The following is a 55,125-nucleotide window of genomic DNA, read 5'->3' on the forward strand; positions in this document are numbered from 1 at the left end:
AACCAAATCTTAGGAGTTCACATGTCACTGACGGTCGGTTTTGCCAATCCCGCTGCAGTCACCATTGGCGGTAAAACTGCAGCGACGATCAACAGCCTGAACGATGCGACCAATGAGACTTCGGCGCAGGCGCTGGGTACCGAAAAGACTGAGAAGAATCAGGTCAGAACCGGTGGCGGGCCTGTGCAGGAAAACAGTGAAACCGAGGCTGACAGCAATCTCAGCATCACCGTCAAGACGTTGCTCAAGCGGATGAAGGAATTGCAGAAGCAACTTCAGGAGCAGCAACAGCAACTGGCTGCGGCTCAGGCTGCAAGCTATCCGACTCCCGAAGCGAAGTCCCAGGCAGTGATGTCGATTCAGGGCCAGATCGCGCAAACCAGCGCCGCACTGGCAGAAGTGGCGGGTGCGTTGGTCAAGGAGATGTCGAAAAGCGCTACCAGCGGTGGCCTGGTCAACACGACCGCCTGAAGCGTCTGATGGCCGACTCAGCGATTCGGCCTACAACAAAAGACGATTTCTGATTGTTGACAAATGTCAGCGGGATTCTCATAGTTCGGTCTACGCAAACGTTTGCGCGACTTGGAAGGGCATCTGCTCCCGGAGTCGTGACGTAGCTTACGTCAGCGCAAACGTTGCTCACAATAATCATAAGATCGGAGTGAACCCATGAAGCTGCCATTCGCCGCACGTCTTCTTGCTGTCGCTATGCTGGCTGCCACAGCCGCCGCACTACCTGTCTCCTCGGCGTTCGCCGAATCTGCAGAAAAGCCCAAAGTCGCGCTGGTCATGAAATCCTTGGCCAACGAATTCTTCCTGACCATGGAAGACGGCGCCAAGGCCTACCAGAAAGAACACTCCGCCGATTTCGATCTGATCTCCAACGGTATCAAGGACGAAACCGACACTGCCGGCCAGACTCGCATCGTCGAACAGATGATCCTGGCCAAGGTGAATGCACTGGTGATCGCGCCTTCTGACTCCAAGGCCATGGTGCCTGTGATCAAGAAGGCCGTAGACGCCGGTATCACGGTGATCAACATCGACAACCAGCTTGATCCCGCCGTGGTCAAAAGCAAGAACATCAACGTGCCGTTCGTAGGTCCGGACAACCGCAAGGGTGCACGTCTGGTTGGCGAATATCTGGCCAAGCAACTGAAGGCGGGCGACGAGGTCGGCATCATCGAAGGCGTGTCCACCACCACCAACGCGCAGGCGCGCACGGCCGGTTTCAAGGACGCGATGGAAGCCGCGCAGATCAAAGTGGTCTCGCTGCAGTCCGGTGACTGGGAAATCGACAAGGGCAACAAGGTTGCGGCTTCGATCCTCAGTGAATACCCGGATGTCAAAGCACTGCTGGCCGGTAACGACAGCATGGCGGTCGGTGCCGTTTCCGCAGTCCGTGCCGCTGGTAAGGCAGGGCAGGTGAAAGTCGTCGGTTACGACAATATCAATGCCATCAAGCCAATGCTCAAGGACGGCCGCGTGCTGGCGACGGCTGATCAGTTTGCAGCCAAGCAGGCCGTGTTCGGCATCGAAACCGCGCTGAAGATCATCAAAGGCGAGAAAGTCGACAGCGGTGCCAACGGCGTGATCGAAACACCGGTCGAGCTGGTCACCCAGTAAGTCATTTGGCGACACAACGGCGCTCGTCCGTCCGGGCGAGCGCATGGAGATTTCTATGTCAGTTTCCGCCCCGAACGCTGTCCTCTCGGTCAGCGGTATCGGCAAGACCTATGCGCAACCGGTGCTCACCGGCATCGATCTGACGCTGATGCGCGGTGAAGTACTGGCGCTGACCGGCGAAAATGGTGCCGGCAAAAGTACCCTGTCGAAGATCATTGGCGGTCTGGTCACACCCACTACCGGCCAGATGCAATTCCACGGCAAGGATTATCGTCCGGGCAGCCGTACCCAGGCCGAAGAGCTTGGCGTGCGCATGGTCATGCAAGAACTCAATCTGTTGCCGACGCTGTCGGTGGCGGAAAACCTCTTTCTGGATAATCTGCCGAGCAGCGCGGGCTGGATCAGCCGCAAGCAGTTGCGCAAGGCCGCGATCGAAGCCATGGCGCAAGTCGGCCTCGATGCGATCGATCCGGACACGCTGGTCGGCGAACTCGGTATCGGCCATCAGCAGATGGTTGAAATCGCGCGCAACCTGATCGGCGACTGCCATGTGCTGATCCTTGACGAGCCGACCGCGATGCTCACGGCGCGCGAAGTCGAAATGCTCTTCGAGCAGATCAGCCGATTGCAGGCCCGCGGCGTTTCCATCATCTATATCTCTCACCGTCTCGAAGAACTGGCGCGGGTGGCGCAGCGTATTGCCGTGCTGCGTGACGGCAACCTGGTCTGCGTCGAGCCGATGGCCAACTACAACAGCGAGCAACTGGTCACCTTGATGGTCGGTCGCGAACTGGGTGAACACATCGACATGGGGCCGCGCAAGATCGGCGCTCCGGCGTTGACGGTCAAAGGCCTGACCCGCTCTGACAAAGTCCGCGACGTCTCTTTTGAGGTGCGTGCCGGGGAGATCTTCGGCATTTCCGGATTGATCGGGGCAGGGCGCACGGAATTGCTGCGGCTGATATTCGGTGCCGATGCTGCCGACAGCGGCACCATCGCGCTCGGCTCCCCGGCCAAGGTCGTGAGTGTTCGCTCGCCAGTCGATGCCGTACGCAATGGCATCGCGTTGATCACCGAGGATCGCAAGGGCGAAGGGCTGCTGCTCAGTCAGTCGATCAGCGCCAACATCGCCCTGGGTAACATGCCGGAAATCTCCAGTGGCGGTTTCGTCAACAACGGCGACGAAATCTCCCTGGCGGAGCGTCAGATCGAAGCCATGCGCATCCGCAGCTCGAGCCCGACGCAGTTGGTTTCGGAACTGTCCGGCGGCAATCAGCAGAAGGTCGTGATCGGTCGCTGGCTGGAGCGCGACTGTTCGGTGCTGCTGTTCGACGAGCCGACTCGCGGGATTGATGTCGGCGCCAAGTTCGATATTTACGGTTTGCTCGGTGAGTTGACCCGTCAGGGCAAGGCGTTGGTGGTGGTGTCCAGTGACTTGCGCGAGTTGATGCTGATCTGCGACCGGATCGGCGTGCTTTCGGCGGGGCGTCTGATCGACACCTTCGAGCGCGACAGCTGGACCCAGGATGATTTGCTTGCCGCCGCATTCGCCGGCTACCAAAAACGTGATGCGTTGCTCAATGAGGCAGCGCCTAGGGATCTCCCATGAAAACTGCATCTTCTGCCAGTAAACGTAGTGGCAATTTCTTCGGCCTGGGCACATATCTGGGCCTGGCCGGTGCCTTGCTGGCGATGATTGCGCTGTTCTCGGTTCTGAGCAGCCATTTCCTCTCGTACAACACTTTCAGCACCCTGGCCAACCAGATTCCCGACTTGATGGTGCTGGCGGTGGGCATGACCTTTGTGCTGATCATCGGCGGCATCGATTTGTCCGTCGGCTCGGTGCTGGCGTTGGCCGCATCGACGGTAAGCGTTGCGATTCTCGGCTGGGGCTGGAGCGTTTTGCCAGCGGCGCTGCTCGGCATGGCGGTGGCGGCGCTGGCCGGGACCATCACTGGCTCGATCACCGTGGCCTGGCGGATTCCGTCGTTCATCGTCTCCCTCGGCGTGCTGGAAATGGCCCGCGGTGTGGCGTATCAGATGACCGGGTCGCGGACTGCGTACATCGGCGATGCGTTCGCCTGGCTGTCGAATCCGATCGCGTTCGGTATTTCACCCTCGTTCATCATCGCTTTGCTGGTGATCTTCATCGCGCAGGCAGTTTTGACCCGCACTGTTTTCGGCCGCTACCTGATCGGCATCGGCACCAACGAAGAAGCCGTGCGGCTGGCCGGGATCAATCCCAAGCCCTACAAGATTCTGGTGTTCAGCCTTATGGGCCTGCTGGCGGGCATTGCCGCTCTGTTTCAGATTTCGCGCCTGGAAGCGGCTGACCCGAACGCAGGTTCGGGCCTGGAACTGCAAGTGATCGCGGCGGTGGTTATCGGTGGTACCAGCCTGATGGGTGGACGCGGTTCGGTAATCAGTACTTTCTTTGGCGTGCTGATCATTTCCGTGCTCGCGGCCGGACTCGCACAGATTGGTGCGACGGAGCCGACCAAGCGCATCATCACCGGTGCGGTAATTGTTATCGCCGTGGTGCTCGACACCTATCGCAGTCAACGCGCCAGTCGCCGGGGCTGAACCATGGCAACGATCAAGGATGTAGCGGCGCTTGCGGGTATTTCCTACACCACCGTGTCGCACGTGGTTAATAACACCCGCCCGGTGAGTCAGGAAGTGCGGCGCAAAGTCGAGGCGGCGATCAAGAGCCTCGACTACGTTCCCAGTGCCGTGGCGCGCTCGCTGAAAGCCAAAACCACGGCGACCATCGGCCTGCTGGTGCCTAACAGCCTCAACCCGTACTTCGCTGAATTGGCGCGCGGAATCGAGGATTACTGCGAGCGCAACGGTTACTGCGTGATCCTCTGTAACTCCGACGACAATCCGGACAAGCAGCGCAGTTATCTGCGCGTGTTGCTGGAAAAACGCATCGACGGTTTGATCGTCGCCTCCGCCGGCGGTGACAGTGGTCTGGCGCAAGGGCTGGCGGGCGTGAAGACGCCGATGGTCATCGTCGACCGAGGCCTGGAGGGTGTAAATGCCGATCTGGTGCGCATCGACCACGAATACGGCGCTTATCTGGCAACCCGTCACCTGCTCGAGTTGGGGCATCGCGACATCGCCACCATCGGCGGTCCGGCCAGTACCAGCGTGGCGCAAATGCGTCAGGCCGGTTATTGCCGAGCGCTGCAAGAGGCGGGAATCGAGGTGCGCGAGGAGCGTATGCTCGAAAGCGACTTCACCAGCACCGGCGGTTACAACGCCGCTGCCCGGCTGCTCGAAAGCAATCCCCCGAGCGCGATTTTTGCCGGCAACGACATGATTGGCATCGGTGTGCTGCGTGCGGCGGCTGAACGTAATGTCCGGGTACCGGCCGAGCTGTCGGTGATCGGCTTCGATGACATTCAGATGAGCCGTTATGTCTATCCGGCGCTGACCACGGTCGGCCAGTCGATCCTGCAACTGGGCGAGATGGCCGCCGAAGTGCTGTTGCGCAGAATTGCTGCGCCGGATTCGGGCACCGATCAACGCATCGTGACCCCGAGCATTGTCCTGCGCGAATCGACCGCGCCGCTGTCCGGCGTGTTCACCGAATATCGCTGAAACCGAATTGATGAGTAGTGATGTATGCCAGCAAATGTAGTGGTAATAGGCAGCCTGAACATGGACCTGGTCACCCGGGCCCCGCGGCTGCCGCGCGGCGGTGAAACGCTGATCGGTCATTCCTTTGCCACGGTGTCTGGCGGCAAGGGCGCCAATCAGGCGGTTGCTGCTGCGCGCTTGGGCGCTAAGGTGGCGATGATCGGTTGCGTCGGAAATGACGACTACGGTGTGCGATTGCGTGATGCCTTGCTCGCCGAGCACATCGACTGCGAGGCTGTCAGTGTCGTAGAGGATTCCAGTGGCGTAGCGCTGATTGTGGTGGATGACAACAGCCAGAACGCCATCGTGATTGTCGCCGGTGCCAACGGCGCGATGACGCCGGCAGTGATCGACCGTTTTGATGCGGTTTTACAGGCCGCCGATGTAGTGATCTGTCAGCTCGAGATTCCCGATGCGACGGTCGGACATGCGCTCAAGCGTGCGCGTGAGCTGGGCAAAACCGTCATCCTCAACCCGGCGCCGGCCAGCCGTCCTTTGCCGGCTGACTGGTTTGCCGCCATCGACTATCTGATTCCCAACGAAAGCGAAGCCGCCGCATTGAGCGGGCTCGCTGTCGACTCGCTGCAGTCGGCAGAAACGGCTGCCACTCAGTTGATTGCCATGGGCGCGGGCAAAGTCATCGTCACGTTAGGCGCGCAAGGCTCATTGTTCGCCAACGGCAACGGCTTCGAACATTTCCCCGCGCCGGCCGTGAAGGCGGTCGATACCACGGCGGCGGGCGACACTTTCGTCGGCGGTTTTGCCGCAGCGCTGGCCGATGGCAAGTCTGAGGCCGAGGCGATTCGCTACGGGCAGATCGCCGCTGCACTGTCGGTTACCCGCGCCGGTGCGCAACCGTCGATTCCAACCATGTCCGAAGTACAGGCGTTCAAACCCGCATGAAAAAGACTCCTCTGCTTAACGTCGCGCTGTCGCGACTGATCGCTTCTCTTGGCCACGGTGACATGGTCGTGATTGGCGATGCCGGTTTGCCCGTGCCACCGGGTGTCGAGTTGATTGATCTGGCACTGACCCATGGCATCCCTGATTTCGTCAGCACGCTGAAAGTTGTACTCAGCGAGATGCAGGTCGAGAGCCATGTGCTGGCCAAAGAGATCTTCGACAAACAACCCACGGCGCTGGCCGATCTGGACGCGTTGAACGAAGAGGGCGCGCTGGGCCGTAGGGATCTGCTCACCCACGAGCAGTTCAAGGTGCTTAGCCGACAAGCCAGGGCGATCATTCGTACAGGAGAATGTCAGCCGTACTGCAACATCGTTCTGGTCGCCGGGGTTACATTCTGATTTCCGATATCACCTGCACAAGGAATGCGCTATGCAACGCTATGCTGAAAAACTCCATCAAATGCTTCGGGGTCTGCTGCTTTTGTCTGTGATAACTGCGACCGGCGTTCAGGCCGCTGAAAAAATCGATTTGATCATCGACACCGATCCAGGCGCTGACGACGTTGTCGCTTTGCTCTTCGCGCTGGCGTCGCCGGATGAATTGAATATCCGCGCGTTAACGACTGTCGCCGGCAACGTGCGCCTGGACAAGACTTCGCGTAACGCGCGACTCGCTCGCGAATGGGCAGGGCGCGAAGACGTGCCGGTTTACGCTGGCGCACCGAAGCCGCTGATGCGCACGCCGATCTACGCCGAGAACATTCATGGCAAGGAAGGTTTGTCAGGCGTCACGGTTCACGAACCGAAGAAAGGCTTGGCGAAAGGCAATGCGGTCAATTATCTGATCGACACTCTTAAATCGGCCAAACCGCACAGCATCACCATTGCCATGCTCGGTCCGCAGACCAACCTGGCTCTGGCATTGATCCAGGAGCCGGAAATCGTTCAGGGCATCAAGGAAGTGGTGATCATGGGCGGGGCGCATTTCAACGGTGGCAACATCACCCCTGTGGCTGAATTCAACTTGTTCGCCGATCCGCAGGCTGCCGAGGTGGTGCTCAAGAGCGGGGTGAAACTCACCTATCTGCCGCTGGACGTGACCCACAAGGTCCTGACCAGCGATGCACGCCTGAAGCAGATCGCCGCGCTGAACAACAATGCGAGCAAGATCGTCGGCGACATTCTCAACGAATACATCAAGGGCGATATGGAGCACTACGGCATTCCCGGTGGCCCGGTGCATGACGCGACGGTTGTGGCGTATCTGCTCAAGCCTGAGTTGTTTACCGGTCGGGCGGTCAACGTCGTGGTGGATAGCCGTGAAGGACCGACATTCGGCCAGACCATTGTTGACTGGTATGACGGCCTGAAAGCACCGAAGAATGCATTCTGGGTCGAAAATGGCGACGCCCAGGGATTCTTTGATCTGCTGACCGAGCGCCTGAAACGCCTGAAATAATTCGTCAACCCGCAGGCGGTTTGCCTGCGGGTTTTCACTGCGGCTGTTCAGCCTGGCTGATCGGATAGCGTTCGAATACCTGATTGATAAAATGCTGCGCCGCTTCTATCCCCAACTCCTTGACCAGTAAATCAATGCCGATCAGCGCCAATTCTTCCGTCGTGCCGGGGCTGTAAGAGCTGTGTCCTTCGGCCCATTTGGCGTTGATGGCGGCGTCGATGCTTACACTGGTCATGGGAGGCTCGAAAGGTCAGGATGTCTGTTTTCGAGTTAACCATTTTGTGCGGCATTTGGCACTGCGACTTAGGCATGAGCGGAGCGCTATGCGACACTTGGTCTTTTCCGGCTTGCAAAGGACCCCGCTGTGCAGATTGATCTGAATACCCCTGACGGCCTCACACTCGAAGCAGTGCGCCAATTGCTTGCCTCGGGCAGTGACGACGTGCACAACCAATTGCGCGTGACCAAAGATGGCATTGCCTATCTGTCTACGGTGACCGGTGGGCAGGATATCGAGGGTCTGCTGTTTCGCCTGGAAACCTGGGCGAAGGGGTCGGGCTATGTGGGTAACGTCGCAGCCAGCGATGAAGTCTGGGTGATGCAGATTTTCAACGCACTCAAAGACAACTGGCCGAATCCGCCCTACGACTACATCGACGTTTATTGAGGTCGTTAATATTCAGTCACGAATGTTTGATGAGCCGGACAGGGCGGCTCAGGCACACTCGGCATTTTTCCGCTCGTGGGGCAGGGCATGGCTTGAGCCTTGAAACCAAACGCCGCATTGGCGGTCGCACGATCTCTGCTTAAACATTTGAAAACAAGGAGGCTTCATGCCTTTGAAGTTCGCGACACTGGGTGCACTTATGGCCGCTGCTCTGTTGGCTGGTTGCAGCACAACCTCCAGCGAGTCGGCAAAGGAGCCCGTGGCGGCTGAATCAGGAAATAGCCGCTGCGAAGCATCGGCAGCGCAATTTGCCATCGGCAAGAAGGCATCCCCTGAGTTGCTGGATCAGGCGCGTGCCAAGGCTGGGGCGCAAAATGCGCGTTTCCTCAAGCCGAACGACATGATCACCCTGGAATACCGCTCCGATCGCCTGAACCTGAACACCGATAACAACCTGGTAGTTACTCGCGTCAACTGCGGCTGAGTCCTTTTGTGTCAGGCATAAAAAACCCCGTCACCAGGACGGGGTTTTTTTAGTGCGCCGAGAAATTACTCTGGGCGAACCTGTGCAGCTTGCATACCCTTTTGGCCTTTCTCAGCCACGAAAGAGACGGTCTGGCCTTCTTTCAGGCTTTTGAAACCGTCGGATTCGATAGCTTTGAAGTGTACGAACAGGTCGTCACCGCCACCTTGAGGAGTGATGAAGCCGAAGCCTTTTTCATCGTTGAACCATTTAACGGTGCCGGTTTGGCGATTAGACATGGTGTATCTCCAAGAAACATATATTTTCAGTAGTGCTGTGCTGCTCAGGCCAACTGGGCACACCCGGGTATCATAGTCGAAATGTTCGCTTTGGTAGCCCCCCGGACGTGCTGTTTGCCAATCAGTCGTGTTTTCTTTACCACCTGGTTGCGCTGAAAGCCCCGGTTTGAAAGGCTTTCAGCGAAACGTAAAGACGATAAAAAAACCTGTAAAACCTGCATAAATCGTCTGAAAAGCCTCATTTCCAGCACTTTTTTCCGCCTTTCAGCCGATGTTAATGACCGGTTTTCTTATTTTTTCGGGGCGGTATTTGCCTTGCATTTGGTGATCTGGCCAAGGGCTTTCTTTTGCAATTCAGGCGTCGCCTTGTTGTCCATCAGCGCCTGAATGTCGCTGGCCGGATAGGACTTGATGGCGTCAGCTCCGCAAGCGCAGTGGGATTTCGCCGCGGCAGCACCGATTTGCTGGGTTGCAGCCTCAGTGCACTGGGCCATGTACTTCTCGCGCTCGCCTTTCGGCCAGTCGGCATGGGCGCTCAGTGGCAGCAGCAGAACGACGGGTGCGACGAGGGCGAATAAGCTTTTCAGACGCATGCGAGGATGCTCCTTGTGGGTCAATGTCTTGTTATCTGAGGGCGCAAAGGCCGATCAAGTTCAGCACTTTGGCATAAAAACGGACATTTGACCTTCTGCCAAATCAGGACGTAAGCGACCGCTCATCTGTGCTAGCATGCCGGGCTCAAGCGTTCTCAGGCTTCGGATGACCTTCAGTCCCGAAGCGGTCGGCGTGCGAATTTTTCCGATTTGAATCCCAGTCACTCTGGTTCGGTTTTCCGGTTGGCCGCAAGGCTCCTGCCGCTGTAAGGCAGGCGTTCGTCATTGAATGGCCTGGATCGGATCTTGTACTGGCTCATCCCAACCCACGTGACCTTTGGTAGGGGTCACCACTAGGAGAGGAGGCGCCATGCCAACTATTACTCTTCCCGACGGCAGTCAACGTTCATTCGATCACCCGGTTTCCGTAGCCGAGGTCGCCGCATCCATTGGTGCAGGTCTGGCCAAAGCCACGCTCGCGGGCAAGGTCAATGGCCAACTGGTCGACGCCAGCGACATCATCAGCAGCGACGCGACCCTGCAAATCATTACGCCAAAGGATGAAGAGGGGCTGGAGATCATTCGCCACTCTTGCGCGCACCTGGTTGGCCACGCGGTCAAGCAGCTGTACCCGACCGCGAAGATGGTCATCGGCCCGGTCATCGACGAAGGCTTCTATTACGACATCGCCTACGAGCGTCCTTTCACGCCGGAAGACATGGCGGCCATCGAGCAGCGCATGCAGCAGCTGATCGAGAAGGATTATGACGTCATCAAGAAAGTCACTCCGCGCGCGGAAGTGATCGAAGTGTTCAAGGCCCGCGGCGAAGATTACAAGCTGCGTCTGGTCGAAGACATGCCGAACGAGCAGGCCATGGGTCTGTACTATCACGAAGAATACGTCGACATGTGCCGCGGTCCGCACGTGCCGAACACGCGTTTCCTGAAATCCTTCAAGCTGACCAAGCTGTCGGGCGCCTACTGGCGTGGCGACGCCAAGAACGAGCAATTGCAGCGCGTCTACGGCACCGCTTGGGCGGACAAGAAACAGCTGGCGGCTTACATTCAGCGCATCGAAGAAGCCGAGAAGCGCGATCACCGCAAGATCGGCAAGCGTCTGGGCCTGTTCCACACTCAGGAAGAGTCGCCGGGCATGGTGTTCTGGCACCCGAATGGATGGACTCTATACCAGGTGCTCGAGCAGTACATGCGCAAGATCCAGCGCGACAACGGCTACCTTGAGATCAAGACTCCTCAAGTCGTCGACCGCAGCCTGTGGGAAAAATCCGGGCACTGGGCCAACTACGCCGACAACATGTTCACCACTCAGTCGGAAAACCGCGACTACGCCATCAAGCCGATGAACTGCCCATGCCACGTGCAGGTGTTCAATCAGGGCCTGAAAAGCTACCGCGAGTTGCCGATGCGTCTGGCCGAGTTCGGTGCTTGCCACCGTAACGAGCCGTCGGGTGCGTTGCATGGCATCATGCGCGTGCGAGCGTTTACTCAGGACGACGCGCATATCTTCTGCACCGAAGAGCAGATGCAGGCCGAGTCCGCTGCGTTCATCAAGCTGACCATGGATGTCTATCGCGATTTCGGCTTTACCGAAGTCGAGATGAAACTGTCCACTCGTCCGGAAAAACGCGTCGGCTCCGATGAGCTGTGGGATCGCGCTGAAGCTGCATTGGCTGCAGCCCTTGATTCTGCTGGCCTGCCGTACGATCTGCAGCCGGGCGAGGGTGCTTTCTACGGGCCGAAGATCGAGTTCTCGCTGAAAGATTGTCTCGGTCGAGTCTGGCAGTGTGGTACCTTGCAGCTCGATTTTAACCTGCCTGTCCGTTTGGGCGCTGAATACGTCTCTGAAGACAACAGCCGCAAACACCCGGTGATGTTGCACCGCGCGATCCTCGGTTCGTTCGAGCGTTTCGTCGGGATTCTGATCGAGCACTACGAAGGTGCTTTCCCTGCGTGGCTCGCGCCGACCCAGGCGGTGATCATGAATATCACTGATAAACAGGCAGATTTTGTTGCAGAGGTTGAAAAAACTCTCAACGAAAGCGGATTTCGTGCCAAGTCCGACTTGAGAAATGAAAAGATCGGCTTTAAAATCCGCGAGCATACTTTGCTCAAGGTTCCCTATCTTTTGGTTATCGGAGATAAGGAAGTCGAGATGCAGACTGTCGCTGTGCGTACTCGTGAAGGTGCTGACCTGGGCTCGATGCCCGTCGCCCAGTTCGCTGAGTTTCTCGCGCAAGCGGTTTCCCGGCGTGGTCGCCCAGATTCGGAGTAATTATTATTAAGCGTGAAATGAGACAAGATAAACGAGCTGCACCGAAAGCCCCGATCAACGAGAATATCTCGGCACGCGAGGTTCGGTTAATTGGCGCTGATGGCGAGCAGATTGGCATCGTCTCGATTGATGAAGCGCTTCGTATCGCTGAAGAAGCAAAGCTTGATCTGGTGGAAATTTCCGCAGATGCAGTCCCGCCTGTTTGCCGGGTGATGGACTACGGCAAATCGATCTTCGAGAAGAAGAAGCAGATTGCCGCGGCGAAGAAAAACCAGAAGCAGATTCAGGTTAAAGAAATCAAGTTTCGTCCAGGGACGGAGGAAGGGGATTACCAGGTAAAACTGCGCAACCTGGTACGTTTCCTGAGTGACGGGGACAGGGCCAAGGTATCCTTGCGATTCCGCGGCCGTGAGATGGCCCACCAGGAGCTGGGGATGGAACTCCTCAAGCGGGTTGAACAAGACCTGCTCGAGTACGGTTCGGTCGAACAGCATCCTAAGATGGAAGGACGCCAGCTGATCATGGTCATCGCCCCGAAAAAGAAGAAGTAATCAACAGGGCACGGCAGGCCTTCTGATTATGTTTATCAACTGAATGCGGAGTATCCGAACATGCCAAAAATGAAAACCAAAAGTGGTGCTGCCAAGCGGTTTCTGAAAACTGCTAACGGCATCAAGCACAAGCACGCTTTCAAGAGCCACATCCTGACTAAAATGTCGACCAAGCGTAAGCGTCAACTGCGCGGTAGCAGCTTGCTGCATCCGTCTGACGTGGCAAAAGTCGAGCGCATGCTGCGCCTTCGTTAATTTAGTCAAGAATAGAGGAAGTAACTCATGGCTCGTGTAAAGCGTGGCGTCATTGCCCGTAAGCGTCACAAAAAAATTCTGAAACTTGCTAAAGGCTACTACGGCGCACGCTCCCGCGTATTCCGTGTTGCCAAGCAAGCGGTAATCAAGGCAGGCCAATACGCCTACCGTGACCGTCGTCAGAAAAAACGTCAGTTCCGCGCTCTGTGGATCGCTCGTATCAACGCTGGTGCTCGTGTTAACGGTCTGTCCTACAGCCGTTTCATCGCTGGCCTGAAAAAAGCGTCCATCGAGATCGACCGTAAGGTTCTGGCTGATCTGGCAGTGAACGAAAAAGCGGCGTTTGCTGCGATTGTCGAGAAAGCTAAAGCCACCTTGGCTTAAGTACCCCCGACAGTCACCCGGCCTCACCTCTGTGGGGCCAGGTGTTAAACGTCATAAATAGGGGAAGAGCCTTCAAGCTCTTCCCCTATTTTGTATCTGGAGTCTGTACATGGAAAACCTGGACGCGCTGGTCTCTCAAGCACTAGAGGCTGTGCAAAGCGCTGAAGATATCAATGCCCTGGAGCAAATCCGGGTTCAATACCTTGGCAAGAAGGGCGAATTGACTCAGGTGATGAAGACCCTGGGGAATCTGCCGGCCGAAGAGCGTCCGCAAGTCGGTGCGCTGATCAACGTTGCCAAGGAACGTGTTACAGGCGTTCTCAATGCGCGCATGGCATTGTTTGAAGAAGCCGAACTGGCTGCCAAACTGTCTGCCGAATCCATCGACGTGACGTTGCCGGGCCGTGGCCAGACCTCTGGCGGTCTGCATCCGGTCACCCGGACTCTGGAGCGCGTCGAGCAGTTCTTCACCCACATTGGCTACGGCATCGCCGAAGGTCCTGAGGTCGAAGACGACTACCACAACTTTGAAGCGCTCAACATCCCAGGCCATCACCCGGCCCGGTCGATGCATGACACCTTCTATTTCAATGCCAACATGTTGCTGCGCACCCATACCTCGCCGGTACAGGTCCGCACCATGGAATCCAAGCAGCCGCCGATCCGCATCGTCTGCCCGGGCCGCGTCTATCGCAGCGACTCCGATATCACCCATTCGCCGATGTTCCACCAGGTCGAAGGCCTGCTGGTTGATCGCGATATCAATTTTGCCGATCTCAAAGGCACCATCGAAGAATTCCTGAGGGTGTTCTTCGAGAAAGAACTGGCCGTGCGTTTCCGTCCTTCGTATTTCCCCTTCACCGAGCCATCCGCTGAAGTCGATATGGAATGCGTGATGTGCAGCGGCAAAGGCTGCCGCGTCTGCAAGCAGACCGGCTGGCTGGAAGTGATGGGCTGCGGCATGGTTCACCCGAACGTGCTGCGCATGTCCGGCATCGATCCGGAAGAGTTCTCCGGATTTGCCTTCGGCATGGGTGTCGAGCGTCTGGCCATGCTCCGTTACGGCGTGAACGACTTGCGTCTGTTCTTCGACAACGACTTGCGGTTCCTCGCGCAATTTCGCTAGTCGTAACGAATTCTTAGGAGAGCAGGATGAAATTCAGTGAACAATGGCTGCGTGGCTGGGTCAGCCCGCAGGTAGATCGCGACGAGCTGGTTGCCCGTCTGTCGATGGCCGGTCTTGAGGTCGATAGCGTTACTCCGGCCGCCGGCGTATTCAGTGGTGTGGTGGTGGGTGAGGTGCTGAGCACCGAGCAGCATCCGGACGCCGACAAGTTGCGCGTATGCCAGGTCAGCAATGGCGCGGAAACCTTCCAGGTCGTGTGCGGAGCGCCAAACGTGCGCCCGGGCCTGAAGATTCCGTTCGCCATGATTGGCGCAGAGCTGCCGGGCGACTTCAAGATCAAGAAGGCCAAGCTGCGTGGCGTCGAGTCCAACGGCATGCTGTGCTCGCAGGCAGAGCTGCAGGTCGGTGAGGGCAACGACGGTCTGATGGAGTTGCCGGCTGATGCGCCGGTGGGCGAAGATTTCCGTGTGTATCTGGATCTGGAAGACGCCAGCATCGAGGTCGACCTGACCCCGAACCGTGGCGACTGCCTGTCCCTGGCCGGTCTGGCTCGTGAAGTCGGCGCGCTGTACGCCGTGCCGGTAACCCGTCCTGTGGTGGCTGCGGTTGCAGCGGTACACGACGAAGTCCGCTCGGTCGAGGTGCTGGCCCCGGCGGCCTGCCCACGTTACTTGGGGCGGGTCATCCGTAACGTCGACCTGACCAAGCCAACCCCTCTCTGGATGGTTGAGCGTCTGCGTCGCGCCGACGTGCGCAGCATCGACGCTGCCGTCGACATCACCAACTACGTGATGCTCGAGCTCGGCCAACCGCTGCACGCTTTCGATCTCGCCGAAATCAATGGCGGCATTCGTGTGCGCATGGCTGAAGAGGGCGAGAAGCTGGTTCTGCTTGATGGTCAGGAAGTCAGCCTGCGTAGCGATACGCTGGTCATCGCTGACCACACTCGTGCACTGGCGATCGCTGGCGTCATGGGTGGCGAGCACAGCGGTGTTTCCGCGACCACGCGCGATGTGTTCCTCGAATCTGCGTTCTTCGATCAGATTGCTGTTGCCGGCAAGGCACGTTCCTACGGCTTGCACACCGACGCTTCGCATCGCTACGAGCGTGGCGTTGACTGGCAACTGGCCCGTGAAGCCATGGAGCGCGCCACTGGCCTGCTGCTGGAAATCACTGGCGGCGAAGCTGGTCCGATCATCGAGACCGTCAGCGAGCAACACCTGCCATCGATTGCACCGATCACTTTGCGTGCTCAGCGCATCACTCAGATGCTCGGCATGGAGATGGATTCGGCACAGGTCGAGCGTCTGCTCAGTGCCCTGGGCCTGAGCATTACCGCTGATGGCGAAGGCCAATGGCGAGTTGAAGTGCCAAGCCACCGCTTCGATATCAGCCTGGAAGTCGACCTGATCGAAGAGCTGGCACGTCTGTACGGTTACAACCGTCTGCCGGTTCGCTACCCGCAAGCGCGTCTGGCGCCGCAAGCCAAGGCAGAAGCGCGTAGTGATCTGCCTGAGCTGCGTCGTCTGCTGGTTGCTCGTGGTTATCAGGAAGCGATCACTTACAGCTTCATCGATCCGCGTCAGTTCGAACTGTTCAATCCAGGTGTCGAGCCGCTGTTGCTGGCCAATCCGATCTCCAACGATATGGCCGCCATGCGCTCGTCGTTGTGGCCAGGTCTGGTCAAGGCGTTGCAGCACAACCTCAACCGTCAGCAGGATCGCGTGCGTCTGTTCGAGAGCGGCCTGCGCTTCGTTGGTCAGCTTGAAGGCTTGAAGCAAGAGCCGATGCTGTCCGGGGTTGTTTGCGGGAGTCGCTTGCCGGAAGGCTGGGCGCAGGGTTGGGATACTGTCGACTTCTTCGACGTGAAGGCTGACGTGGAAGCGGTGCTGGGTTTCGCCGGTGCCCTGGATTCGTTCACCTTTGCTCCGGGCAAGCACCCGGCGCTGCATCCGGGTCAGACCGCGCGCATCGAGCGTGAAGGTCGCGAAGTAGGCTTCATTGGTGCGATCCACCCAGAATTGTCGAAAGCCTTGGGGCTGGATCGTCCGGTGTTCGTCTTCGAGCTGGTTCTGGCGGAAGTGGCGCTCGGTAAAATGCCGAAATTCCACGAGTTGTCGCGCTTTCCTGAAGTGCGTCGTGACCTTGCACTGATCGCGCACAAAGACGTCGCGGCCTCGGCTGTGCTGGACGTAATCCGTGAAAATGCAGGCGAATGGCTCACAGAGCTCAGGCTGTTTGACGTGTATCAGGGTAAAGGTATTGATCCTGATAGAAAAAGCCTTGCAGTCGGCTTGACCTGGCAGCATCCATCGCGCACTCTTAATGACGAAGAGGTGAATTCGACGACGCAAAATATCCTCACCTCGCTCGAACAAAGGTTGAACGCCACGTTAAGGAAGTGACGTATGGGGGCTTTGACGAAAGCTGAGATGGCGGAACGTCTGTATGAAGAGCTGGGCCTGAACAAGCGGGAAGCCAAGGAATTGGTCGAACTGTTTTTCGAGGAAATCAGGCACGCTCTTGAAGACAACGAGCAGGTCAAATTGTCCGGTTTCGGCAATTTCGACCTTCGGGACAAACGCCAGCGGCCTGGCCGCAACCCGAAAACGGGGGAAGAAATCCCGATCACGGCTCGCCGTGTGGTCACCTTTCGTCCAGGGCAGAAGTTGAAGGCCCGAGTTGAGGCTTATGCTGGAACCAAGTCATAACGACGAACTACCCGTCATCCCGGGCAAACGCTACTTCACCATTGGTGAAGTCAGCGAGCTGTGTGCCGTAAAGCCACACGTGCTGCGCTACTGGGAGCAGGAGTTTCCTCAGCTCAACCCCGTCAAACGCCGCGGGAACCGCCGGTATTATCAGCGCCAGGACGTGCTGATGATCCGGCAGATCCGCGCGCTCCTTTACGATCAGGGTTTCACCATCGGCGGCGCACGTCTGCGCCTGTCCGGCGACGAAGCCAAAGATGACACCACACAGTACAAACAGATGATTCGGCAGATGATTGCCGAATTGGAAGATGTGCTGGTGGTACTCAAGAAATAAAAAGCTGCGTTTGAATACTTCCAGTTTTCAAAAGCTTGCGATATATTCTTGAGCGTTCTTCGAGGTGAAGAACGGGGTGCAACATCAGTCGGGGCGTAGCGCAGTCCGGTAGCGCACTAGCATGGGGTGCTAGGGGTCGAGTGTTCGAATCACTCCGTCCCGACCATATTTTTCAATGACTTAGGCCAATGTTCACAGCATTGGCCTTTTTCATGTGTGTGAGATTTGCGGGGCTACTCGATCACGCCTGCGACTCGCACCAAGTGTTTGGATTTGTAAGAAAGTCCGCTCGTCGAGCAAATAGCACTCTCTGTGCGCCGATCTTCTCTTACTTATTAAGCGCAGCCCCTGCGCCACTGACGGGAGAGAATGATGATCGACGACAACAACGGCCCTGAAGCGCCATATCCGGGACCAGACGAACAAACCCCTGATTCTGGCGAGGGTCATGATTCCGGCCTGGAGCAGGCTGATTCTGAGCCGAAGCAGGGCACCGACGAACGACCAGAGGACTGGAATCCGCCACCCGGCAATCCTGGCTCTGATCAGGACGCCCAGACGGGCCGAGATAATGGCGGCGCTAAGTAAGCCCGATCAATTGTAATAGTTCACGAGACCCGGCCATCGCGCCGGGTTTTTATTGCCGCCCAACCCTCTATCGACATCCTTGGGCGCAGACGGTTATTTGGGCGTGGGTGGGCGAAGCCGAGCGGCGCCGGCGGCTGGACGCTTCGATCCAGGCGCCGGCAACAAGCATGTTCACTCTACGATGCAGATCCAGCGATGGTTGTATCGATAGGGTGCGCGGGTGAAATGGACGTCTGAGACCATTTTCATGCCTCGCTCTTGGAGCGCTTCGGTCAGTTGTACGAGTGTCTCTGCCTGGATAGTCATTGCTGTCACCTCGTCAGATTTACTGCGTTCATAATTCTTGACCGAGAGATCAGGCGGCTAATTCATTTTTTCTACAGTCATCATTGAAGTAGTGCGATCAAGAGCGCTGTGCTTCACTTCGTGTCCACTAACTTGCCCCATTCAAGTCCGAACCGCGCCAGGTACTTCCTCAAGCGATCGGCATCATTAGGCTGCGCCTTGGCCTGCCGGGAAACACTGAACAGCTGTCGGCCGGCATCGGACAAGCTGTCGGCCTGCCGGCACACCTCAATGACAGCCTTCAACTGCAATCGATCGAACAAGTCCATGCTCTCGCTATCTCCCGGCAACTCAGTTGATACCGCAGTGGGTTGCGCCAAGCCCCATGCATATCGCAATCGATCGATCTCATCGTCTACCTGCGCTTCATCGATGCGTCCGCTTTCGGCCAGAGTTGCCATCCGTGTAATCGATGCGGAGAGTTCGCGAAAGTTGCCCAGCCAGGCTGCTGCAGGTGAGCTGGCGAAGGCCAGGTAGCGTCGGCGTGCTTCGAGATTGAGACGCGCGCGTTGCCCATGTTCGCGCGCGTGGCGTTCCAGTTCGAAATCGATATTTGGCTCGATGTCCTCGCGGCGGCCGGCGAGGCCGGGCAGGTCGAATGTCCAGAGGTTGATCCTTGCGTACAGGTCCTCGCGAAAAAGGCCTTCGGCGACGCGGCTGCGCAGGTCGCGGTGGGTGCCGGCGATTATCAGAAAATCACTCTCGACTTCCTTGTCCGAGCCCAGCGGGAAGAAGCGTTTCTCTTCGATTGCTTTTAACAGCATCGCTTGTTCGTCTGCGCCGAGCTCGCCGATTTCATCGAGAAACAGCATGCCGCCGTTTGCGGCGCGCAGCAGGCCATCGCGAGCGTTTTGCGCGCCGGTGAAGGCGCCTTTGACGTGGCCGAACAAGGCCGACATCGCGCCGTCGCCACGCAAAGTAGCGCAGTTGACTTCGACAAAGCGTCCCTGCATCTGATGGCGATTGCGTTTGAGTTCGTAGATGCGCCGCGCCAGGAAGGATTTGCCGGCGCCGGTCGGGCCGATCAGCAGCATGGGGGCTTTCGAGCGCAGCGCAACGCGCTCTATCTGTTCAATGGAGCGGTTGAAGGCCGGGTTGCGCGTGGCGATGCCGGACTTGAGAAATTCGAGGCCTTCGAGACGTTTGCTGGCGAAGCGTGAGGCGATGCGATCATAGCGCGACAGATCGAGATCGATCAGCGCGTGAGTGCCGCAGGCGGGCTCGTTATCGTTCTTGCGCTTGGCGGGGGAGGTCTGAATCAGCCGGGCTGGCAGATAGCGCGCCTCGGTCAGCAGGAACCAGCAGATCTGTGCGACGTGGGTGCCGGTGGTGATGTGGACGAGGTAATCCTCGTGCTCAGTGTCAAAATTGTACGCAGTGGTGAAGTCGTGCAGTGCGCCGTACACCTCTTCGAAATCCCAAGGATTGCGCAGCGACATTGGATGCAGGCGCACTTCGGTGCTCGGAGAAATCTGCTGGATGTCCGCTCGGACACGCTCGGCGAGGCTGACGTCGCGCGCGTCGAGGCCGTGAATCAATTCAAGCCGATGGATAGGGAGTTCTGTTTGTTGGCACAGACCTACGCTTGGTCGCCAATAATTCCAACGGCTGGCACCTTTGCCGACACGATCCAGGGTGGCTCCGATAAATCCGATGGCGACCGTGCGTTTGTTGGGCATGCTTATCTCATAAGATAAATGACGATATGCAATGATAATTTTGCTGGTCTGATTTGTCTTCCATAGATTATCGAGACTCGTCGAATCAGAGATAAAAGCTATTAAAATCAGAAACATAGCAGAAAAAACCATAGCCGCATCCAAAGCTGGCACAGCGGCTGCAATGCTGGTGGAAACGAACATGGACACCAAGATATGAAAGACCAAACCTACCAGCTTCTCGAAGTCGCCGACGGCAAGCCAATCAAACTCTGGACCGAAGGCGTTCCAGTAGAAAATGAAGCCCGCGCGCAATTGATGAACACTGCGAAAATGCCCTTCATCTTCAAGCATCTGGCGGTGATGCCGGATGTGCACCTGGGCAAGGGGTCAACCATCGGCAGCGTTATTCCAACGGTCGGCGCGATCATTCCCGCAGCGGTGGGCGTCGACATCGGTTGTGGAATGATCGCTGCCCGTACATCGCTGATGGCTTCGGATCTGCCGGACAACCTCCACGGACTGCGTAGCGCCATCGAGCAAGCGGTGCCACATGGCCGCAGTTCGAATCGTTCGCGGCGAGACAAAGGCGCCTGGGATGAGATTCCTCAGCAAGCCGATCAGGCCTGGGCGGGGTTGCAGCCGCGCTTCAAACTGATCACCGACAAGTATCCGAAACTGGCCAACACCAACAACCGTGGGCACTTGGGGACGCTCGGCAGTGGCAACCATTTCATCGAAGTGTGCCTGGACGAGGCCAATCGGGTGTGGTTCATGCTGCACAGCGGTTCGCGTGGCGTCGGCAACGCTATCGGCAACCTGTTCATCCAGATGGCCCAAGCCGATATGCGTCAGCACATTGCCAACCTGCCGGACCGTGACCTGGCCTATTTCGAAGAAGGCAGCCAGCACTTTGATGATTACGTGGAAGCAGTGGGGTGGGCGCAGGACTTCGCCAGACAGAACCGCGAACTGATGATGCGCGCGGTGGTTCAGGCCACGCGGCAGATCATCCGCAAGCCGTTCGAAGTGGCGCTGGAGGCGGTCAACTGCCACCACAATTACGTGCAGAAGGAACGGCATTTCGGTGAAGACGTGCTGATTACCCGCAAAGGCGCGGTGTCAGCGAAGAAGGGCGAACTGGGGATTATTCCGGGCTCGATGGGCGCCAAGAGTTTCATTGTGCGCGGTCTGGGCAACGAAGAGTCGTTCAGTTCCTGCAGCCACGGCGCCGGGCGCACCATGAGCCGCACCAAGGCCAAGAATACCTTCACCGTCGCCGATCAGATCCGCGCCACTGCCCACGTGGAATGCCGCAAGGACGAAGCGGTGATTGACGAAATTCCGATGGCCTACAAGGACATCGACAAAGTCATGCACGCCCAGCGTGAGCTGGTGGAAGTGCTGCACACCCTGCGTCAGGTGGTGTGCGTCAAAGGCTAAGGAACTACAGTGCTGGCGAGAATTCTGCGTCCGGCGCTGCCCCGGTTCATCGCGGCTGAGCTGAAGCGCGAATTATCAATATTGATCGTAACTCAGGAAGACCCACGACGGTTTAACGGTACCTCAGAGACACCGTCGGGCTATACGCGTAAGGATTTGCAATGAAAGAGATAATCGAACTGGACGGTGCCATCGGTGGCGGCCAGGTGTTGCGCAGTGCGCTGAGCCTGTCGATGGTGACAGGTCGGGCGTTTCGCATTAAACAGATTCGCGCCAGACGCAGTCGTCCGGGATTGCTGCGTCAGCACCTGACAGCCGTGATGGCTGCGGGCGAGGTTTGTGGTGCACAGATATCTGGTGCGCATCTGGGGTCGCAAGGCCTGAGCTTCGAACCGGGCGAAATTCGCGGCGGCGACTTTCAGTTCGCTATCGGCACGGCCGGCAGCTGCACGCTGGTGCTGCAGACGTTGCTGCCAGCCTTGCTGCGGGCATCGAAGGCCAGTCGGGTGACGATCTCCGGTGGCACGCATAATCCGCTGGCGCCGCCGACGGATTTCCTGTCGCGCAGTTGGTTGCCGCTGCTGCGGCGCATGGGCGGCGATGTCGAGTTGGAGTTGCTGCGTCATGGTTTCGTACCGGCTGGCGGTGGCGAAATTGCGGTGAAGGTGCAGCCCTCGCGCCTCACGCGCCTGGACCTGTGTGAGCGCGGCGAGGCAGTCTCACGACGCGCATTGGCGCTGACCGCAGGTCTCGCACCCACTGTCGCTCAGCGAGAGCTGAGTCAGGTGGCCAAGCGTTTGAACTGGCCAGTGGAGGCGCTGCAACCTATGGCGCTTGACCCGGCACGCGGTCCGGGCAATGTGTTATTGCTGGAGTATGTTTTCGAGCATGTCACTGAGGTGTTCAGCGCATTTGGCCAAGTGTCGTTACGCGCCGAGAAGGTGGCCGATGCCGCAATCAATCAGGCCGTCGACTGGTTGTGCAGTAATGCTGCTGTCGCTGAGCATCTGGCCGATCAGTTGCTGTTGCCGATGGCGCTGGCCGGTGGCGGATCGTTCACCACGCCGCGCATGACTGATCATCTGCGCAGCAACATCGAAGTCATTCACCTGTTTTTGCCGGTCCGTATCGATTGCCGAGAGGAGGGCGGCGATCGCTTGCGGGTAGACGTTTTCCAAACCGATTAACAGCGGCCGGCAACCGGAAAGCAGTTGCACAACCTCATGCAGGTGAGGCTAGCCTTCAGCCATTAGCACATCCGACCTAATTGCCCCCGTTCTGGCTCGACCTTAAAGTCATTTCGCTTGGCAGGTTATTGCCAGTATTTCTCCGGTATGAAAATCAAAAAGGTCGATCTGCAATGAACTCATCAAGGACTATCCCGGTTCTCGCTTTATTCGCAACAATGGCGCTCGCAGTTACTGGATGCCAGACCGTCAAACCGGGAGAGAGTGATCTCAAGAATCGCGCACAGACCACCATCGGTAAACCCGTAATCAAGGTTTCAAATATCCGCAGCGACTTCAATACAACCTTCTACACCGCGCAAACCGAAAGTGGCGAATATACGTGCGAACTGCCGAGCGGCCCGATGGTTGCTCTGGGTTCCATGGGCATGGGGCTGGGCGCTCAGTGCACCAAGCAATGACTAATCAATCCTTTCGAAGCTGAAATAAAAAGGCCAATGTCGATGACATTGGCCTTTTTATTTAACGAATACTCGGCGCAGATCAGCTGTTTTTCGAGTTCAGCTTGCGCAGTTCTTCGTAGGTCGCCGATTGCACGAACCAGAAGCCAGAGACGATGCACCAGCCCAGGGTGCCGCCTACAAACATGCCGAGACCCGAAAGAAAGCTCTGGCTCATCATGAAGAGGGAAACGATCAGGATGACCGCCAGTGCGATGTAGAGAACGATGTTGTTGACGCCGATGACGAAATCTTTCATTTGCATTCCTTGGATGTATTTTCCTCTGGCCACCTTCTATGGTGGCCAGTGCGCGCATCATATTGATATCACCGTGGATTGCGCTAGTTCGGCGTCGGTATTTCGTTATGAATAGCAAAGTCCGTGGTTACTGAGCGGGCTTTTTCTCAAGATCTTCAGAGTCGCTCGACGTCGCCGCATCCTTCTCCGTCTCGTGCGGTTCTGAGCCCGCATTGGCGCCTGAAGACTCTTCACCTTTCTTGTTGGCCTTCTCATCATGGTCACTAGAGCTTTGTGCATGATTGACACCGGGCAGGGCGGTGGCGGGGGTGGCAGCGCCCGCTGTCGTTTCGGCTGCCCAAGCGTGGAGCGGGCCAATCAAGCATAGACTGAAAAACGACATTGCGAAGATTTTCTTGTTCATCACGTGAGCCTTCTACGCGGTGGGATGTACTGCTTTGGATAAGCCTGTCTGCCAAAGGTGCGCAGTACTGGACGAGCGGCGAAGCCTGATTGTATTCAGCCGGATCAGAAATCTCGCGACAGCAGGCAAATTGCTGGCCCCCATAGGTATTTCGCACCGGCAAAATCGCCTTTTTTCAAAAGGTTAGGTTGGCTATATGCGCACGATTGTCATCACCGTTGTGACGCTTTCCCTGGCTTTGATCGCCTCGGGAGTGCAGGCAAAAGAGTTGAGCAAGGGCCATCGCTTTGCCTGCACCTGGGGCTCGGATATTGCTGCCGGGGCGCAGCGATCAAAACTGTCCGGGGTTTCGCTGTATGGCGCGCGCAAGCAATTGCAGGTTCGCCGATTCCAGCAACCCTGGATGCGCATGACAGCGATGGGGATTACCGAGCAGACCTACAACAGCAGTTCGAAGCTCAAACCGGCAGCGGTCAAGCAGACCTATTACGAACAATGCGTACGCCATGAGTTGGCTCGGCGCTGATGCCGGTTTCTCAGGGCTGATTTACACAGCTCAGGAATCGCGAGAGCCCTTGGCGACTGCCGGCCCGGCAACCCGCGGCGCCGCTTTGGTCTGCATCAGTGCATCCAGAGCCTTGCGATAGCCCTGGCCGCCAAGCGCCATGCTGTTGTTGTGCGTCGCGCCGGGCACGAGCAGCAGGCGTTTGGGCTGCTCTGCGGCATTGAATAGCTGCTCGCTGAAGCGCGGCGGCACGAAGGCATCAGCCAGGCCATGCACCACCAGCAGTGGCATGTGAATGTCGGCGATCTTGTCGATGGAATCGAATTTCTGCGACAGGAGCCAACGCACAGGAAGCGAGGTGTTGGCCACGGCGGCAGCTACGTCGGCGAGAGAAGTGAAGGTAGATTCGATGACCAGACCGCGAACCGGCAGAGGTGTGTTGTTGCGCGCCGCGTTCTGTCCGAGCTCGGCCGCCAGATCAATCGCCACCGCACCGCCGAGAGAGTGGCCGTAGATCAGGCGCTTGTTCGGGTCCGGTTGCAGCAGCTGGAAGCGCTCCCAGGCCACGCGGGCATCTTCATAAACGCTGCTTTCGGATGGTAGATCACCCTTGCTTTGGCCGAACCCGCGATAATCGATGGCCAGCACCGAATAGCCCGCCGCGCGTAGTTGTTCTATGCGGAATAACTGTCCGGTGAGGTTCCAGCGCACACCATGCAAGTAAAGGATTGCCGGGGCATTGGCACGTTCCGCCGGCCACCACCAGGCATGGATGTTCTGCCCGGCCTTGAAACTCTTCGGTTGCAGATCGAGTTCCTGAACGCTGCCGGGCAGACCGCGATACCAGCCGGCGGTGCCCGGCTCGATGCGAAACAACAGTTTGCGCTCGGTGTGTTCCAGCACCGCACAACTCGTCGGCACGCCAATGATCAGCGCGGCCATCATGGCGAACGCCAAGCGGCGGCGTCGCAGACGGGTCAGGAAGGACAGGAACATTAATCGTTTCACCACAGCGCAGACAAAGAACGCTTTTTACCAGATGCCTCGGTCTGCGCGTGACTGTTTTTCGACCACCGTGCACGCCCAACGATTACAAGATGCTGCAATCGATCACGCCACCTGCAGCACAATCTTGCCGATATGATCGCCGCCCTCCATGCGGGCATGGGCCTGAGCCGCGTCAGCCAGCGGGTAAACCTTGTCGATGATCGGCAGGCAGCGCCCGGCGCTGAGGGCAGGCCAAACGTGTTCTTGCAGTTGATCGGCGATGGCGGCTTTTTCCGTAGCCGTACGCGCGCGCAGCAGCGAACCGGTGACCACCGCGCGTTTGCCGAGGATGGCCAGCAGATCGATGTCGTTGGCGCGGGCGCCGCCGAGAAAGCCGAGCATCACCAGTCGGCCATCCATTCCCAGTGCGCTGATGTTGCCGTTCAGATACGAGCCACCCATGATGTCGAGAATCACGTTCACGCCTTGATCTGCGGTCTTCTCGGCAATGACCTTGGCGAAATCTTCCTCACGATAGTTGATCGGTTGCCCGCCAAGCTGACGGATCGCGTCGCATTTTTCAGCACTGCCTGCGGTAGCAAACGCCTCGATGCCAAATTCACGACAGAGCATCAGCGCGGTGGTACCGATACCGCTGGTGCCACCGTGAATCAACACGCGCTGCCCGGCCTTGGCGGCGCCGAGGCCGAAAAGGTTGGCCCAGACGGTGAAAAAGGTTTCTGGAACTGCGGCGGCCTGGACCCAATCGACTCCATCCGGCACAGGCAAAGTCTGGCCGGCCGGAACCGCGCAATACTCGGCGTAGCCACCGCCATTGGTCAGCGCGCAGACCCGATCGCCGACCGCGAAACGCGTTACTCCGGCGCCAACCGCGACCACTTCGCCAGCCACTTCCAGACCGGGGATCGGGTCCATGCCGGGCTTCATCGGGTACTTGCCGGCGCGCTGCAAGGCGTCCGGACGATTGATTCCGGCGGCGTGAACACGGATCAGCACTTGGCCCTCGGAAGCAGTGGGCAGAGATACGCGCCTGGCTTGCAATACTTCAGGGCCGCCGGGTTGGGTGATTTCGATACGGGTCATTTCTTTAGGCAGTGACATGTCGATTCCTGTGGAGAAGGTCGTGTAGATGGGAGCGCAGACAGGGTGCAATGATTCCCCTCAGTTCGCCGCGCAGCGCGTTTCATTAGCAGAGGGCAGCCAGCGCATGGCTAGCTCCAGCAGTAGAGCCACGACGATTGCGCCAGCGGCGATCACAAACAGCAGCGTGTGCTGGCCGCCCGAGGCATTGAACAATGCCGAATAGGCAAACCCGGCCAGCGCCTGAAAGGTTGCGAATGACACAGTGGCACGGCTCCAGGCGATCTGCTGACGGTGATGCGACGGCACCAGCTCATGCACGCGGGCCAAAGCCAGAGGGACGATGCCCGGCGGGAACGAGCCGAGAATCACCGCCAGTAAAGCCAGCGCCAGAAACGCATGGGAGACGGCGAGCAAACCGAGGGCAATGGCTTGAACTACCAGCACCACGCGAATGCCAGTGCGTGCACCAAGCTGGTCGGCCAGGAAGCCGTAAGTCACCGGCCCGACAATCGCTCCCAGGCCATACATCACCCAGACCATTGCGCCGATATGCGCCCCGGCGCCCAGTCCGCGAGCCACGTAATCCACCAGAAACACCATGGCAGGCACCAGCCCGGCGGCCATGAACGCGTATTGAGCGAACAACAGGTAAACGCCCGACGGTGTCGGCTCATCAGCCGACGTTGCGTGCGCAGCCACAGGGTGCGCGGTATCCGCAGGCCAGCCGAACCAGCTCAACGCGGTCAGCAACAACGCCAGCGCGCCCAGCCCCAGCCATATTGCCTGCAAGCCAAGAGTCAGCAGTGGCGGCACGATGGTGCCGGAGCCAGCAATCCCCAGGCCGATGCCAAGGAAGATTGCGCCACTGGCCAGACCTCTGCGCGGCGCCGGAACGTGAGGCAGCACGGTTGCCGCCACCAGCACCATGATCGCGCCACCGGCTATGCCGGAAAGCAAACGCCAGCCGAAGAACCAGCTCACCGACAGCGGATAAGCACAGGCAAAAAATGCTCCCGTGACCGCGAGCATCATCAGGCGCAGGGCGTTGCGGTTACCCAGTCGATGGGCCATGGGCCGACCGAGCAGGGCGCCGATCAAGTAGCCGACCAGATTGGCCGCGCCGAGATAGACGACATCATTGGCGGAAAACCACTGCGCCTGAATCAGCGAAGGGATCAGCGGCGTGTAGGCGAAACGCGCCAGGCCAATGCTGACCAGGCTGGCACAAAGCCCGGCGAAGATCGGCAGCCAGATGCCGGAGGAATTTGCAGTACGCATGATAGCGATCTCACAAGAGGTGTATGGCGCTCAGCTTATCGGCTATCTTGGCTGCGCATATGCAGCGATTAAGCGGCAGAGTGATGCAAAAATGCTTCGATGAGGACCAGCATGAATTGGGATGATGCGCGGGCTTTTCTGGCGGTCTGTCGCGAGTCCACCTTGCGCGGAGCTGCACGAGTTCTGGGCGTGGACCAGGCCACTGTCGGGCGGCGTATTACCGCGCTGGAAAAGTCTTTGAGCGCGACGCTGTTCCTGCGTACCTCCGATGGCTACGCGCTGACCAGTGTTGGTGAAGCGGCGCGTAAAAGTGTGGAAAAAATGGAGCATTCGGCACTGGAACTGGAGCGGCACATCCACGGGCTGGACGATCGTCTGACCGGTAACGTACGGGTCAGTACCACCGACTCGATGGCCATCGACTTCATCATCCCGGCGATGGCGCGCCTGCATGACCAGCACCCCGACGTGCAGATCCAGTTGGATGCGTCGACGCAAATCCTCAGTCTGGCCAAGCGCGAAGCCGATATCGCAGTGCGCAATACTCGGCCGGATAACCCGGATCTCATCGCTCGGCGAATCGCCCGTTGGCCTGTAGGACTTTTCGCAGCACAGGCCTATGTCGAGCGCCATGGAGAACCGCAGCCCGGCAACGCTTTCGAGGGCCATGATCTGGTGGTGTATCAGCCGTACTTACAGAGCAAAAAAGACCTCACGCTGGTCTCTGAACCGTTGACCCGCGGACGCATCGTCGCCACGCTCAGCTCCAGCCTCTTGGTGCGTCGAGCCCTTGCCGCAGGCCTCGGGATAGGCGAGATACCGGTATACATGGGCGAACGCGATGGCCTCGTCAGACTTTGGCCGGAGCGGACCCGGCCGCTGCCGTATGAAGTGTGGCTGGTCACCCACGCTGACCTGCGTCACACCGCGCGGGTACGGGCGGTCATCGAGCAGATCGTTGAGGCTTTTGCGCTGGAAAACGAATAAGTGGTTCAGGGTTTTGCCGAGGCTACAACTGCTGACGAAACAGCCTACGTCCGAGACAGAATGGGCCGGCTTGTTGTAGTCCGTGATGAGTTCTATTGTCACTGCAGCTCGATGCAGACCTCAGTGACGCATCGAAACGAAGAGCCAGGGAAGGCCGCGTAGCCGCAGAAAGGTGTCGAATTGAAAATCAGGGAAGTGAATCAATATGCAGTCACGGACAGATCGGACGCGGGGCGGAACAGGCAAATCATGAGCAGCATAAGTCGCGAAGAATTCGATGCCAGGATAGAAACCATCGAGACGAGGATGGATGGCCGCGTGGCAGAAATGCGCGCCGACATTCGCGGGTTCCTGGCTGCTCAGGCAGAGCGGGACAAGGTCTATCTTGAACGGGACAAGGCCCTGCAGGAACGGGACAAGCGTTATGACCTGATGTGGATGGGCGTGCAGAAAATCGCCGACGAATCGCGGGAAGCGATCAGACAGGCATCGACGGTAAAGGCCAATTACTGGGCTGCCACCACTGTGCATTTCCTCGGCGTGGCTTCCTTGCTGGTTGGCGCACATTTTGCCAATCAGGCGGCGTTGTTGACCACGATACAAACCACGCTGGCAGCGATTCAGATTGGCAAAGAGGTATCGTCACCCAAACCTGTCGTACAACCCTCAGCAGTGCCGCCGCAATAAGAAACGGCCTTCAGTGGAAGGCCGTTCTGCATCGCGCCAGATCATGGCATTTCCGGCAACTCCTGAGGCCGCAAGTCGAACACCAGCACTTCGGCATCGACCCCGTTGCTCAAGGTGAGCAGCTGTTCTTCACGAACCCGCACGCCGTCGCCTTCCTGCAAGGCTTGGCCATTGAGTTCGACGCTGCCACGCGCAACGTGCACGTAAGCGTAACGATTGGCCGGCAATTTCAGCGTGGCACTTTCCTCGCCGTCAAATAACCCGGCGTAGACCCGCGCATCCTGACGGACTTTCAGGGAGCCATTGCTACCGTCCGGCGAGATGATCAGTTGCAGGCGACCACGTTTTTTCTGCGCGCTGAAGTGTTCCTGTTGATAGCGCGGCTTGGCGCCGCTGACATCCGGCACGATCCAGATTTGCAGAAAGTGCACGGGCTTGGTGGCCGAGTGGTTGAACTCACTGTGCGCCACGCCGCTGCCGGCACTCATCAATTGCACGTCCCCGGGACGGATCACCGAGCCGGTACCGAGGGTGTCCTTGTGTTCCAGCGCGCCTTCGAGCACATAGGAAAAGATCTCCATGTCGCGGTGCGGGTGCTGGCCAAAGCCTTTGCCGGCGGCGACCCGGTCATCGTTGATCACCAGCAGATCGGAGAAACCCTGTTCACGCGGGTTGCGGTAGCTGGCGAAAGAAAAGGTGTGAAACGACTTCAACCAGCCGTGATTGGCGAGGCCGCGATCGGAGGCTTTGCGAAGAGTCAGCATGATGAAATCTCCTGGCGGGACGTGAATTCGTCCGAGTGAGGAGAAGGTTACTGGTTACCCGGTGAGGCAATAAGTAGATGGAAATTGAAAGACTGTCCGGCTCAGGTTGACAGTTTTGCGTTATGGTTCACCCATTCGATCACGCTCCTGAACACTCGGTCCGCCATAATGCCTTGGCTGAAGCGTGCGTATTGACCCTTGAATATGTGTGAAACCTCCCATGAAAACCGTGGCAATGGTGCTGTTCCCTGACTTTCTGATGCTCGACATGGCGGGGCCGCTGGAGGTGTTTTCAGTCGCCAACCGTTATCTGAAACCTGATCTGCACTATCAATTGACGACTCTCGGGACAGAGCGCGGCTTGCTGAGGGCGTCCAACGGCGTGCAGGTTCAGGCTGACTTGCACATCGACGAAGCGGCCGAGCGCTATGACCTGCTATTGGTGCCGGGCGGACCCGGCGCCTATAACCAGAGATTTCCCGAGCTGTTTGGCTGGTTGAAAAAAGCCGTGCCGCGCGCGGAGCGTTACGGTTCGATTTGCACTGGCGCATTCATCCTCGGCCACGCCTGCCTGCTTGATGGTTATCGCGTCACCACGCATTGGAACTACACCGAACGGCTGATCAAGGCTTTCCCGAAAACCACGGTGACCACCGATCAGATCTACGTCGAGGATCGTAATCTCATCACCTCCGGTGGCGTTACGGCCGGCATCGACCTGGCGCTGGCGGTGGTGGCCAGAGATCACGGCAAGAAAATCGCCCAGGACGTTGCCAAGGTCTTGTTGGTGGTCATGAAGCGCCAGGGCGGGCAAGCGCAGTTCAGCCCGTTGATGGCGGCAGTCTCACCGCAAGAAACGCCCATCACCCGCGCGCAGAATTACGTCCTTGAACATCTGGATGAAGCGTTCACCGTCGAGCGCATGGCCGGATTGGCGAACATGAGCGCACGGCACTTTGCTCGCCTGTTCGCCCGTGACGTCAATATGACGCCGATGGAGTTTTTGCAGAATGCCCGCATTGACTGCGCGCGAAACCTGTTGGAAACCGGCGATCTGCCGCTCAAGACCATCGCCTACAAAAGCGGCTTTGGCAGTGTCCGGCACATGCGCTCGTTGTTCGCCGAAAAGCTCGGTCTTACACCGTTACAATACCGCGAACAGTTCAGCTAGAGCGGTTCTGTCCGTCTGACGCAGTCGGATGTCCGTGCTGCGTCGGCTCTGGCGGTTGTATCGTCACGCGAGAGTGCCAAGATGTTTGGCATGAATAATCACAACGACACAAGCCACGGTTCAGTGCTGCGTTTCGGCCCCTACGCCTTTCATGTGCGCCAACGTCTGGTCCTTGAAGGAGAGCAGCCGTTGCGCATGGGCGGGCGCGCCATGGACATCCTTCAGGCGCTGCTCGAACACGCGGGTGAGGTGGTCAGCAAAGAGCAGTTGATTGCTCGGGTATGGCCGACCTCGGTCGTCGAAGAGATCAACCTGCGGGTGCACATTGCGGCGTTGCGCCGCGCACTGGGTGACGGCGTAAACGGGCAGCGTTTCATCATTCACGTGGCGCACTGCGGCTACAGTTTTGTCGCCCCGGTGGAGCAGGGCACCAGTGATGCGCTGACCATGCCCGCTGCCGCGCTCATGCCCCTGCACAATCTTCCGGCACGACTGACGCCAGTCAGTGGGCGCGACGCCCTGATTGGTAGTCTGGTTCGACAAATGCCGGTATGCCGCTTGATGACGATTACCGGTGCGCCGGGTGTTGGCAAGACCACAGTGGCATTGCGCGTGGCGGAATTGCTCCTGCAATACTTTCGCGATGGCGCCTGGTGGGTCGACCTTGCCAGCCTCGAAGATGACATTCCATTGCTCGAGCGCCTGTTGCACACCCTGAAGACAGACTTTTTCGCACTGACCGGCCGGCACGCCTTGTTGATCCTGGATAACTGCGACCACCAGCGCGACAGCTGTGCGGCACTGGTGGAAACGCTGTTGCATGCTGCGCCTCGCCTGTCGATTCTGGTCACCGGCCGCGAAGCCTTGCAAGTCGCGCAGGAGACCGTTCATTACGTGCCGCTGTTGGCGATTCCCAAGCGCTCGACATTGAACACCGTCGAAGAAGCCATGGGCTATCCGGCGGTGCAGTTGTTCGTCAATCGCGCGCGGGCACGGCAGCATGGCTTCTGTTTGCGTGAGCAGGATTTGCCAGGTGTGCGCGAGATCTGCCGTCAACTGGACGGTCTGCCGCTGGCGATCGAGCTCGCCGCTGCACAGATCGACGCGCTGGGCTTGATCGGCTTGCAGGCACAGGTTGAAAACGGCCTGCAGTTGCTTGGCCAAGGCCGGCGCACCGCGGAACCGCGCCATCAGTCGATGGCCGCTGCGATCGATTGGAGCTTCCAGTACCTGACGGCAATGGAACAGCGTGTGCTGCTGCGTCTGTCGGTATTCAGCGCGGGCTTTACCCTGGAGGCCGCACTGAGTGTGATCAGCAGCGCGGATCTGGCGGGTTCCAGACTGTCCGCGATAATCGAAGGGTTGGCGCGCAAATCTTTGCTTGTTCGAGAACCCAACCGTGCGACGGCCCGCTATTGGATGCTCAACACCGTGCGCCGCTATGCTCGTGATCAGTTCGAGCGCAGTGACGACAAGTTCGAACTGAAACAGCGCCATGCGCGCTATCTCAGCAGAACGCGCAACGCTTCAGGCCGGGCACTGCTCGTGGAGGCTGTCGAGTAGCAGGCGGACCTTGCGCAAGTCCGGTGTGGCGTAGCCTTCGGTGAAGCGCTGGTAAATGGGGCTGAGCAAATCCCATGCTTCGCGATGGCGGGACTGGCGCTGCCATAATCGGGCGAGGTCCGTGGCGCTGCGCAGTTCCCAAGCGAGGGCGCCCCGGCTTCTGGCGATGGCCAGAGCTTGTTGCAGGGTTTGTTCGGCTTCTCGGGTTTCAGCGGTGTCTGAGCGGGCCGATTCGCGAGCAGGCTCGCTCCCACAGGATGAACCCTTCAACAATGCCGCCGCCCGCGCCCGCAATATCTCCGCTGCACTCCATCCCGCATCGCCATTGCGCGCGCGCTCCACCAGTGCATCATCGACAAAACGCTCATCCAGCGTAACCATCACTTCCCGAATCAGACCGCTGCTCTGTGCTGGTACGGGCATGGCATTATCCGGATCGATCACCTGCGCATACTGCCGGCCCCAGTTATTGAACAGCAGCACCGAGTGCTTCTGCGATTGTTCCAGCAGCAACTGCAGCAGCGCGCGGGCGTTTACATGGTCGCCGTTGTAATGAGCGATCAGACAACTGGCCAGCGCCAGGGTGTAACAGATCGATGTGCCGTGATTGATCTGCACGGCGATGTCCAGCGCCTGCCGTGCGGCGCGCCAGGCTTGCTCGGGCAGACCCTGCAACCACAGCACTCGGGCCAGTACTGTCAGCGAAGCGACGCTCTGGTCGTATTGCACGCCAAAACCATGGGTGAAACGATTGAGATGGCCGCTGTGCGCCATGCGTTGCAGCACCTGCTCGGCATGTACGCGTGCCTGCGGCTGGTCGCCGGCATAATGCAGGGCCAGCACGCGCAAGCGATGTGTGCTCAGTGACAGCAGCGGTTCGCCGTGCAGGCCGATGCGGTCGAATTGCTCACTCTGGGCCAAAGCCATGCGGTAATGCCCGCAACTCAGATTGACCGCCATATGCCCCGATATCGCACGCAGTTGCCCGGCCAGATCGCCGTGTTCCTCGGCCAATTGGCAGGCGTCGACGAAGGCCTGAATGGTTTGTGGCGTGCCGCCCCAGGTGTGATAGCTGGCGCTACCGAGCGCCAGTTTCAAGGCGATTTGCAGGCGAGGGCAGGGCGGTAGCAGCGAGTCTGCTGGCGAAGCCTCCAGCAGACTCAGTGCCCGGCGTACATAGCGGCTGTAATCGCGCAGCAACGACAGCTCCTGCCACAAAGGCGCCGACGCGGCTGCCAGTTGCACCCCCAGCTCATCCGGTCCCGGGCCGTTGAGGCTCCAGTCCAGCGCCGCGCGCAAATCCTCCAGACCCCGGGCATAGCGCTCCATCCACAATACAGTCGGAGTATTGTCCCAATCCGCCTGCGCCTGCTGCATCAGTGTCAGGCAGCGCTCGGCGTGGCGTTGGCGGGTTGCGCTGAGCTCGTCGGCCTGCTCGAGTTTTTCCAGTGCGTAGTGGCGGGTAGTGTCGAGCAAGCGATAGAAAACATCTTCGTCGCCCACTTCGACGCTCAGCAGGGATTTGGCCACCAATTGCGTGACGGCGGTGAACACCGCGCCGGGATCAATCTGTTGGCCGATGACCACCGCTGCTGCCGAGGCGAGGGTGAAGCTGCCGCGGAAAATCCCCAGTCGCCGCAGACAGGTTTGCTCGCAGACGTTGAGCAGGTTGAAACTCCAGTCCATCGTCGCGCGCAGGGTCAGGTGGCGTTCGGCGCTGCTGTGGTGTCCGGCCGACAATGGCGGCAAACCCTCGCGCAATTGCTTGAGCAATCCGTCCATGCCCAATTCGCTGACCTGCGCGGCGGCCAGTTCCAGTGCCAGCGGAATGCCGTCCAGGCGCTGGCAGATTTCGATCGCTTGCGGCAACTCGGCGTGGCTCAGTCGGAAGTTTTCCCTGGCTGCGGTGGCGCGCTCGACAAACAACTGCATCGCAGCAAAGCCCAGTGCTTGGGCCGGCTCCATCGGGGTCGACATGGACGGGCATTCGAGCGATTCCAGACGCTGCACGAACTCACCCTCAGCGCGCAGGCTCTCGCGGCTGGTCGCCAGGATATGCACCTTTGGTGCCCCCCGCAGAATCTGCTCGCTGAGCGCGGCGACCGCATCAATCAAGTGCTCGCAGTTGTCGATCACCAACAACATTTGCTGTTCTCGCAGGCCGTCGACCAGACCAGCCTGCGCATCGCCTTCAGCTGCGGACAGATCAAGCAGCGTCGCCAGATGCGAGCCGATCAGCGCGGGATCGGCGATGGGCGCCAGATCCACCAGGCGGATGCCGTCGCGATACTGGTCGAGCAATTGTTCGGCGACGCGCAGGGCGACGGTGGTCTTGCCAATGCCGCCGGGGCCGACCAGAGTGATGCAGCGTCGGCGCGGCAGTTGCGTAATCAAGTGATCGATCAGGGGTTGGCGACCAATCATCCGCGTACGACGCAGCGGCAGGTTGTGCCGGGGCGCGGCGACCGCAGGCGTTGCTTCGATGCTGTCGAGCACGAATGGTGCAACAAAGCTGTAGCCGCGCTGCGCCACGGTGACGATGTAGCGCTGGCCGTTCTGCCCGTCGCCAAGCGCTTTGCGCAGCGCCGCCATGTGCACGCGCAAATTGATGTCTTCAACGACACTGTCTGGCCAGACCCCGGCCATCAATTGCTGTTTGCTCACCACTTCACCGGCATGGGCCAGCAAAATCAGGAGGATGTCCATCGCCCGCCGTCCCAGGCGCAAAGGCTGTTGGCCTTCAAGTAGCAATCGTTGCCCGGGATGAATCCGATAGGGGCCAAACGCAATGGCCTGATTCGGGGAAGAACTCAACAGCGCGCTCCTGCGGTGATGCGGCGGACAGGGCGAATCAGTGCCTGGCGCATGCGCAGGCCGTCTGATCCGGGGTGTACGGGCATAATCCTCAGGTTTGAGCATCAGTGCAACGGGTGGCGTAACGGCAGCAGTCAAAACACCGCAGGCTGCGCTGCGGTGTTTTTCGGTTTATCCATGACTCGACAGCGCCAGGCGAAGGGATTGATGCCCTCGCTGCGGGTGAACATGTGGCAGAAGTGCGCCTGATCGCAGAAGCCGCATTCGAGGCTGATTTGCGTCAGGCTCAAGTCGGTGTGCTGGATCAGCAACTTGGCTCGAGCCAGGCGCTGGGCGCGGATCCAGTCCTGTGGCGACAGGCCGGTGCTGCACTTGAATGCGCGGGAGAAATGACTGCGTGACAGTGCACATGCCCGGGCCAGTTCAGCCACTTCGAGGCTTTCGCCCAAGCGATCCAGGATCAACTGTTTGATCTGGCGTTCGCGCTGCGGACTGAGTCCGCCAGTCGTGTTTTTACGCGGTTCGCTGGCAGGGGCGAGGGCGACGGATTGCTGTAGATAAGCCATGGCCAAGGTCCGTGTCGGTGGGGAAGGCACGGTCGGCGCATTCCCTCAGGTCAAAAAAGCAACGCTGCGCAGAGGGCTTCATTGTTGGGCGATGCCTTGAGACTGACGAGTTAATCGTTGTTAATTTCCTCGCTCAGGCTGGAACTCAGCACATCCTTGCAAGTCAGCGCCCGGCGCTTTGCGCGACGATGTCGACAAAGCACGGCCGCCGTTGGCCAGGTTCAAAGGGGAATGCAATGAAAAGCTTGGTGAAAGCGGCAACGACGCTGGCGGTCGTGCTGGCAATGTCCGGCGCCATGGCGCAGGCACCGCAGGTTGGCACTCAGGCGCCGGGTTATTTCCGGCTGGCTGTCGGCGATTACGAAGTCACCGCGTTGTTCGACGGTTACAACGATTTGTCGCCGAAGTTGTTGCAGGGCATGAGCCAGAGTCAGATTCGCGCGCTGCTTGCGCGCCGTTCGATTGAAACCCCTGGCGTGCAGACGGCGTTCAATGCGTTTCTGGTCAACACTGGCAAACAACTGATTTTGGTCGACACGGGCGCAGGGCAGTGCATCGGCGCCACCGCAGGCCAACTCTCGGCCAACATGCAGGCCGCCGGTTACAAGCCTGAACAGGTCGACACGATTCTGCTGACGCACCTGCACCTCGATCACGTCTGCGGTCTGGTCGACGCCGAAAAGAAACCGGTGTTCGCCAACGCCACCGTGTTTGCAGCCAAAGCCGAGGCCGACTACTGGCTCGATCCGGCAGCGCTGGCCAAGGCCCCGGCGGGCGCCAAAGAGTTTTTCAAGATAGCCCGGGACTCTACGGCGCCTTATGTTGCCGCCGGTCGCTTCAAGACGTTTGCCGCCGGGCAATCACCGCTGCCCGGGCTGGTCGAAGCAACCCTGGAAGCCGGCCACACGCCGGGCAGCACCACGTACCGCTTCACCTCGCAGCAACAGAGCATCGTGTTCATGGGCGATCTGGTGCACAACCTCGCGGTGCAGTTTTTGCACCCGGAAGTGTCGATCGGTTTCGACGTCAACAGTCAGCAAGCGATCAGCAGTCGTCAGGCAGTGTTCAGTTCTGCGGCGGCAAGCAAGACCTGGGTGACGGCAGCGCATCTGCCGTTCCCGGGCATCGGCCACATCACCTTCGAGGGCAAACATTTCCAATGGGTGCCGGTGGAGTACGGTCCGTACAAACGCGCGGCGAAAGTGCCATTGATCGAGTAAAGTGCCCAACGCCTGTGGCAAAAAGCGTCTGACACCGATAAGGAAACCACACCCATGAACCGTAACGATCTGCGCCGCGTCGACATGAACCTGCTGGTGATTTTCGAAGCGCTGATGTTCGAAAAGAATCTGACCCGTGTGGCGGAAAAACTGTTCATGGGCCAGCCGGCGGTCAGTGCTGCGCTGGGGCGCTTGCGTGATCTGTTCGACGATCCGTTGCTGCTGCGCAACGGTCGCGGCATGGAGCCGACAGCGCGGGCGCTGGCGATCCTCAAGGAATTGCAACCGGCAATGGACGTGATTTCCGGCGCAGTCAGCCGCGCCAAGGAGTTCGAACCGGCCAGCAGTTGCGACGTATTTCGCATCGGTCTGTCGGACGACGCCGAGTTCGGTCTGTTTCCACCGCTGTTGCGCCAGCTTCAGCAGGAGGCGCCGGGGATCGTCGTGGTGGTGCGCCGCGCCAACTATCTGTTGATGCCGGCGCTGTTGGCTTCGGGGGAAATCTCCGTGGGTGTCAGCTACACCACGGATCTGCCGGCCAACGCCAAGCGCAAGAAGCTGCGTGATATTCCCTGCAAAGTGCTGCGCGGCGACGACCGTCCGGGGCCGTTGACCCTGGACGAATATTGCGAACGTCCGCATGCAATGGTGTCGTTCTCCGGTGACCTGAGCGGCAATATCGATCTGGATCTGGCCAAGATCGGCCGTTGCCGCCGAGTCGTTCTCGGCGTGCCGCAGTTCAGCGGCTTGCGCGCCTTGCTCGCCGGTACCGAGATGATCGCGACGGTGCCGGACTACGCCGCCTGTGCCTTGGTTGAAGGCTGCGCCCTGCGTGCCGAAGATCCGCCATTCCCGATCGATGCCGCGCAATTGTCGATGGCGTGGAGCGGGGTGCATGACAACGACCCGGCGGAGAAGTGGCTGCGCTCGCGCATCAGCCAGTTCATGGCGGCGCCGCTGGATATTCCGGCGCTTTAACCGCCCTCGATTACACAAGCAGTTCTCCTGTGGCAGCGAGCCTGCTCGCGAAAGCGGTGGGTCAGTTAGTGTGGATGTGACTGACCTGACGCCTTCGCGAGCAGGCTCGCTCCCACATTGTTTTTGTGGCGGTCTGCAAATTGAATGCACGCCGCCAATCCTTGTGGGAGCGAGCTTGCTCGCGATTGCGGTGTGTCAGTTGGTGTGGATGTGACTGACCTGACGCCTTCGCGAGCAGGCTCGCTCCCACAGAGAAATTCGGGGCTGACCGGGCTTTGTGATTCGGCACATAGACTTGTGGGAGCTGGCTTGCCAGCGATTGCGGTGGGTCCGTCAAAGAAGGTGGTGGATGTGCCGACCAATCGCTGGCAAGCCAGCTCCCACAGGGATACGGGGTGGAATGAACATTGTTGGTCACCACAAAAACCTGTGGGAGCGAGCCTGCTCGCGAAAGCGGTGTGTCAGTCAATGTGGATGTGGCTGACCTGACACCTTCGCGAGCAAGCTCACTCCCACATTGTTTTGTGGCTGGCGGCAGAACATCAAAGACCTGAAAAGCAACTAAGCACACCCATCCAATTTCTCCCGCGCCGGCCTTGGCATGATTCCCGTCAATGACATTCAAAGGGTCGGGTCATGATTGCTACGAGGGATGAACAGGCGCGCGACATCGGGTTGCTGTTCCTGCGGGTCAGCGGTGGATTATTTCTGCTGTGGGTGCACGGCTTGCCGAAGTTGCTGGACTTCACCGCGCAGCTGCAACTGATCGAAGACCCGTTCCACCTCGGCGCCCACCTGACCCTGATCCTGGCGATTTTCGCCGAAGTCCTCTGCCCGTTGCTGATCGTCGCCGGTGTGCTGGCGCGATTGGCTTGTTTGCCTATTCTCTTTGTACTGCTCGTGGCGTTGCTGGTCGTGCATCCGCAATGGAGTGTGGCTGAGGGGCAGTTTGGCTGGTTGCTATTGATTCTTTTCACCACCGTCTTGATCGCCGGGCCGGGACGGCTGGCGATTCCTGTTCGTTTGCCCGGAGTGCTGCGTTATGCCTGAAGTCCTCAATTCACAAGCACCGGGGGCCGATGAGACCGTCACGTTGATCATCAAACACTCGGTCAAGGCCGGTTTCGAGTCGGCCTATGAAGCATGGCTGCGCAATATCGTGCGCGTCGCCGGGCAGCGCGAAGGGCATTTGGGTGTCGACGTGGTGCGCGGCAAGCGCGGGCGTCTGGATTTCTACACTTGCGTATTGCGCTTCAGCTCCACCGAAGCGATGCAGGGCTGGCTGGAGTCCTCCGAGCGTCAGGCGCTGGTGGCTGAAGCCGCACCGATGCTGGCCGACGGTGATCAGACCGAAGTCGCACCGGTCAATGAATTCTGGTTCACACCGCTGGCCGAGGCCGGCTCGCCGCCGCCGCGCTGGAAGCAGGCTGTCGTCACACTGTTGGTGATTCTGCCGCACACCCTGCTGGTGCCGCTGATCTGGGGCCCGCTGCTGGCGCTGCATCCGCTTCTGTCCAACTACGTGGTCGCCACGTTCCTGATTACCCTGACCATCGTCCTCTCGGTGGTCTACGTGGTGATGCCGCCGGTCACCCGTCTGTTCACCCCGTGGCTGGAAGCCAGTCAGGCCCATGAACACCTCGATTCCCAAGAAACCTCGCCGCGTTGAGCGGGGTTTGCTTCTTTTCACTTTCGCTTGAGGAACTGCGATGAGCGCCGATCTGATTTTATTCAATGGCCAATTTCATACCGTAGACCGGGAAAAACCACTGGCCAGTGCGGTGGCGATCAAGGATGGCCGCTTCGTCGCCGTCGGTAACGACGCCGAGGCCATGGCCCTCAAGGGCAGCGCCACACAAGTGGTCGACATGAAGGGCCGCTGCGTCATCCCCGGCCTCAACGACTCGCACTTGCACCTGATTCGCGGCGGTCTGAACTACAACCTCGAACTGCGCTGGGAAGGCGTGCCATCGCTCGCCGACGCGCTGCGCATGCTCAAGGATCAGGCCGATCGCACGCCCACCCCGCAGTGGGTGCGTGTGGTCGGTGGCTGGAACGAGTTCCAGTTCGCCGAAAAACGCATGCCGACCCTGGAAGAAATCAACCAGGCCGCGCCGGATACTCCGGTGTTCATCCTGCACCTCTACGACCGTGCGCTGCTCAACCGCGCTGCCCTGCGTGTGGCCGGCTACACCCGCGACACGCCAAACCCGCCGGGTGGCGAAATCGTCCGCGACAGCAACGGCAACCCGACCGGCATGCTGGTCGCGCGGCCGAACGCGATGATTCTCTACTCGACCCTGGCCAAAGGGCCGAAGCTGCCGCTGGAATATCAGGTCAACTCGACCCGCCAGTTCATGCGTGAACTCAATCGTCTCGGCCTGACCAGTGCGATCGACGCCGGCGGTGGTTTCCAGAACTATCCGGACGATTACCAAGTCATCGAGCAACTGGCCAAAGACGACCAGTTGACCGTACGCATCGCCTACAACCTGTTCACCCAGAAGCCGAAAGAAGAGCTGACCGATTTCCAGAACTGGACCGGCAGCGTCAAGCTGCATCAGGGCGACGATTACCTGCGCCACAACGGCGCCGGCGAAATGCTGGTGTTCTCTGCCGCCGACTTCGAAGACTTCCTCGAACCGCGCCCGGACCTGCCGCACACCATGGAACAGGAACTGGAACCGGTGGTGCGCCACCTCGTTGAGCAGCGCTGGCCGTTCCGTCTGCACGCCACGTACAACGAATCGATCAGCCGTATGCTCGACGTGTTCGAGAAGGTCAACCGCGACATTCCGTTCAACGGTCTGCCGTGGTTCTTCGACCACGCCGAAACCATCACCCCGCAAAATATTGAGCGTGTAAAAGCGCTGGGCGGCGGTATCGCGATTCAGGATCGCATGGCGTTCCAGGGTGAATACTTCGTCGATCGCTACGGCAAACAAGCCGCCGAAGCCACACCACCGATCAAGCGCATGCTCGCCGAGGGCGTACCGGTTGGCGCTGGCACCGACGCCACCCGAGTGTCCAGTTACAACCCTTGGACTTCGCTGTACTGGATGGTCAGCGGCCGTACCGTTGGCGGTCTGGCGCTTTACGAAGAAGGCTTGCCACGCAGCACCGCGCTGGAACTGTTCACCCACGGCAGCGCCTGGTTCTCCTCGGAGCAGGGCAAGAAGGGCCAGATCCGCGTCGGCCAACTGGCAGACCTCGCGGCACTGAGCGCGGACTTCTTCAGCGTTGAGGAAGAAGCGATCAAGTGGATCGAGTCGGTGATGACCGTGGTCGGCGGCAAGATCGTCTACGCCGCCGGCGACTTCGAAGACCTCGGCCCGCGTTCGATTCCGGTGCTGCCGGACTGGTCGCCGGTAGTCAAAGTCCCGGGCCATTGGCGCCCGAACTCGCCACTGCAGGCGCAGGTTCACCAGTGCAGCGGGCCGTGCGCCGTGCACACCCACAGCCATGAAAAAGCGCGGATGTCGAATGCGCCGGTCAGCGATTTCGCCGGTTTCTGGGGCGCGTTCGGCTGTTCCTGCTTCGCGTTCTGAGTTTGAAAAAAGCGCCGGTCATCAGGGCCGGCGCTTCCCGCAACAACCATCCATCCAGGAGTTTTGCCATGAGCGTTCCTTACAAGCGTCTGAACAAAGATGATGCCGTCGTCCTGCTGGTCGATCACCAGACCGGTCTGATCTCGCTGGTGCAGGATTTCTCGCCGAACGAGTTCAAGAACAACGTGCTGGCACTGGGCGACATCGCCAAGTTCTTCAAGCTGCCGACCATTCTGACCACCAGCTTCGACGCGGGTCCCAACGGCCCGATCGTGCCCGAGCTGCTTGAGCAATTCCCCGACGCGCCGTTCATTCAGCGTCCAGGCCAGATCAACGCCTGGGACAACGAAGACTTCGTCAAAGCGATCAAGGCCACCGGCCGCAAGCAACTGATCATCGCCGGTGTAGTGACCGACGTTTGCGTAGCTTTCCCGACCCTGTCGGCGATTGCTGAAGGCTTCGAAGTGTTCGTCGTCACCGACTCGTCGGGTACCTTCAACACCACCGTGCAACAAGCGGCGTGGGCGCGGATGTCGGCCGCCGGTGCACACCTGATGAACTGGTTCGCTGTGGCCTGCGAGCTGCAAGGCGACTGGCGCAACGACATGGAAGGTCTGGCGCATCTGCTGTCCGAGCGTCTGCCTAACTATCGCAACCTGATCAACAGCTACACCAAGTTCACTGCCAAGTAAGAAAATCGAAAGATCGCAGCCTTCGGCAGCTCCTGCATGGGAACGCATTCTCCCTGTAGGAGCCGCCGAAGGCTGCGATCTTTTGCTGTTAGCGTTTTTGCAACCAACCCAAGAAACCACCTTTTTTCACCGCCACCGGTTTGGCCATCAACGCGAGGCGACTGTTCTGCTGACGCACCGCCTGCAACTTGTTCAAGGCCCGGCCGACTTCGCTGCGCTTGTCCATGCACTCACGGGTCAACTGTTTGTCGAGACGATAAATGATGCTCGACGTCAGTGCTGTGAACGTCGCCTGCGACGGTGTATCGGCAAGAATGCTCTGTTCGCCCATGACTTCGCTCGGCCCCATGCGCCCGGCCTCGGTCTGGCCATTGCCGTCCGGCACCGTCGCGCTGACCACGCCCGTGGCGATCACGAACAGACTGTCCGGCACCTCGTCCAGATCCAGCACCACCTGACCGGCCGTGTACTGCTGCGCGACCATCGACTCAGCCAGGCGATCACGTTCCTCGCTGCTCAGCGAGCGGAAAATCTTCACCTCATCCAGCAACGCACGGGCGCGGCTCGACGGTTCGATCACGCCGTCGGGATGGCGCGAAATACCCGCCGCTTCGAGATGACGGTGGGCGAGGTCGAACAGTTGATTGCGCACTTCGCTCTTCTTGCCCAGCTCAGCGATGAAACCGCTGGCAACGTATTCCGACATGGTTTCGCCGGCTTCTTTGAGTACGGCTTTCGGCGCCGGGCTGAGCAACAGCGAACTGCTGCCCTGCAGAGTGCGATCAAGGGCATCCAATACCCGACGCGGACGAATGTGGTTCGGCACTTTGATACTGATCGAGACACCGTGCATGTTGCTCGGCCGGCTGAGATTGACGATTTTCGCCTTGGCCGCCACCGAGTTCGGTACTACGGCCATGGTGCCGGCGCTGGTCAGCAGGTGCGTGGCGCGCCAGTCGATATCGAAGACCTTGCCTTCGACGCCGTCGATCATCACCAGATCGTCCACCTGATACGGCTTGGTGGTGTTGAGGACGATGCCGGAAAACACATCGGCGAGGGTGCTTTGCAGCGCCAGACCGACCACGATGGCGACCACCCCGGAAGTGGCCAGCAGACCTTTGACCGGCAGTTCCAGCACGTAACCGGCCGCCGCGACAATCGCGACCAGAAACACCAGCGCACCGATGACATCCTGCAGCAAGCGACCGCTGTGACCGATGCGGCGCATCAGCGCCAGGCCGATCACTTCGGTCAGCACCCGTGCTGCGTACAACCACCAGAGAATCCCCAGCGCCGTCGCCCCCAGTTGTGCCACGCGATCATCAGCGAAAAGCGGCGCCTGCAACGGGCTGACACCGGCGTTGATCACCAGCGCGCTGAATGCCAGAAACAGTGCCAGACGCACACCGACTCGCGGCGCGCGATGGCTGAAGGGCGAGAAATGCCAGAGCGCGGCGTCGAGCAGCAACAGCACAGCGCTCCAGGACAGCAGGTGGGCGTAGAAAAGGGTCATGACCGAAGCTCCGCAATGGCTGCAAATGAAAAGATCGCAGCCTGCGACAACTTCTACTTTGGAATGCGTTTTCCTGTAGGAGCTGCCGCAGGCTGCGATCTTTCGCTTTTATGGATTCAGATGAGTCTTCAGTTCAGCCGCCGCTTGACGCACCGCCGCTTTGACTTCCGGAATCTGGCTCAGGGGATTGAGCAGGCCGAAGTCATGAATCATCCCGTTGTAACGCACCGAGGTCACCGGCACGCCGGCCGCATCCAGGTGCCGCGCATAGCCTTCGCCTTCGTCACGCAGCACGTCGAACTCGGCGGTCTGCACCAGCGCAGCGGGCAGGCCCTTGAGCTGTTCGGCGCTGGCGTTGAGTGGCGAGGCATGGATCTGCGCACGCTCGGCCGGGTTGGTTGTGTAGTTGTCCCAGAACCACTGCATCATGCCCTTGGTAAGGAAGTGTCCCTCGGCAAATTGCTGGTAAGAAGCGTCGTCGAATTGCGCATTGGTTACCGGCCACATCAACAGCTGGAAGCGCAGGGCAGGGGTTTTCTGCTCCTTGGCCATCAACGCCACGACCGCCGCCATGTTGCCGCCGACGCTGTTGCCGGCCACTGCCAGACGTTTGCCATCGACACCGATGTCCTTGCCGTGCTCGGCCACCCATTTCGTCGCGGCGTAAGCCTGATTGATCGCGGTCGGGTACTGCGCTTCCGGCGATGGCGTGTAATCGACATACACCGCAACAGCGCCAGAGCCGACCACCAGATCACGGATCAGGCGCTGGTGCGTCGGGAAGTCACCCAGCACCCAGCCGCCACCGTGGAAGAACATGAACACCGGCAACTCGCCTTTGACCTTGGCCGGGCGCACCACTTTCAGGTTGATGGTCTGGCCGTCGACCTTGATCGCCTTGTCGCTGACTTCCACGCCGGACAGATCAACCTTTACCGACGCTTGGGCACCAGTCAGCACTGCACGGGCGTCCTTCGGGCTCAGTTGCTCCAGCGGACGACCACCACCAGCGGCGAGGGCATCGAGGAACGCCTGGGTGTTGTGTTCGACGCCGGGACTGCCAGCGGCGAAAGCGCTGCTGACGGACAGGGCGAGGAGGGACGCGGCTAGGGTTTTCTTGATGCTCATGTTCAATTCCATTTTTGAATGTGTGATGTAGGAGCTGCCGAAGGCTGCGATCTGATCGTTCCCACGCTCTGCGTGGGAATGCAGCCGGGGACGCTCCGCGTCCCAACGATCAGATGGCTGCCTTCGGCAGCTCTTTGTGTTCAGGGTTGTTTTCAAACCGTGAGCACAGATTAATGGGCTGCTGAAAAGCGAAAAAGCGGCTATAAAGCGTTTAACTGTCCACCAGAGAGTGACAATGAACCCGTTCGAAGACATGCGTATTTTTTGCCAGGTCATGGACTCCGGCAGCTTCACCGCCGCGGCCGATCAGTTGGGGCTGTCCAAGCAGTTCGTCAGCCGCCGTTTGATGCAACTGGAAGAGCGCCTCGGTGTGCGCTTGTTGAATCGCTCGACCCGCCGCCTCGACGTCACCCCGCTGGGGCAGAGCTATTACGAATCGGCGTTGCGCTTGTTGGGTGAGGTGGAACAGGTCGAGCAGGGCATCGCCGGCGAAACCGCCGAGCCGCGCGGCACGATTCGCCTCAGCGCGCCGTTGTCGTTTGCCGTGGCGCATCTGGGTTGTCTGCTACCGCTATTCCTGCAGCGTTATCGCGAAGTCACCGTCGAAGTGGATCTGAGCGATCGCCCGGTCGATCTGCTCGGCGAAGGCTACGACCTGGCCCTGCGCATCGGCGTGCTGGAGGACTCGACATTGATCGCCCGACGTATCGCCAGCATCGAACGGGTCTACTGCGCCAGCCCGGCCTACCTCGCCGAACGCGGCACACCACTCAAACCCGAAGACCTGCACAGCCACGACTGCCTGCCTTACGGCCACGGGCGCTCGGTGCAATGGCGTTTCAACGAAGCGCCGGGCAAACCGCTACTTATCAACGTCACCGGCCGCATGCGCGTCAACAACGGCGAACTGCTGCGGGACGCAGCGGTGCAGGGGATGGGCATTACCTATCTGCCGACCTTTATCGTCGGCGCGGCACTGAAGGACGGGCGGCTGGTGCCAGTGCTGGATGAGTTGCGCCCGGAGCCGTTGACCCTGTCGGCGGTTTATCCGCAGCATCGCCAGGCTTCGCGGCCGGTACAGGCGCTGGTGGAGTTTTTGCGTGAGCGGCTTAACCAGAGTCATGTGAATCTTTGATAGTGGGGCCTGCTGGGCAAACGGCGTGTTATCGATCGGGCGAACGTCCTACCGTTTTTTCCTGCGATGTCTTTATGGATATTCCTGTCGGGTATGCAAAACGCTAAGTATCTCGATTCGATCCGTCACCTCATAAATCACTACGTAGTTAGGATGTACAACGATTTCCCGGGTGCCGGGAGATCGACCTTTACGGTAGAGATGGGGATGAACGGAGAGTGAGGTTGTGGATTCTTCGATGGATTTCGAGAGACTCACTGCGGCTGCAAAGTTTCTCTCGCCAATGTATCTGAGGATGTTCGAAAGATCGGCCTTGGCTTCGGGCCGCCACTCAATCTGCATCGACCTTTTTTCGCATGGATTCGATCAAGGCATGCATGTCCGCCATCACGTCCTCATGGGGGAGACTCGGATGGGGATCATCTCTGGACGCCTGCACCTTGGCTCGCAACCAGCGATCATGACTGGCAGCCTGCTCGTTGTTTTTAAACCCTGAATCGTCGGGAAAGATTTTGCCGTCCATAGTGCCTCCGGGATCAATGCCTGGCAGTCTATTCGGTACAGGGATTGCTGTCGTCGTTGTCTGGATGAACTGCATCTTGGTCGAGCTCCATGAGTACTTGTAGTTCGACAAATCCTAGACTGAGCGCTTCCGACGGCCAACCGACGGAAGATGTAGGAAAACGGTTGGGGTTTCCCGAGTTCCTTCCTTTTTCTGTAGGACTCGCTGAAGAGGACTGCGCAGTGTGATTACAACATTGGAACAACCGCCACCCCGCGTCTGTTCTACACTCACGCCGCTCAATCACGAGCTTCACCCGGAGTAGCGCCATGGAAGTGCCCAACCCCAAAACCGCCATCGAAAGCAATCGACAGGCGTGGAACGATTCCGCTCGCCATCATCAGGATTCACCGGACTGGCAGGCATTGCTCAGCGATGTTGCGCAGGGGGAGTTTTGCTGCCTTGACGACACCTTGCGCGGCTTGCTGGAAGTCGACGGCAAAGACGTGATTCAACTGGGCTGCAATAACGGTCGGGAGAGCCTGTCGCTGTTTGCGCTGGGTGCGCGCAGTGTCGTCGGCGTCGATCAATCGGCAGCGTTTCTTGAGCAGGCCCGCGAGCTCAACAGCCGCTCGCCGCATACTGCCGAATTCGTCGAGAGCGATATCCACCATCTGCCCGCATCGCTGCATAACCGCTTCGACGTCGCCCTGATCACCATCGGGGTACTCAACTGGATGCCTGACATCGGCGAATTCTTCCGTCATGTCGCGCAGGTGCTGAAGCCGGGCGGCAAGCTGGTGATCTACGAAACCCATCCGTTTCTGGAAATGGTTGATCCGCAGGCTGAAGATCCCTACCGCCTCGCCAGCTCGTATTTCCGTGCCGAGCCGTTTGTGCAGCAAGAGCCGATCGTTTACGTAGGTAAAGTCGAGCAGCCGGCGGCAAAGTCGTACTGGTTCGTGCATACGCTGGGCGCGATCTTCAGCGGCGCCATTGGAGCGGGGCTGAGCATTGTGGATTTTCAGGAATATGCGCATTCGAACCGGGAAGAGGTGTATGACTGCTACCTGAACCAGCAGGCGCAGCTGCCGATGTGCTTTAGCCTGGTGGCAAGCAAGGCCTGAGAACCTTTTTTGCGACGGCTGGCCTCTTCGCGAGCAGGCTCGCTCCCACAGGGAAACGCATTCCAATGTGGGAGCGAGCCTGCTCGCGATGGCGGCCTTGCGACCGCCACATTTCACAAGGCCGGATCAAGCCTGCGCCGCGGCACTTACCACCGGCCGGCCCGGTTTGCGCAGCGGATCCAGGCGTGAGCCTTCATAGCGGGTTTCGCGGAAGAATTTCCAGCGGCCGAACAGGCAGTAAACGTGGGTTACCCGACCCTGTTCCTGATAACCCATGCGGATATGCAGTTTAAGCGCCGGGATGTTGTGGGTTTCGCAAACGTCGACCACCTTGGTGCAACCCTGCGCCGCCATCGCTTGCCACAGTGCAACCTGCACGTCCACCGACAGGCTGCTGCCGAAGTAGGCGCGAATCATTTCGCCGCCGAATTCGAAGAACTCGCCGGGTTTGACCGGGAAGGTGCAGCCGTAATAGTGGCGGTCGTGGTAGTCGCGAATGCTGCCCCAGATAAAGCCCACGGCGTGGCCATCGGCGTCCAGGTACATGTGCCCGGTGTGGCCCTCGGCAGCCAGTTCGGCCATGGTGCCGACTCGGTCGCCGAAGTGTTTGCTGAACGCCACGGCGTTCTCCGGGGTGATGTCGACTTTGCGCAGGCCTTCATACGGGCGCAGTTTGTGTGGCGGCACCGGGCTGACCAGGTCGCGCTCCATCCACAGCAGTTCCCAGTGGAAGAACACGTAGCGTTTCCACAACGTGCCGACGGTGCGGCCCAGGCCTTTCTGTCTGATGCGATCTTGCACTTTGGTGATGATGCTCATGATGCCCCTCCAGGGTCTTGGCCCGGATGTTGTGGTGAGTGTCGTTACAGCGGTGATTCATTCGAGCGCCGTAGCGCCCTGCGTTTCCTCTCGATTGAGGTCGGCATACGAGACTCGCGCGACGCCTCTCAAACCCTGTTCGATTACCTCGCTCAACGACTCGCCGGAGTCGAGATAGGCATCGCCGAAATCGACGCCGAGGCGGGTCGGGTGGGCGACGATTTCCAGCACGCCGTCGCTGGGGACGCTGGCATTGCGCAGGTCCACCGGTGTACAGACGTAATCGGCGGTGACCCGCGCCAGACTCTGCAAACGGCCATTGAGCAAACCCTTGAATAGGCGCTTGGGCAGCGTGAGGTTGTGCCCGAGGTTGCGCGCCAGCCGAATCGGTACGCCTTGCTCGGCGGCAAACTTCGCGACGACTTCGCCGATTGGCCAGATGTTGTGTACGTGCTGGTGCGAGTCGATATGGCTCGGGCGCATGCCGTGATCGACGCAGCGTTGCCACTGCGCCTGTAACTCGGCGCGCACCGCGTCACGGTCTGCGCGACTCAGCCACAGGCTGTGGCGGGGCAGGTTGAGGTCGAACACGCCGTTGCCATCGCAAAAGGTCCGCCGCCCCAGGATCGCCTGGCTCAGCGGGTGCCCGTAGGTCAGGTTGAAGTGCAGACCGATCCGACCTTGCAGCGTCGGATGGCGGGCCATGGTGCAGGCGGGTTCAAACGCCGGCATGTTGGCCATGGCCGTGGCCGAGCTGATCAGGCCGGCCTGGAAGGCAGCGAAGATCACTGCGTTTTCGTTGGCGCTGAGACCGAAGTCATCAGCGTTGACTATGACTTGGCGAGGCATGGCCGCCCTCCGGAGTGATTGCGACAGGTTGCACCAGTGCTGCAGATTTTTTGTTGGCGCGCCTGGTACGCCACTGCTGCACGGCGGGCTTGCAGCGATACCAGATGCGCAGCGCCAGACCCAATGCCAGCCCACTTGGGCGCCACGAATAGAAACTCCAGCGCCAGTGTTCCAATTGCCCGGTCATGCGTTCGTGCAGTTGATGGCTGGAGTTTTCCAGGCTGACCCGCGAGGCATCGATCCAGCGCCAGTGCTCGTCCAGGCCCCAGCGAATCCATTCCTCCAGCAACACCCGGCCACTGCCGAGATCGGCGTACTGCGGCAGGAAGGCGAGGTTGTAATCGTAGAGCCGGCCCTGTTCGAGCAGGCCGAGGCGATAGCTGATGCAGCGGCCGTTCAGCTCGAGCATCACCACGCGTACCAGGCCTTGGCCGGCGAGGGCGGTGAAGGCGCGTTCGATCCATTGGCGACTGCGCGGTGTGGCGAAAATCCCGACGCCTTCATCGCCTTTCCAGCTCACCGCCTCGACTTCGCTGATGGTCTGCAACAAGGCAGCCATGCTCAGCGCATCCGGGGTAATCCGGCGGATCTGCGCACCGCACGCGGCAATCCGTTTGCGTGCCCGGCGCAGTTTGTAGCGCGGGTCGCCGGAGACTTCCTGATGGTCGGCTTCGCTGATCAGATGCACTGGCACCCGGCAGCTCAGGCGTCGCTCGGCCGTGGAACTGCGCGCCATCCATGCGGTGACGGCACTTTCTTCACCCGCAGGCTCCGACAATTCATTGAGTTGCAGCAGCGCATGGGGCAGGCGCTGGCGAATCAACAGCAGCGCCTCGTGCATGTCCGCGCCGCCGAGCAACGACAGCAGGGCCAGACGATCAGCCAGCGGATAACCCAAGTGATGCAAGACCCGAAACGGCACGCCGGCGAAGCGCTCGCGGCTGGCTACCAGCGGCAGGCACAGGCGTAGTTCTGCGGCTTCCCAACCGAGCAGAATGTGCAGGCGCTGATCCTCACCCAGAGCCTGTTCCGCCGCACATAACCAGCCGAGATTGTTGAACGGCGTATGGTCGGTCACGCCCAGGCGCAGCGTTTCATACGCGGTTGCCGGGAAGTCGGCGGCGCACAGGGACGTGCGCCATTCGAATCGCATCACCATAGGTTCAGGCCGCCGTTGCGTTGACAGGTGGACGGGAAGTTTTACCCAGCGCCGCCAGGCGCGAACCGCTGTAGCGGGTTTCGCGATAGAAGCGCCAGCGGCCAAACAGCGTGTAGATATTCATGATCCGCCGTTGTTCGGTATAGCTCATGCGCAGATGCAGCTTGAGCGCCGGTATGTTGTGCGACTCGCAGACATCGACCACTTTGCTGCAGCCCTGGGCGGCCATGGCTTCCCACAGGCGCAATTGCAGGTCCACCGACAGCTCTGTCCCCCAGTAGGCCCGGGCCAGTTCGCCGCCGAACTCGAAGAACTCGCCGGGCTTCACCGGGAATCGGCAGCCGTAGTAGTGCCGATCGAAATAACTGCGCGGCGTGCCCCAGATAAACGCCACGGCATCGCCTTGCTCGTCGACATGCATGTGCCCGGTGTGGCCTTCTTTGGCCAGCTCGGCCATCGTGCCGACACGGTCGCCAAAGTAACGCGCGAAAGCGCTTGCGTTGTCCGCGGTGATCCTGACCACGCGCAGCGGCGGATAGGGTTTGAGCTTGTGCGGCGGCACCGGGCTGACCAGGTCGCGCTCCATCCACAGCAGTTGCTGATGGGAAAAAATGTACAGTTTGCGGATCTTGCCCAAGGTCGCTCGCAGGCCTTTACGACGAATATGTCCGCTGAGTTTTTGCAAAACATCCATGGTCTCTTCTCCTGATGAAGGTGCCATGCGCGGCATCAAGACCGCGCGGCAGAGCATCGAAGGGCGGCTCATGAAGCGCTCCAGCTCAGGGCAAACAGGGTTTGCCCCGGCAGTTCGAAACGCACGCGCCCGTTGTCGCAGGCAAACGGTGCGTCGCGGCTGCGATTGTCGGCGCCGAAGTAACGCAGGGCGCCATGGTTCAGCGGGCACCTGGCGCCGCTCAGATCGACGCGTTGCAGGCGCGTCCCTTTGTTCACTCCGAGCAACGTGCGCTGCTCGTCGCCGGCCATCGCCAGCACATCCACCTCAAAGGCATCGTTGTCCAGTTGCAGCACCTGGTGCAGCCAGTGGCGGGCGATGAATTGCTGGGCCAGGCCGACCGGTTTCAGCTCGAAGCGATCGTCGCCCAACACGCGCAACATGCCTTTGGGGTAATGCGGTTCGTCAGCGGCCTGAAACCAGTTGAGCATGCTCAGCAAACCGTCCTGCGAGGCATTGATCACCACTGAGGCCCACCACAGCGAGGTGTAGTGGGTTTCCTGATCGTAGGGGCTGAGGCTGGAGCCGCTGGACAGGTTGGTCTGATCGAGCAGCAAGGCCTTGCGCGGCTGACCATTGGCGTCGCGGCCGACCAGTTCGGCGGCACGGCGCACGCTGTCGCGGTAGACGCGGGTGGCGAGTAGATCGCGAATCATCCATTCATGCCAGGCCAGTGCATCGACCTGATCGGCTGACTCGCTGAGCAGGCGCCGTGCCCAATCGATTCCGCGCTTGTCCGCTGCGTTATCGGCGAACGGGCCGTTGACCAGTCGCGAACTGGCCGGCATGGCGATGCGCACACCGGCGCGGGCATTCGCCGGGTCGCTGCGCACCTGACGGGCCATGCTGGTGAAAATCGCCTGATATTGCCCGTAGCTGGAATAGTTGAGATTGGGTTCGTCGGCAAAGCCGATGTAATGCGTGCCATTGCCGCCCAGCGCGCGGGTGCTCGCCAGCCAGGCGTCGAGGCCGCTGTTGCTCTGCACGTCGGCGCGCAGATCGGCCTGGCGCTGACTGCCGGCCAGCAGGGTGATGTCGTTGCGAATGCCGAAGCGCTGCTGATAGACCCGGCGGAATGCGTCTTCGAATTGCGGATTCTGCGCCGTGACGTCGACGAAACTGTAATAGCTCGCCGCCGTCGGCTTCAGCGCATCGAGCAGCGCGTGGCTGGCTGCGGGCGGCATCACATAGGGCAGGGCGATACCGAGATCCGGCGTGCGCCCGAGGACTTTGTCATGCAGCACCAGCCGGACATCTCCGACCTCTTCGCGCAGCGGTTGCAGTTGCTGCGGATTCTGCGCAAACAGATTAGCCGTGCCATCAAGCCAGAACGCCGCTTTGCCGCTGCCCTGCAGTTGCAGGCGCCAGACCTGCTCGCGGGGGCTGACTGGCAACGCGACCTGATCGAACTGCCAATAGGCGCGATAGGGCTTTAGTGCGAGAGTCAGCGCCTGGTGGTCGCCGATCCGCTGCGCCTGTAGCGCGGTGACGCCGCCGTGAAACTTGCCGGCGAGCACTGCATGCTCACCGGCCGCGACTTTGAAATACAGCACGTCGCCATTTTTGCTTTCGGCACTGAAGTGCACTTTGGCCGGGGCAAACAGGGCAACGGTGCGTTCATCGTGTTCGATGCGGTAGTGGCGGAAGCTGTAGCCGGGAATTTCCAGTCGATAACTCGCCGCGCCGGGCAGCAGCGGCCAGGTCTGGCTGCCACGGGTTTCGCTGGCCTTGATCAAGCGTTCGCCGAGCAATTTGCCGCGACCGTCGAGCAGGTACAGTTGCTCTTCGTTGGCATCCGCTTGCCACGCCGGGGTCCAGCGCACGGTCACGCTGTCAGGCTGATCGGTTTGCAGAAACAGACTGCCGTCACGAATTTCGCCCCAGCGCATCGACGCCGCCAAAGCGTCCAGCGACAGGCCGAGACCGAACAGCAGGTACCAGCCTTTCATGCGGGCTTCCTCTGCAGCATCGACCACATCGGCAGCACGTCGCGGGGCAGGATGATCAGGGTTTGCCAGAACGGCACAGCGCTCAAACGGCAATACAGCACGAGCATGGCCACGGTCACCGCCAGATAGGCGATCGATGATGCGGCGGCGGCGCCGACGATGCCGTAGGCCGGAATCAGCACCAGGTTCAGCGCCAGATTGAGCAGCGCGCCCAGGCCCATCAACAACGACACCGAGCCGGGGCGATTCTTGCCCAGCAAGTCCAGGCGCAGAATGCTCGCGTAGCACAGACCCAACAGCCCCGGCAGCAACGCCAGCAGCGCCGGGTACGCCGGTTGGTAGGCAGCGCCAAACAGGGTGACGATCAACCACTCGCCGATCACGGCCATGCTCAAACAGGCGCCGAGCATCACCGTCGCGGTCAGGCGCAGCGCCAGCGGAGTGACCTTGTCCATGCCTTCATCCTGTTGCAGCAGGCGTTTCATCAGGGGCGTAGTCACCGCTTCGGGGACGATCAACAGCAATTCGGCAGCAGCGCTGGCCATGGCGTAATGGCCCAGCGCGGTGCTACCGAGCAGGGCGCCGATAAACAGGTAATCGGAGCGCAAAATCACTTGCTGGAACAGCAGATCGGGATGGCTGCGCGCGCTGTAGCGCAGCAGCTCCTTCTGGCTGGCGCGATCCCATTGCAGCTGCAATGGCTGCGCCCGCTTCAGCCAGACCCAACCGGCGAGCACCACCAGACTGATACCGGCCAGCCAACTGATCAGCGCTGCCTCCAACGCCGCGCTCTGCCACATCCAGAACAGTGCGACGAACAGCAACAGCGGCGCCAGCGATTCGATCAGGCGCAAGACGTTGAATGCGACCACGCCACCCGAGGCGTTGTGCAGGGTCAGCAGGCCGCTTTTCAACACGGTCAACGGCACCGCCAGCAGCAACAGCCAGGCGAGCAGGCCCAGTTGCGTGGTCACGTCCAGTTGCGTGCCGAATTCGCGCACCAGCGCCACCACCAGCAAAGTCAGCAAACCGGCCAGCAAACAACCGAACACCAGCACCTGGCTGAGCAGCAAACCCATCGGCCGCTGCTTGGCCGCCTGATAACCGACCGCCGAATTCAAACCGCCGCTGGTGGCCGCGCTGATCAGGTCAGGCAGGGTGCTGAGCAGGGCGAACAGGCCGCGTTCGCTGGGGCCGAGAATCCGCGCGAGCAGGACGTTGCGCAGCAAACGCAAGGCGATCATCGCCAGCTTGGTGCCCATGCTCAACGCGAGGTGCTTGAGGTAGTTGCCTCGGCTCATGGCCGCGCTCCCCGGTAGATCCGCCACGACAGCAATTGCGGATGGCGCGCGGTGCGCTGGCTGACGCCGAAACGCGGCAGGTTCAGCGGATCGCCGTCGCCGCGATAGATCCCGGTGCCGGTGCCCAGCGCAAACGGGTAATCGTGGTCCGCGACCTGCTGGCGAACGCGATCATCGTTGTCGCCGTTGGGGTAGCAATAGACCGGTAGAGGTCGGTTGCAGCCGTTGTTCAATGCGTCGCGGCTGCGGCGGATTTCTTCGCTCAGGCGCGCATCATCGAGACCGGTGAGGATTGCGTGGCTGGCGCCGTGCGGGCCGAACCGCACCAGACCGGAGGCTTCCATTG

General features: G+C 59.7%; 58 protein-coding genes and 1 tRNA gene (1 of these 59 cut by a window edge). 36 read left to right on the top strand and 23 right to left on the bottom strand.

The features are described from left to right. The first annotated feature begins 21 nt into the window (after window positions 1-21). From AB4N73_RS04650 to AB4N73_RS04685, 8 genes are all read left to right on the top strand, one after another. Window positions 22-471: a hypothetical protein gene (locus AB4N73_RS04650; protein ID WP_041478549.1), complete on the top strand. Its 450-nt coding sequence runs from the start codon at window positions 22-24 to the stop codon at window positions 469-471. A gap of 198 nt (window positions 472-669) precedes the next feature. Continuing rightward, the gene (locus tag AB4N73_RS04655) at window positions 670-1,626 is read left to right on the top strand and encodes a sugar ABC transporter substrate-binding protein (protein ID WP_024012403.1); all 957 of its coding nucleotides are present in this window, start codon (window positions 670-672) and stop codon (window positions 1,624-1,626) included. A 55-nt stretch (window positions 1,627-1,681) separates the two neighbouring features. Then, a complete protein-coding gene (locus AB4N73_RS04660) occupies window positions 1,682-3,235 on the top strand; it encodes a sugar ABC transporter ATP-binding protein (RefSeq protein ID WP_305382606.1) in 1,554 nt (517 codons plus the stop codon). Beyond that, entirely contained in the window at window positions 3,232-4,209 is a 978-nt protein-coding gene (locus tag AB4N73_RS04665) for an ABC transporter permease (RefSeq protein ID WP_016774040.1), read from the top strand. Before AB4N73_RS04660 ends, AB4N73_RS04665 begins: the two co-directional genes overlap by 4 nt. A 3-nt stretch (window positions 4,210-4,212) precedes the next feature. Next, the gene (locus tag AB4N73_RS04670) at window positions 4,213-5,232 is read left to right on the top strand and encodes a LacI family DNA-binding transcriptional regulator (protein ID WP_071171731.1); all 1,020 of its coding nucleotides are present in this window, start codon (window positions 4,213-4,215) and stop codon (window positions 5,230-5,232) included. Between the two features lie 24 nt (window positions 5,233-5,256). Further along, entirely contained in the window at window positions 5,257-6,174 is a 918-nt protein-coding gene (rbsK, locus tag AB4N73_RS04675; protein WP_041478552.1) for a ribokinase, read from the top strand. Then, window positions 6,171-6,575: a D-ribose pyranase gene (gene rbsD / locus AB4N73_RS04680; RefSeq protein WP_041478553.1), complete on the top strand. Its 405-nt coding sequence runs from the start codon at window positions 6,171-6,173 to the stop codon at window positions 6,573-6,575. Before rbsK ends, rbsD begins: the two co-directional genes overlap by 4 nt. 31 nt (window positions 6,576-6,606) lie before the next feature. Next, complete coding sequence (locus AB4N73_RS04685) at window positions 6,607-7,635, top strand: nucleoside hydrolase (protein ID WP_460142984.1); 1,029 nt, start codon at window positions 6,607-6,609, stop codon at window positions 7,633-7,635. A 34-nt stretch (window positions 7,636-7,669) separates the two neighbouring features. Here AB4N73_RS04685 and AB4N73_RS04690 read toward each other — a convergent pair whose 3' ends face one another. Next, on the bottom strand, window positions 7,670-7,870 hold the full coding sequence (locus AB4N73_RS04690) for a hypothetical protein (protein ID WP_056784436.1): 201 nt from the start codon (window positions 7,868-7,870) through the stop codon (window positions 7,670-7,672). 129 nt (window positions 7,871-7,999) lie between these two features. Between AB4N73_RS04690 and AB4N73_RS04695 the strand changes: the two genes are divergently transcribed. Further along, entirely contained in the window at window positions 8,000-8,302 is a 303-nt protein-coding gene (locus AB4N73_RS04695) for a hypothetical protein (protein ID WP_056784439.1), read from the top strand. A gap of 166 nt (window positions 8,303-8,468) precedes the next feature. Continuing rightward, window positions 8,469-8,786: an I78 family peptidase inhibitor gene (locus AB4N73_RS04700; protein ID WP_016774047.1), complete on the top strand. Its 318-nt coding sequence runs from the start codon at window positions 8,469-8,471 to the stop codon at window positions 8,784-8,786. A 65-nt stretch (window positions 8,787-8,851) separates the two neighbouring features. Here AB4N73_RS04700 and AB4N73_RS04705 read toward each other — a convergent pair whose 3' ends face one another. Both AB4N73_RS04705 and AB4N73_RS04710 read right to left on the bottom strand, forming a co-directional pair. Further along, on the bottom strand, window positions 8,852-9,064 hold the full coding sequence (locus AB4N73_RS04705; protein ID WP_003179963.1) for a cold-shock protein: 213 nt from the start codon (window positions 9,062-9,064) through the stop codon (window positions 8,852-8,854). A gap of 290 nt (window positions 9,065-9,354) precedes the next feature. Next, on the bottom strand, window positions 9,355-9,657 hold the full coding sequence (locus tag AB4N73_RS04710; RefSeq protein ID WP_056784441.1) for a hypothetical protein: 303 nt from the start codon (window positions 9,655-9,657) through the stop codon (window positions 9,355-9,357). Window positions 9,658-10,027: 370 nt separating this feature from the next. Between AB4N73_RS04710 and thrS the strand changes: the two genes are divergently transcribed. From thrS to AB4N73_RS04760, 10 genes are all read left to right on the top strand, one after another. Further along, window positions 10,028-11,950, top strand: a complete 1,923-nt coding sequence (gene thrS / locus AB4N73_RS04715) for a threonine--tRNA ligase (protein ID WP_024012407.1) — start codon at window positions 10,028-10,030, stop codon at window positions 11,948-11,950. Further along, a complete protein-coding gene (gene infC, locus AB4N73_RS04720) occupies window positions 11,950-12,501 on the top strand; it encodes a translation initiation factor IF-3 (protein WP_169432615.1) in 552 nt (183 codons plus the stop codon). Before thrS ends, infC begins: the two co-directional genes overlap by 1 nt. Window positions 12,502-12,561: 60 nt before the next feature. After that, window positions 12,562-12,756, top strand: a complete 195-nt coding sequence (gene rpmI, locus AB4N73_RS04725; protein WP_002553160.1) for a 50S ribosomal protein L35 — start codon at window positions 12,562-12,564, stop codon at window positions 12,754-12,756. 27 nt (window positions 12,757-12,783) lie between these two features. Then, window positions 12,784-13,140 (top strand): 50S ribosomal protein L20, encoded by a 357-nt coding sequence (rplT, locus tag AB4N73_RS04730; RefSeq protein WP_002553161.1) that lies wholly within the window; start codon window positions 12,784-12,786, stop codon window positions 13,138-13,140. A 109-nt stretch (window positions 13,141-13,249) separates the two neighbouring features. After that, window positions 13,250-14,266 carry a phenylalanine--tRNA ligase subunit alpha gene (gene pheS, locus AB4N73_RS04735; protein ID WP_105708849.1) on the top strand — a complete coding sequence of 339 codons (1,017 nt, stop codon included), beginning with the start codon at window positions 13,250-13,252 and terminating at the stop codon, window positions 14,264-14,266. 26 nt (window positions 14,267-14,292) lie between these two features. Next, on the top strand, window positions 14,293-16,671 hold the full coding sequence (gene pheT / locus AB4N73_RS04740; RefSeq protein ID WP_460142985.1) for a phenylalanine--tRNA ligase subunit beta: 2,379 nt from the start codon (window positions 14,293-14,295) through the stop codon (window positions 16,669-16,671). Between the two features lie 3 nt (window positions 16,672-16,674). Next, window positions 16,675-16,977 carry an integration host factor subunit alpha gene (gene ihfA, locus AB4N73_RS04745; protein ID WP_002553164.1) on the top strand — a complete coding sequence of 101 codons (303 nt, stop codon included), beginning with the start codon at window positions 16,675-16,677 and terminating at the stop codon, window positions 16,975-16,977. Beyond that, on the top strand, window positions 16,958-17,314 hold the full coding sequence (locus AB4N73_RS04750; protein ID WP_003179985.1) for a MerR family transcriptional regulator: 357 nt from the start codon (window positions 16,958-16,960) through the stop codon (window positions 17,312-17,314). The genes ihfA and AB4N73_RS04750 overlap by 20 nt, the downstream gene beginning before the upstream one ends. An 89-nt stretch (window positions 17,315-17,403) precedes the next feature. Then, a tRNA-Pro gene (locus AB4N73_RS04755) sits at window positions 17,404-17,480 on the top strand. A gap of 206 nt (window positions 17,481-17,686) precedes the next feature. Next, window positions 17,687-17,902: a hypothetical protein gene (locus tag AB4N73_RS04760; RefSeq protein WP_076567342.1), complete on the top strand. Its 216-nt coding sequence runs from the start codon at window positions 17,687-17,689 to the stop codon at window positions 17,900-17,902. 419 nt (window positions 17,903-18,321) lie between these two features. Here the strand turns inward: AB4N73_RS04760 and rtcR are convergent, their stop codons facing one another. Then, complete coding sequence (rtcR, locus tag AB4N73_RS04765) at window positions 18,322-19,926, bottom strand: RNA repair transcriptional activator RtcR (protein ID WP_460143573.1); 1,605 nt, start codon at window positions 19,924-19,926, stop codon at window positions 18,322-18,324. Window positions 19,927-20,121: 195 nt separating this feature from the next. Between rtcR and AB4N73_RS04770 the strand changes: the two genes are divergently transcribed. The 3 genes from AB4N73_RS04770 to AB4N73_RS04780 all read left to right on the top strand — a co-directional run bounded on the left by AB4N73_RS04770 (window position 20,122) and on the right by AB4N73_RS04780 (window position 22,996). Continuing rightward, window positions 20,122-21,348: an RtcB family protein gene (locus tag AB4N73_RS04770; RefSeq protein WP_460142986.1), complete on the top strand. Its 1,227-nt coding sequence runs from the start codon at window positions 20,122-20,124 to the stop codon at window positions 21,346-21,348. Between the two features lie 161 nt (window positions 21,349-21,509). Next, complete coding sequence (rtcA, locus tag AB4N73_RS04775) at window positions 21,510-22,535, top strand: RNA 3'-terminal phosphate cyclase (RefSeq protein ID WP_460142987.1); 1,026 nt, start codon at window positions 21,510-21,512, stop codon at window positions 22,533-22,535. A 173-nt stretch (window positions 22,536-22,708) separates the two neighbouring features. Further along, entirely contained in the window at window positions 22,709-22,996 is a 288-nt protein-coding gene (locus AB4N73_RS04780; RefSeq protein ID WP_041478565.1) for a hypothetical protein, read from the top strand. An 82-nt stretch (window positions 22,997-23,078) separates the two neighbouring features. On the opposite strand, the gene AB4N73_RS04785 is transcribed toward AB4N73_RS04780, so the two are convergent. Beyond that, window positions 23,079-23,294 carry a hypothetical protein gene (locus AB4N73_RS04785; RefSeq protein ID WP_039762117.1) on the bottom strand — a complete coding sequence of 72 codons (216 nt, stop codon included), beginning with the start codon at window positions 23,292-23,294 and terminating at the stop codon, window positions 23,079-23,081. Between the two features lie 127 nt (window positions 23,295-23,421). Continuing rightward, the gene (locus AB4N73_RS04790) at window positions 23,422-23,697 is read right to left on the bottom strand and encodes a hypothetical protein (protein WP_041478567.1); all 276 of its coding nucleotides are present in this window, start codon (window positions 23,695-23,697) and stop codon (window positions 23,422-23,424) included. 196 nt (window positions 23,698-23,893) lie between these two features. On the opposite strand from AB4N73_RS04790, the gene AB4N73_RS04795 reads away from it, so the two are divergent. After that, window positions 23,894-24,223: a hypothetical protein gene (locus AB4N73_RS04795; protein WP_041478568.1), complete on the top strand. Its 330-nt coding sequence runs from the start codon at window positions 23,894-23,896 to the stop codon at window positions 24,221-24,223. A 30-nt stretch (window positions 24,224-24,253) separates the two neighbouring features. On the opposite strand, the gene AB4N73_RS04800 is transcribed toward AB4N73_RS04795, so the two are convergent. The 3 genes from AB4N73_RS04800 to AB4N73_RS04810 all read right to left on the bottom strand — a co-directional run bounded on the left by AB4N73_RS04800 (window position 24,254) and on the right by AB4N73_RS04810 (window position 27,571). Next, on the bottom strand, window positions 24,254-25,198 hold the full coding sequence (locus AB4N73_RS04800; RefSeq protein WP_041478569.1) for an alpha/beta hydrolase: 945 nt from the start codon (window positions 25,196-25,198) through the stop codon (window positions 24,254-24,256). A 114-nt stretch (window positions 25,199-25,312) separates the two neighbouring features. Further along, complete coding sequence (locus AB4N73_RS04805) at window positions 25,313-26,311, bottom strand: NAD(P)H-quinone oxidoreductase (RefSeq protein ID WP_315435650.1); 999 nt, start codon at window positions 26,309-26,311, stop codon at window positions 25,313-25,315. 60 nt (window positions 26,312-26,371) lie between these two features. Then, the gene (locus tag AB4N73_RS04810; protein ID WP_460142988.1) at window positions 26,372-27,571 is read right to left on the bottom strand and encodes a YbfB/YjiJ family MFS transporter; all 1,200 of its coding nucleotides are present in this window, start codon (window positions 27,569-27,571) and stop codon (window positions 26,372-26,374) included. Window positions 27,572-27,682: 111 nt separating this feature from the next. On the opposite strand from AB4N73_RS04810, the gene AB4N73_RS04815 reads away from it, so the two are divergent. Both AB4N73_RS04815 and AB4N73_RS04820 read left to right on the top strand, forming a co-directional pair. After that, window positions 27,683-28,558, top strand: coding sequence for a LysR family transcriptional regulator (locus AB4N73_RS04815; RefSeq protein WP_460142989.1), 876 nt, complete (start codon window positions 27,683-27,685; stop codon window positions 28,556-28,558). 180 nt (window positions 28,559-28,738) lie between these two features. Then, entirely contained in the window at window positions 28,739-29,245 is a 507-nt protein-coding gene (locus AB4N73_RS04820; protein ID WP_460142990.1) for a hypothetical protein, read from the top strand. Window positions 29,246-29,286: 41 nt separating this feature from the next. Here AB4N73_RS04820 and AB4N73_RS04825 read toward each other — a convergent pair whose 3' ends face one another. Continuing rightward, on the bottom strand, window positions 29,287-30,009 hold the full coding sequence (locus AB4N73_RS04825; RefSeq protein ID WP_056784475.1) for a pirin family protein: 723 nt from the start codon (window positions 30,007-30,009) through the stop codon (window positions 29,287-29,289). 220 nt (window positions 30,010-30,229) lie between these two features. Between AB4N73_RS04825 and AB4N73_RS04830 the strand changes: the two genes are divergently transcribed. Both AB4N73_RS04830 and AB4N73_RS04835 read left to right on the top strand, forming a co-directional pair. After that, window positions 30,230-31,180 carry a GlxA family transcriptional regulator gene (locus AB4N73_RS04830; RefSeq protein WP_095179519.1) on the top strand — a complete coding sequence of 317 codons (951 nt, stop codon included), beginning with the start codon at window positions 30,230-30,232 and terminating at the stop codon, window positions 31,178-31,180. A gap of 90 nt (window positions 31,181-31,270) precedes the next feature. Then, entirely contained in the window at window positions 31,271-32,743 is a 1,473-nt protein-coding gene (locus tag AB4N73_RS04835) for an ATP-binding protein (protein ID WP_460142991.1), read from the top strand. Here AB4N73_RS04835 and AB4N73_RS04840 read toward each other — a convergent pair. Then, window positions 32,708-35,557, bottom strand: coding sequence for an ATP-binding protein (locus AB4N73_RS04840; RefSeq protein ID WP_460142992.1), 2,850 nt, complete (start codon window positions 35,555-35,557; stop codon window positions 32,708-32,710). The genes AB4N73_RS04835 and AB4N73_RS04840 overlap by 36 nt on opposite strands. A 134-nt stretch (window positions 35,558-35,691) precedes the next feature. After that, complete coding sequence (locus AB4N73_RS04845; protein ID WP_041478577.1) at window positions 35,692-36,123, bottom strand: helix-turn-helix domain-containing protein; 432 nt, start codon at window positions 36,121-36,123, stop codon at window positions 35,692-35,694. A 236-nt stretch (window positions 36,124-36,359) separates the two neighbouring features. Between AB4N73_RS04845 and AB4N73_RS04850 the strand changes: the two genes are divergently transcribed. The 6 genes from AB4N73_RS04850 to ycaC all read left to right on the top strand — a co-directional run bounded on the left by AB4N73_RS04850 (window position 36,360) and on the right by ycaC (window position 42,561). Then, a complete protein-coding gene (locus tag AB4N73_RS04850; RefSeq protein WP_460142993.1) occupies window positions 36,360-37,343 on the top strand; it encodes an MBL fold metallo-hydrolase in 984 nt (327 codons plus the stop codon). 54 nt (window positions 37,344-37,397) lie between these two features. Next, complete coding sequence (locus tag AB4N73_RS04855) at window positions 37,398-38,321, top strand: LysR family transcriptional regulator (RefSeq protein ID WP_039762138.1); 924 nt, start codon at window positions 37,398-37,400, stop codon at window positions 38,319-38,321. 636 nt (window positions 38,322-38,957) lie between these two features. After that, on the top strand, window positions 38,958-39,371 hold the full coding sequence (locus tag AB4N73_RS04860; protein WP_024012430.1) for a DoxX family protein: 414 nt from the start codon (window positions 38,958-38,960) through the stop codon (window positions 39,369-39,371). Beyond that, window positions 39,364-39,990 carry an antibiotic biosynthesis monooxygenase gene (locus AB4N73_RS04865; RefSeq protein WP_041478579.1) on the top strand — a complete coding sequence of 209 codons (627 nt, stop codon included), beginning with the start codon at window positions 39,364-39,366 and terminating at the stop codon, window positions 39,988-39,990. Before AB4N73_RS04860 ends, AB4N73_RS04865 begins: the two co-directional genes overlap by 8 nt. A gap of 40 nt (window positions 39,991-40,030) precedes the next feature. Next, window positions 40,031-41,869: an amidohydrolase gene (locus AB4N73_RS04870; RefSeq protein WP_460142994.1), complete on the top strand. Its 1,839-nt coding sequence runs from the start codon at window positions 40,031-40,033 to the stop codon at window positions 41,867-41,869. Window positions 41,870-41,937: 68 nt separating this feature from the next. Next, window positions 41,938-42,561, top strand: a complete 624-nt coding sequence (gene ycaC, locus AB4N73_RS04875; RefSeq protein WP_016774080.1) for an isochorismate family cysteine hydrolase YcaC — start codon at window positions 41,938-41,940, stop codon at window positions 42,559-42,561. A gap of 88 nt (window positions 42,562-42,649) precedes the next feature. Here the strand turns inward: ycaC and AB4N73_RS04880 are convergent, their stop codons facing one another. Next, a complete protein-coding gene (locus AB4N73_RS04880; protein WP_073474277.1) occupies window positions 42,650-44,077 on the bottom strand; it encodes a mechanosensitive ion channel family protein in 1,428 nt (475 codons plus the stop codon). Between the two features lie 108 nt (window positions 44,078-44,185). Next, the gene (locus AB4N73_RS04885) at window positions 44,186-45,205 is read right to left on the bottom strand and encodes an alpha/beta hydrolase (protein ID WP_310215527.1); all 1,020 of its coding nucleotides are present in this window, start codon (window positions 45,203-45,205) and stop codon (window positions 44,186-44,188) included. Window positions 45,206-45,440: 235 nt separating this feature from the next. Here AB4N73_RS04885 and AB4N73_RS04890 point away from each other — a divergent pair, with 235 nt between their 5' ends. Then, complete coding sequence (locus AB4N73_RS04890) at window positions 45,441-46,340, top strand: LysR family transcriptional regulator (protein ID WP_056784501.1); 900 nt, start codon at window positions 45,441-45,443, stop codon at window positions 46,338-46,340. Between the two features lie 72 nt (window positions 46,341-46,412). Here AB4N73_RS04890 and AB4N73_RS04895 read toward each other — a convergent pair whose 3' ends face one another. Continuing rightward, window positions 46,413-46,682 (bottom strand): type II toxin-antitoxin system RelE/ParE family toxin, encoded by a 270-nt coding sequence (locus tag AB4N73_RS04895; protein ID WP_082228561.1) that lies wholly within the window; start codon window positions 46,680-46,682, stop codon window positions 46,413-46,415. After that, a complete protein-coding gene (gene relB, locus AB4N73_RS04900; protein WP_056786779.1) occupies window positions 46,672-46,863 on the bottom strand; it encodes a type II toxin-antitoxin system RelB family antitoxin in 192 nt (63 codons plus the stop codon). The genes AB4N73_RS04895 and relB overlap by 11 nt, the downstream gene beginning before the upstream one ends. 308 nt (window positions 46,864-47,171) lie before the next feature. On the opposite strand from relB, the gene AB4N73_RS04905 reads away from it, so the two are divergent. Then, the gene (locus AB4N73_RS04905) at window positions 47,172-47,969 is read left to right on the top strand and encodes a class I SAM-dependent methyltransferase (protein ID WP_150635731.1); all 798 of its coding nucleotides are present in this window, start codon (window positions 47,172-47,174) and stop codon (window positions 47,967-47,969) included. Window positions 47,970-48,095: 126 nt separating this feature from the next. On the opposite strand, the gene AB4N73_RS04910 is transcribed toward AB4N73_RS04905, so the two are convergent. The 7 genes from AB4N73_RS04910 to AB4N73_RS04940 all read right to left on the bottom strand — a co-directional run. Then, window positions 48,096-48,788 carry a GNAT family N-acetyltransferase gene (locus tag AB4N73_RS04910; RefSeq protein WP_041478587.1) on the bottom strand — a complete coding sequence of 231 codons (693 nt, stop codon included), beginning with the start codon at window positions 48,786-48,788 and terminating at the stop codon, window positions 48,096-48,098. Between the two features lie 57 nt (window positions 48,789-48,845). Further along, the gene (locus AB4N73_RS04915; RefSeq protein WP_460142995.1) at window positions 48,846-49,637 is read right to left on the bottom strand and encodes a carbohydrate deacetylase; all 792 of its coding nucleotides are present in this window, start codon (window positions 49,635-49,637) and stop codon (window positions 48,846-48,848) included. Further along, a complete protein-coding gene (locus AB4N73_RS04920; RefSeq protein WP_041478589.1) occupies window positions 49,609-50,796 on the bottom strand; it encodes a GNAT family N-acetyltransferase in 1,188 nt (395 codons plus the stop codon). Before AB4N73_RS04920 ends, AB4N73_RS04915 begins: the two co-directional genes overlap by 29 nt. 4 nt (window positions 50,797-50,800) lie before the next feature. Beyond that, the gene (locus AB4N73_RS04925; protein WP_041478590.1) at window positions 50,801-51,490 is read right to left on the bottom strand and encodes a GNAT family N-acetyltransferase; all 690 of its coding nucleotides are present in this window, start codon (window positions 51,488-51,490) and stop codon (window positions 50,801-50,803) included. A gap of 68 nt (window positions 51,491-51,558) precedes the next feature. Then, the gene (locus tag AB4N73_RS04930; RefSeq protein WP_460142996.1) at window positions 51,559-53,478 is read right to left on the bottom strand and encodes a hypothetical protein; all 1,920 of its coding nucleotides are present in this window, start codon (window positions 53,476-53,478) and stop codon (window positions 51,559-51,561) included. Continuing rightward, window positions 53,475-54,779 (bottom strand): oligosaccharide flippase family protein, encoded by a 1,305-nt coding sequence (locus AB4N73_RS04935; RefSeq protein ID WP_130899478.1) that lies wholly within the window; start codon window positions 54,777-54,779, stop codon window positions 53,475-53,477. The genes AB4N73_RS04930 and AB4N73_RS04935 overlap by 4 nt, the downstream gene beginning before the upstream one ends. Then, window positions 54,776-55,125 carry the 3' portion of a polysaccharide deacetylase family protein gene (locus AB4N73_RS04940; protein ID WP_041478593.1) on the bottom strand. The gene runs 652 nt beyond the window's last position, so only the last 350 of its 1,002 coding nucleotides appear in the window; its start codon lies beyond the right edge, outside the window — the gene reads right to left on this strand; it ends in the stop codon at window positions 54,776-54,778. The genes AB4N73_RS04935 and AB4N73_RS04940 overlap by 4 nt, the downstream gene beginning before the upstream one ends.

This window comes from Pseudomonas sp. S3_B08, from assembly GCF_054667725.1.

Coding starts and splice junctions, on each gene's coding strand:
- AB4N73_RS04895 (WP_082228561.1), bottom strand. CDS start 46,682: ATGCAGATTGAGTGGCGGCCCGAAGCCAAGGCCGATCTTTCGAACATC.
- AB4N73_RS04815 (WP_460142989.1), top strand. CDS start 27,683: ATGAATTGGGATGATGCGCGGGCTTTTCTGGCGGTCTGTCGCGAGTCC.
- AB4N73_RS04810 (WP_460142988.1), bottom strand. CDS start 27,571: ATGCGTACTGCAAATTCCTCCGGCATCTGGCTGCCGATCTTCGCCGGG.
- AB4N73_RS04700 (WP_016774047.1), top strand. CDS start 8,469: ATGCCTTTGAAGTTCGCGACACTGGGTGCACTTATGGCCGCTGCTCTG.
- AB4N73_RS04660 (WP_305382606.1), top strand. CDS start 1,682: ATGTCAGTTTCCGCCCCGAACGCTGTCCTCTCGGTCAGCGGTATCGGC.
- AB4N73_RS04855 (WP_039762138.1), top strand. CDS start 37,398: ATGAACCGTAACGATCTGCGCCGCGTCGACATGAACCTGCTGGTGATT.
- AB4N73_RS04800 (WP_041478569.1), bottom strand. CDS start 25,198: ATGTTCCTGTCCTTCCTGACCCGTCTGCGACGCCGCCGCTTGGCGTTC.
- AB4N73_RS04870 (WP_460142994.1), top strand. CDS start 40,031: ATGAGCGCCGATCTGATTTTATTCAATGGCCAATTTCATACCGTAGAC.
- AB4N73_RS04690 (WP_056784436.1), bottom strand. CDS start 7,870: ATGACCAGTGTAAGCATCGACGCCGCCATCAACGCCAAATGGGCCGAA.
- AB4N73_RS04655 (WP_024012403.1), top strand. CDS start 670: ATGAAGCTGCCATTCGCCGCACGTCTTCTTGCTGTCGCTATGCTGGCT.
- AB4N73_RS04905 (WP_150635731.1), top strand. CDS start 47,172: ATGGAAGTGCCCAACCCCAAAACCGCCATCGAAAGCAATCGACAGGCG.
- relB (WP_056786779.1), bottom strand. CDS start 46,863: ATGGACGGCAAAATCTTTCCCGACGATTCAGGGTTTAAAAACAACGAG.
- AB4N73_RS04710 (WP_056784441.1), bottom strand. CDS start 9,657: ATGCGTCTGAAAAGCTTATTCGCCCTCGTCGCACCCGTCGTTCTGCTG.
- AB4N73_RS04845 (WP_041478577.1), bottom strand. CDS start 36,123: ATGGCTTATCTACAGCAATCCGTCGCCCTCGCCCCTGCCAGCGAACCG.
- ihfA (WP_002553164.1), top strand. CDS start 16,675: ATGGGGGCTTTGACGAAAGCTGAGATGGCGGAACGTCTGTATGAAGAG.
- AB4N73_RS04925 (WP_041478590.1), bottom strand. CDS start 51,490: ATGGATGTTTTGCAAAAACTCAGCGGACATATTCGTCGTAAAGGCCTG.
- AB4N73_RS04865 (WP_041478579.1), top strand. CDS start 39,364: ATGCCTGAAGTCCTCAATTCACAAGCACCGGGGGCCGATGAGACCGTC.
- AB4N73_RS04785 (WP_039762117.1), bottom strand. CDS start 23,294: ATGAAAGATTTCGTCATCGGCGTCAACAACATCGTTCTCTACATCGCA.
- thrS (WP_024012407.1), top strand. CDS start 10,028: ATGCCAACTATTACTCTTCCCGACGGCAGTCAACGTTCATTCGATCAC.
- AB4N73_RS04770 (WP_460142986.1), top strand. CDS start 20,122: ATGAAAGACCAAACCTACCAGCTTCTCGAAGTCGCCGACGGCAAGCCA.
- AB4N73_RS04930 (WP_460142996.1), bottom strand. CDS start 53,478: ATGAAAGGCTGGTACCTGCTGTTCGGTCTCGGCCTGTCGCTGGACGCT.
- AB4N73_RS04650 (WP_041478549.1), top strand. CDS start 22: ATGTCACTGACGGTCGGTTTTGCCAATCCCGCTGCAGTCACCATTGGC.
- AB4N73_RS04920 (WP_041478589.1), bottom strand. CDS start 50,796: ATGGTGATGCGATTCGAATGGCGCACGTCCCTGTGCGCCGCCGACTTC.
- AB4N73_RS04880 (WP_073474277.1), bottom strand. CDS start 44,077: ATGACCCTTTTCTACGCCCACCTGCTGTCCTGGAGCGCTGTGCTGTTG.
- AB4N73_RS04665 (WP_016774040.1), top strand. CDS start 3,232: ATGAAAACTGCATCTTCTGCCAGTAAACGTAGTGGCAATTTCTTCGGC.
- pheT (WP_460142985.1), top strand. CDS start 14,293: ATGAAATTCAGTGAACAATGGCTGCGTGGCTGGGTCAGCCCGCAGGTA.
- AB4N73_RS04795 (WP_041478568.1), top strand. CDS start 23,894: ATGCGCACGATTGTCATCACCGTTGTGACGCTTTCCCTGGCTTTGATC.
- pheS (WP_105708849.1), top strand. CDS start 13,250: ATGGAAAACCTGGACGCGCTGGTCTCTCAAGCACTAGAGGCTGTGCAA.
- AB4N73_RS04705 (WP_003179963.1), bottom strand. CDS start 9,064: ATGTCTAATCGCCAAACCGGCACCGTTAAATGGTTCAACGATGAAAAA.
- AB4N73_RS04750 (WP_003179985.1), top strand. CDS start 16,958: ATGCTGGAACCAAGTCATAACGACGAACTACCCGTCATCCCGGGCAAA.
- AB4N73_RS04910 (WP_041478587.1), bottom strand. CDS start 48,788: ATGAGCATCATCACCAAAGTGCAAGATCGCATCAGACAGAAAGGCCTG.
- AB4N73_RS04860 (WP_024012430.1), top strand. CDS start 38,958: ATGATTGCTACGAGGGATGAACAGGCGCGCGACATCGGGTTGCTGTTC.
- AB4N73_RS04935 (WP_130899478.1), bottom strand. CDS start 54,779: ATGAGCCGAGGCAACTACCTCAAGCACCTCGCGTTGAGCATGGGCACC.
- rplT (WP_002553161.1), top strand. CDS start 12,784: ATGGCTCGTGTAAAGCGTGGCGTCATTGCCCGTAAGCGTCACAAAAAA.
- AB4N73_RS04760 (WP_076567342.1), top strand. CDS start 17,687: ATGATCGACGACAACAACGGCCCTGAAGCGCCATATCCGGGACCAGAC.
- rbsD (WP_041478553.1), top strand. CDS start 6,171: ATGAAAAAGACTCCTCTGCTTAACGTCGCGCTGTCGCGACTGATCGCT.
- AB4N73_RS04885 (WP_310215527.1), bottom strand. CDS start 45,205: ATGAGCATCAAGAAAACCCTAGCCGCGTCCCTCCTCGCCCTGTCCGTC.
- rpmI (WP_002553160.1), top strand. CDS start 12,562: ATGCCAAAAATGAAAACCAAAAGTGGTGCTGCCAAGCGGTTTCTGAAA.
- ycaC (WP_016774080.1), top strand. CDS start 41,938: ATGAGCGTTCCTTACAAGCGTCTGAACAAAGATGATGCCGTCGTCCTG.
- rtcR (WP_460143573.1), bottom strand. CDS start 19,926: ATGCCCAACAAACGCACGGTCGCCATCGGATTTATCGGAGCCACCCTG.
- AB4N73_RS04790 (WP_041478567.1), bottom strand. CDS start 23,697: ATGAACAAGAAAATCTTCGCAATGTCGTTTTTCAGTCTATGCTTGATT.
- AB4N73_RS04670 (WP_071171731.1), top strand. CDS start 4,213: ATGGCAACGATCAAGGATGTAGCGGCGCTTGCGGGTATTTCCTACACC.
- AB4N73_RS04825 (WP_056784475.1), bottom strand. CDS start 30,009: ATGCTGACTCTTCGCAAAGCCTCCGATCGCGGCCTCGCCAATCACGGC.
- AB4N73_RS04830 (WP_095179519.1), top strand. CDS start 30,230: ATGAAAACCGTGGCAATGGTGCTGTTCCCTGACTTTCTGATGCTCGAC.
- AB4N73_RS04685 (WP_460142984.1), top strand. CDS start 6,607: ATGCAACGCTATGCTGAAAAACTCCATCAAATGCTTCGGGGTCTGCTG.
- AB4N73_RS04835 (WP_460142991.1), top strand. CDS start 31,271: ATGAATAATCACAACGACACAAGCCACGGTTCAGTGCTGCGTTTCGGC.
- rtcA (WP_460142987.1), top strand. CDS start 21,510: ATGAAAGAGATAATCGAACTGGACGGTGCCATCGGTGGCGGCCAGGTG.
- AB4N73_RS04850 (WP_460142993.1), top strand. CDS start 36,360: ATGAAAAGCTTGGTGAAAGCGGCAACGACGCTGGCGGTCGTGCTGGCA.
- AB4N73_RS04890 (WP_056784501.1), top strand. CDS start 45,441: ATGAACCCGTTCGAAGACATGCGTATTTTTTGCCAGGTCATGGACTCC.
- AB4N73_RS04780 (WP_041478565.1), top strand. CDS start 22,709: ATGAACTCATCAAGGACTATCCCGGTTCTCGCTTTATTCGCAACAATG.
- AB4N73_RS04805 (WP_315435650.1), bottom strand. CDS start 26,311: ATGTCACTGCCTAAAGAAATGACCCGTATCGAAATCACCCAACCCGGC.
- rbsK (WP_041478552.1), top strand. CDS start 5,257: ATGCCAGCAAATGTAGTGGTAATAGGCAGCCTGAACATGGACCTGGTC.
- AB4N73_RS04915 (WP_460142995.1), bottom strand. CDS start 49,637: ATGCCTCGCCAAGTCATAGTCAACGCTGATGACTTCGGTCTCAGCGCC.